General features: G+C 68.0%; 34 protein-coding genes. 20 read left to right on the top strand and 14 right to left on the bottom strand.

The window, feature by feature from the left end:
* Positions 1–606 precede the first annotated feature (606 nt).
* The 4 genes from PSK12I2_RS0115215 to PSK12I2_RS0115200 form a co-directional block, all read right to left on the bottom strand.
* Positions 607–2,436 carry a glycoside hydrolase family 15 protein gene (locus PSK12I2_RS0115215; protein ID WP_027599057.1) on the bottom strand — a complete coding sequence of 610 codons (1,830 nt, stop codon included), beginning with the start codon at positions 2,434–2,436 and terminating at the stop codon, positions 607–609.
* A complete protein-coding gene (locus PSK12I2_RS0115210; protein ID WP_027599056.1) occupies positions 2,429–3,232 on the bottom strand; it encodes a glucose 1-dehydrogenase in 804 nt (267 codons plus the stop codon). The genes PSK12I2_RS0115215 and PSK12I2_RS0115210 overlap by 8 nt, the downstream gene beginning before the upstream one ends.
* Before the next feature lie 85 nt (positions 3,233–3,317).
* Positions 3,318–4,964 carry a methyl-accepting chemotaxis protein gene (locus PSK12I2_RS0115205; RefSeq protein ID WP_027599055.1) on the bottom strand — a complete coding sequence of 549 codons (1,647 nt, stop codon included), beginning with the start codon at positions 4,962–4,964 and terminating at the stop codon, positions 3,318–3,320.
* A 128-nt stretch (positions 4,965–5,092) separates the two neighbouring features.
* Positions 5,093–6,322, bottom strand: a complete 1,230-nt coding sequence (locus PSK12I2_RS0115200) for an MFS transporter (protein ID WP_007162567.1) — start codon at positions 6,320–6,322, stop codon at positions 5,093–5,095.
* A 303-nt stretch (positions 6,323–6,625) separates the two neighbouring features.
* On the opposite strand from PSK12I2_RS0115200, the gene PSK12I2_RS0115195 reads away from it, so the two are divergent.
* The 4 genes from PSK12I2_RS0115195 (at position 6,626) to PSK12I2_RS0115180 (ending at position 10,424) form a co-directional block, all read left to right on the top strand.
* A complete protein-coding gene (locus PSK12I2_RS0115195) occupies positions 6,626–8,071 on the top strand; it encodes a cytochrome ubiquinol oxidase subunit I (RefSeq protein WP_007162566.1) in 1,446 nt (481 codons plus the stop codon).
* Complete coding sequence (cydB, locus tag PSK12I2_RS0115190; protein WP_007162565.1) at positions 8,068–9,090, top strand: cytochrome d ubiquinol oxidase subunit II; 1,023 nt, start codon at positions 8,068–8,070, stop codon at positions 9,088–9,090. Before PSK12I2_RS0115195 ends, cydB begins: the two co-directional genes overlap by 4 nt.
* Positions 9,090–9,251 carry a DUF2474 domain-containing protein gene (locus PSK12I2_RS24625; RefSeq protein ID WP_007162564.1) on the top strand — a complete coding sequence of 54 codons (162 nt, stop codon included), beginning with the start codon at positions 9,090–9,092 and terminating at the stop codon, positions 9,249–9,251. The genes cydB and PSK12I2_RS24625 overlap by 1 nt, the downstream gene beginning before the upstream one ends.
* Before the next feature lie 279 nt (positions 9,252–9,530).
* Entirely contained in the window at positions 9,531–10,424 is an 894-nt protein-coding gene (locus PSK12I2_RS0115180; protein WP_007162563.1) for a proline iminopeptidase-family hydrolase, read from the top strand.
* Here the strand turns inward: PSK12I2_RS0115180 and PSK12I2_RS0115175 are convergent.
* Together PSK12I2_RS0115175 and PSK12I2_RS0115170 are read right to left on the bottom strand one after the other, a co-directional pair.
* The gene (locus PSK12I2_RS0115175; protein ID WP_027599054.1) at positions 10,421–11,797 is read right to left on the bottom strand and encodes a GTPase/DUF3482 domain-containing protein; all 1,377 of its coding nucleotides are present in this window, start codon (positions 11,795–11,797) and stop codon (positions 10,421–10,423) included. The genes PSK12I2_RS0115180 and PSK12I2_RS0115175 overlap by 4 nt on opposite strands.
* Positions 11,794–13,182, bottom strand: coding sequence for a DUF2868 domain-containing protein (locus tag PSK12I2_RS0115170; protein WP_027599053.1), 1,389 nt, complete (start codon positions 13,180–13,182; stop codon positions 11,794–11,796). Before PSK12I2_RS0115170 ends, PSK12I2_RS0115175 begins: the two co-directional genes overlap by 4 nt.
* 81 nt (positions 13,183–13,263) lie before the next feature.
* On the opposite strand from PSK12I2_RS0115170, the gene PSK12I2_RS0115165 reads away from it, so the two are divergent.
* Both PSK12I2_RS0115165 and PSK12I2_RS0115160 read left to right on the top strand, forming a co-directional pair.
* Positions 13,264–13,779 carry a dihydrofolate reductase gene (locus PSK12I2_RS0115165; protein WP_027599052.1) on the top strand — a complete coding sequence of 172 codons (516 nt, stop codon included), beginning with the start codon at positions 13,264–13,266 and terminating at the stop codon, positions 13,777–13,779.
* Between the two features lie 112 nt (positions 13,780–13,891).
* A complete protein-coding gene (locus PSK12I2_RS0115160) occupies positions 13,892–14,794 on the top strand; it encodes a hypothetical protein (RefSeq protein ID WP_027599051.1) in 903 nt (300 codons plus the stop codon).
* Positions 14,795–14,910: 116 nt separating this feature from the next.
* Here the strand turns inward: PSK12I2_RS0115160 and PSK12I2_RS0115155 are convergent, their stop codons facing one another.
* The 4 genes from PSK12I2_RS0115155 to PSK12I2_RS0115140 all read right to left on the bottom strand — a co-directional run bounded on the left by PSK12I2_RS0115155 (position 14,911) and on the right by PSK12I2_RS0115140 (position 18,984).
* Positions 14,911–15,348, bottom strand: coding sequence for a hypothetical protein (locus PSK12I2_RS0115155; RefSeq protein WP_007162558.1), 438 nt, complete (start codon positions 15,346–15,348; stop codon positions 14,911–14,913).
* A 131-nt stretch (positions 15,349–15,479) separates the two neighbouring features.
* On the bottom strand, positions 15,480–16,487 hold the full coding sequence (gene yejK / locus PSK12I2_RS0115150) for a nucleoid-associated protein YejK (RefSeq protein ID WP_007162557.1): 1,008 nt from the start codon (positions 16,485–16,487) through the stop codon (positions 15,480–15,482).
* 78 nt (positions 16,488–16,565) lie between these two features.
* Positions 16,566–17,441, bottom strand: coding sequence for a GntR family transcriptional regulator (locus PSK12I2_RS0115145; protein ID WP_027599050.1), 876 nt, complete (start codon positions 17,439–17,441; stop codon positions 16,566–16,568).
* An 88-nt stretch (positions 17,442–17,529) separates the two neighbouring features.
* Positions 17,530–18,984 (bottom strand): amino acid permease, encoded by a 1,455-nt coding sequence (locus PSK12I2_RS0115140; protein ID WP_027599049.1) that lies wholly within the window; start codon positions 18,982–18,984, stop codon positions 17,530–17,532.
* Between the two features lie 218 nt (positions 18,985–19,202).
* Here PSK12I2_RS0115140 and PSK12I2_RS0115135 point away from each other — a divergent pair, with 218 nt between their 5' ends.
* Positions 19,203–20,246 carry a GlxA family transcriptional regulator gene (locus tag PSK12I2_RS0115135; RefSeq protein WP_177324650.1) on the top strand — a complete coding sequence of 348 codons (1,044 nt, stop codon included), beginning with the start codon at positions 19,203–19,205 and terminating at the stop codon, positions 20,244–20,246.
* A 172-nt stretch (positions 20,247–20,418) separates the two neighbouring features.
* The gene (locus tag PSK12I2_RS25075) at positions 20,419–20,574 is read left to right on the top strand and encodes a hypothetical protein (RefSeq protein WP_007162553.1); all 156 of its coding nucleotides are present in this window, start codon (positions 20,419–20,421) and stop codon (positions 20,572–20,574) included.
* 77 nt (positions 20,575–20,651) lie between these two features.
* On the opposite strand, the gene PSK12I2_RS0115125 is transcribed toward PSK12I2_RS25075, so the two are convergent.
* Positions 20,652–21,551 carry a DMT family transporter gene (locus PSK12I2_RS0115125; RefSeq protein ID WP_007162552.1) on the bottom strand — a complete coding sequence of 300 codons (900 nt, stop codon included), beginning with the start codon at positions 21,549–21,551 and terminating at the stop codon, positions 20,652–20,654.
* A 97-nt stretch (positions 21,552–21,648) separates the two neighbouring features.
* Here PSK12I2_RS0115125 and PSK12I2_RS0115120 point away from each other — a divergent pair, with 97 nt between their 5' ends.
* The 9 genes from PSK12I2_RS0115120 to PSK12I2_RS0115080 all read left to right on the top strand — a co-directional run bounded on the left by PSK12I2_RS0115120 (position 21,649) and on the right by PSK12I2_RS0115080 (position 31,806).
* Positions 21,649–22,509, top strand: coding sequence for a LysR family transcriptional regulator (locus PSK12I2_RS0115120; protein ID WP_007162551.1), 861 nt, complete (start codon positions 21,649–21,651; stop codon positions 22,507–22,509).
* A gap of 167 nt (positions 22,510–22,676) precedes the next feature.
* The gene (locus tag PSK12I2_RS0115115) at positions 22,677–23,867 is read left to right on the top strand and encodes an MFS transporter (protein WP_027599047.1); all 1,191 of its coding nucleotides are present in this window, start codon (positions 22,677–22,679) and stop codon (positions 23,865–23,867) included.
* A 217-nt stretch (positions 23,868–24,084) separates the two neighbouring features.
* Entirely contained in the window at positions 24,085–25,401 is a 1,317-nt protein-coding gene (ugpB, locus tag PSK12I2_RS0115110; RefSeq protein ID WP_037007759.1) for a sn-glycerol-3-phosphate ABC transporter substrate-binding protein UgpB, read from the top strand.
* A gap of 75 nt (positions 25,402–25,476) precedes the next feature.
* Positions 25,477–26,364, top strand: a complete 888-nt coding sequence (gene ugpA, locus PSK12I2_RS0115105; RefSeq protein ID WP_027599045.1) for a sn-glycerol-3-phosphate ABC transporter permease UgpA — start codon at positions 25,477–25,479, stop codon at positions 26,362–26,364.
* A complete protein-coding gene (gene ugpE / locus PSK12I2_RS0115100) occupies positions 26,361–27,206 on the top strand; it encodes a sn-glycerol-3-phosphate ABC transporter permease UgpE (RefSeq protein WP_007162547.1) in 846 nt (281 codons plus the stop codon). The genes ugpA and ugpE overlap by 4 nt, the downstream gene beginning before the upstream one ends.
* Positions 27,207–27,208: 2 nt before the next feature.
* Complete coding sequence (locus tag PSK12I2_RS0115095) at positions 27,209–28,291, top strand: sn-glycerol-3-phosphate import ATP-binding protein UgpC (protein ID WP_027599044.1); 1,083 nt, start codon at positions 27,209–27,211, stop codon at positions 28,289–28,291.
* Positions 28,292–28,485: 194 nt separating this feature from the next.
* Positions 28,486–29,691, top strand: coding sequence for an exonuclease subunit SbcD (sbcD, locus tag PSK12I2_RS0115090; protein WP_027599043.1), 1,206 nt, complete (start codon positions 28,486–28,488; stop codon positions 29,689–29,691).
* A 100-nt stretch (positions 29,692–29,791) separates the two neighbouring features.
* Positions 29,792–30,631 carry an SRPBCC family protein gene (locus tag PSK12I2_RS0115085; protein ID WP_027599042.1) on the top strand — a complete coding sequence of 280 codons (840 nt, stop codon included), beginning with the start codon at positions 29,792–29,794 and terminating at the stop codon, positions 30,629–30,631.
* The gene (locus PSK12I2_RS0115080; protein WP_027599041.1) at positions 30,631–31,806 is read left to right on the top strand and encodes a zinc-dependent alcohol dehydrogenase; all 1,176 of its coding nucleotides are present in this window, start codon (positions 30,631–30,633) and stop codon (positions 31,804–31,806) included. Before PSK12I2_RS0115085 ends, PSK12I2_RS0115080 begins: the two co-directional genes overlap by 1 nt.
* Before the next feature lie 42 nt (positions 31,807–31,848).
* On the opposite strand, the gene PSK12I2_RS24885 is transcribed toward PSK12I2_RS0115080, so the two are convergent.
* Positions 31,849–31,986: a hypothetical protein gene (locus tag PSK12I2_RS24885; RefSeq protein ID WP_156930150.1), complete on the bottom strand. Its 138-nt coding sequence runs from the start codon at positions 31,984–31,986 to the stop codon at positions 31,849–31,851.
* Positions 31,987–32,158: 172 nt separating this feature from the next.
* Here PSK12I2_RS24885 and PSK12I2_RS0115070 point away from each other — a divergent pair, with 172 nt between their 5' ends.
* The 3 genes from PSK12I2_RS0115070 to treA all read left to right on the top strand — a co-directional run bounded on the left by PSK12I2_RS0115070 (position 32,159) and on the right by treA (position 39,366).
* Positions 32,159–35,584 carry an AAA family ATPase gene (locus PSK12I2_RS0115070; protein WP_027599040.1) on the top strand — a complete coding sequence of 1,142 codons (3,426 nt, stop codon included), beginning with the start codon at positions 32,159–32,161 and terminating at the stop codon, positions 35,582–35,584.
* A 125-nt stretch (positions 35,585–35,709) separates the two neighbouring features.
* Entirely contained in the window at positions 35,710–37,623 is a 1,914-nt protein-coding gene (locus PSK12I2_RS0115065; protein ID WP_027599039.1) for a PAS domain-containing sensor histidine kinase, read from the top strand.
* 99 nt (positions 37,624–37,722) lie between these two features.
* Positions 37,723–39,366: an alpha,alpha-trehalase TreA gene (gene treA, locus PSK12I2_RS0115060; RefSeq protein ID WP_051398732.1), complete on the top strand. Its 1,644-nt coding sequence runs from the start codon at positions 37,723–37,725 to the stop codon at positions 39,364–39,366.
* Positions 39,367–39,700: 334 nt separating this feature from the next.
* Here the strand turns inward: treA and PSK12I2_RS25070 are convergent, their stop codons facing one another.
* Together PSK12I2_RS25070 and PSK12I2_RS0115045 are read right to left on the bottom strand one after the other, a co-directional pair.
* Complete coding sequence (locus tag PSK12I2_RS25070; RefSeq protein ID WP_007162537.1) at positions 39,701–39,853, bottom strand: hypothetical protein; 153 nt, start codon at positions 39,851–39,853, stop codon at positions 39,701–39,703.
* A gap of 65 nt (positions 39,854–39,918) precedes the next feature.
* Positions 39,919–41,730: an ABC transporter ATP-binding protein gene (locus tag PSK12I2_RS0115045; RefSeq protein WP_027599037.1), complete on the bottom strand. Its 1,812-nt coding sequence runs from the start codon at positions 41,728–41,730 to the stop codon at positions 39,919–39,921.
* Positions 41,731–41,907 lie beyond the last annotated feature (177 nt).

Raw genomic sequence — 41,907 nt, 5'->3', positions numbered from 1 at the left:
AGGCGTTTGGCTACCTTCGTTTGGCACCGTAGCGTGGAAAACGGCGCAGCCTTTTCCATAGTAGCTACGTACCGCGCTGTACCCTCATCCCAACCCTCTCCCAAGGGGAGAGGGGCTGCCCAAGTAGGCGTTTGGCTACCTTCGTTTGGCACCGTAGCGTGGAAAACGGCGCAGCCTTTTCCATAGTAGCTACGTACCGCGCTGTACCCTCATCCCAACCCTCTCCCAAGGGGAGAGGGGCTGCCCAAGTAGGCGTTTGGCTACCTTCGTTTGGCACCGTAGCGTGGAAAACGGCGCAGCCTTTTCCACAGTAGCTACGTACCACGCTGTGCCCTCACCCCAACCCTCTCCCAAGGGGAGAGGGGGCTGCCCGAGCAGGCGTTTGGCTACCTTCGTTTGGCTCCGTAGCGTGGAAAACGGCGCAGCCTTTTCCACAGTAGCTTCGTACCACGCTGTGCCCTCACCCCAACCCTCTCCCAAGGGGAGAGGGTGCTATCCGAGCGGGTTTCTGGCTTTATCCGCTCCGGCAGGATCGCGATCAGCTATTGGGCTGGTACCCGCAGGAGTGGCCGCATCGGCGGACCACTGTGGCCGTATCGACCCACCCTAAGGCTGCCATTGCGGATCCTTGCCGCTCAGCTTGCGATCCAGGAAGAAGGCGGTACTGATCAGCGCCAGGTGCGACAGGGCCTGGGGCAGGTTGCCGAGGGGGTAGCCGCGCTTGTCCAGTTCCTCGGCATAGAGACCCAGTGGATTGGCGTAGCCCAGCAGCTTTTCGAACTCCAGGTGGGCTTCGTCGACGCGACCGGCGCGGGCCAGGCATTCGACGTACCAGAAGGAGCAGGCGACGAAGGCGCCTTCTTCGCCCTTGAGGTTGTCCGCTGGCGTGTCCGCCGGGTTGTAGCGGCGGATCATGCCGTCGTAGGCCAGGTTGGTCTTGATGGCGTCCAGGGTGGACAGCCACATGGGATCGGTGGCGCTGACGAAGCGCACCAGCGGCATCAGCAGCAGGGCGGCGTCCAGGCTCTTGCCGTGACGGGTCGAGGTGAAATGACCCAGGTCGGCGTTCCAGAAGTTATCCCAGATGTCTTCCTGGATGGCGGCGCGGGCGGCGTACCAGCGTTCGTAGGGCATCGGCAGCGAGCGCTTGACCGACAGCCGCATGGCGCGGTCGATGGCCACCCAGCACATCAGCCGCGAATGCAGGAAGTGCTCGGGATCGCCGCGCATCTCCCAGATCCCGGCGTCGGGCTGGTTCCAGTGCTCGCAGACGTGGTCGATCATCCGCACCACCTCCTTCCAGCCCTGGTGGGAGATGGCTTCGCCATACTTGTTGGACAGGTAGATGGCGTCCATCAGCTCGCCATAGATGTCCAGCTGGATCTGCTTGTAGGCCTCGTTGCCGATGCGCACCGGACTCGAGTCGGCATAGCCGGCCAGGTGGTCGAGGGTTTCCTCGGGCAGGTCCAGGCCACCGTCCAGGCGATACATGATCTGCAGCTTTTCCGGGGCGCTGTGGCTGTTTTCCACGCACTGGCCCACCCAGTGGGTGAAATCCTTGGCTTCCTGGGTGTAGCCCAGGCGCATGAAGGCGTAGACGGTAAAGGAGGCGTCGCGGATCCAGGAGGCGCGATAGTCCCAGTTGCGTTCACCGCCCAGGGCTTCGGGCAGGCTGAAGGTGGCGGCCGCGGCGATGGAGCCGTGCTTGCAGGAGGTCAGCAGCTTCAGCGCCAGGGCCGAGCGGGTGACCATCTCGCGCCAGCGCCCCTGGTAGTGGCTCTTGGCGGCCCAGGAGGTCCAGTAGGTCAGGGTGTCCTCGAAGCAGAGATCGCTCTGGCCGGCGACGACCTTGTCGTCCTTCTCGCAGCCAAAGACGAAATCCAGCTGTTCGCCCTGTTCCAGTTCGAATTCGGCCAGGGCGGCGTTGCCGTCCACCTGCAGGGTGACGCTCGACGCCAGGCGCAGGGTCGGCTGGCCCGCGGCCTCGAACAGGGCGCCGCCGTCCACCAGGCGGGCGCGGGTCTCGGCGCGGGCATAGTCATGGGCCGGGGCGCAGACCAGGCGGAAGCGGCAGCGTCCGGCCACCACCTGCACGCGGCGGACGATGCGCGGCTGGGTGTCCTCGCTGCTGCACACCGGCATCAGATCGGTGATCTCGGCGACGCCTTCCGCCGATAGCCAGCGGGTCTGCAGGATATTGGTGTCCGGCAGATAGAGCTGCTGCTCGCGGGCGTCTTCCCAGACCGGCGCCAGGCTGAAGTAGCCGGCCTTTTCCGAGTCGAGCAGGGCGGCGAATACCGAGGGGCTGTCCAGATTCGGCCAGCAGAAGTGGTCGATGGTGCCGTCGGTGGCGACCAGGGCGCAGGTGCGCAGGTCGCCGATGACACCGTGGGCGCCGATACTGCGGCGGGCGTGCACGGAGGTGGAATCAGCCATTGTCTTCGAATCCTGGATAGAGGCACATGCCGCCGTCGACGAACAGGGTGGTGCCGACGATATAGTCGGCCAGGTCGCTGGCGAGAAAGACCGCCACGTTGCCCACGTCGTCGACGTGGCCGACACGCTTGTAGGGGATCAGCTTGAGCAGTTCGCGGGCCTTGGCCTCGTCACCGGTCACCTCTTCGTTGATGGCGGTGGCGATGGCGCCCGGGGCGATGCTGTTGACGCGAATGCCCTCGGCAGCGACTTCCTGGGCCAGGCTGCGCATCAGCAGATTGACCCCGCCCTTGGAGGCGGCGTAGTTGACGTGGCCAGCCCAGGGAATGACCTCGTGGACCGAGCTCATATGGATGATCTTGCCCAGGGCGCGGGAGATGCTTTCGTCGCGGCCCTGCTTGCGGAACTGGCGGATCGCCGCCCGGGCGCAAAGGAACTGCCCGGTGAGGTTGGTGTTGATCACCGTGTTCCAGTCCTTGAGCGACATGTCGGCCACGGCCGCATCCTTTTGCAGGCCGGAGTTGGCGACCAGGATGTCCAGCCGGCCGAAGGCTTCCAGGGTGCGGTCGAACAGCGCCTGGACCTCGGCCTCGTCGCCGACGTCACCGCCAACGGCGATGGCGCGACCGCCGGCGTCCTGGATGCGCTTGGCCAGTTCCTCGGCCGGTTCGGCGCTGGAATGGTAGTTGATGGCGACGGCGGCACCGGCCTTGGCCAGGGCCTCGGCGACGGCGGCGCCGATCCCGGAGCTGCCGCCGGTGACCAGGGCGACCTGGCCGTTGAGGGAAAGCTGCATGTCCAGACTCCTGCACGGGAAAAGGTGTCTGACTGCTGACCGTCACGCGCGCGTCTAGGTTCAGCCCGCGAGCGTTGCCGGATATTCAGGCCGAGGCCGTGCGGAACAGGCTCATGCGGCGCTCCAGGTCCTCGGCCAATTCGGCCAGCTGGCGACTGGCGCCGGCGATCTGCTGCGAACCGCTGGCGGTTTCCAGGGTGGCCGCGTGGATGCGGTTGATGTTCTCGTTGACCTCTTCGGCCACGGCGGTCTGCTGGGCCGCGGCGGTGGCGATCTGGGCATTCATGGCGTTCACCGAGCCGACGTCCGCCTGGATGGCCGCCAGGGCCGCGACGGCACGCTGGGTCAGTTCGGCGGTCTCGTGGGCCTGGCCGCGGCTCTCTTCCATCTGCGCCGCGGCGCGTCCGGCGCCTTCCTGGAGGGTGGCGATCATGGCGCGGATCTCGCGGGTCGATTCCTGGGTGCGGGTGGCCAGGTTGCGGACCTCGTCGGCGACCACGGCGAAGCCGCGACCCTGCTCGCCGGCCCGGGCCGCCTCGATGGCGGCGTTCAGCGCCAGCAGGTTGGTCTGCTCGGCGATGCCGTTGATGACGGCGACGATGTTCTCGATGCTGGCGCTGTCGCTGGAGACTTGCTGCACGGTGACGCTGGCCTGTTCCAGGGCCTGCACCAGCTGGCCGATGGCCTGGCCGGAGCTGGCGACCAGCCGGTTGCCGTTGTCCACCTGGGCGCTGGCATTGCCGGTGGCCTGGGCGGCCTGGGCCGCGTAGCCGGCGACCTCGCCGATGGTGGCGGCCAGCTCGGTGACCGCGGCGGCCATGTGCTGGGCCTGGTTGGATTGCACATCGGTGTGGCGCTGGTTGGTCTGGGCGGTGCCTTGCAGCTGGGCCGCCGCCGCGGCGACCGAGCTGGCGGTATGGCGTACCTGGATGATGGTCTCGCCGAGGTGCGCGGTGGCGCTGCCCAGGGTGCCCATGACGCTGTCCGGATGGCGGGTGGCGGGGCGCTCGTCCAGGCGGCCCTCGGCCAGGCGGCGGATGGCGGCGGCCACGGCGTGGGGTTCGCCGCCCAGGGTGGCACCCATCTGGCGAATGATCAGGATGGAGACGGTGACGCTCAGCAGCAGGGCGAGGGCGCAGGTGACCAGCATCAGCCAGCGGAAGCCGCCGGCGATGCCGCGGACCTCGCCCAGGTGGCCGCTGGCGATGGCTTCTTCGTGATCGATGAGCGCATTGATGCGCTTGAGCCACTCGACATAGGCCGGCGAGACGCGCTCCAGCAGGAACACCCGGGCGCCTTCCAGATCGCCGGCCTGGCGCAGCTGCAGCAGGCGCTCGGTCAGCGGCAGGGCGGTGCCTTCGATGTCCTTGATGGCCGCCAGCAGGCGCTGTTCCTCGGCCGTGGCGCCCTGGCTGGCGAACAGCTGATCCATGGGCTCGGCGGACTGGCGATAGAAGGCCTTGAGCCGGTCGATGTCGGCCAGGCGACTGGCCAGGGGCGCGGCGTCGTGGATCAGCACCGTATCGCGAATGGCGATGGCGCGGTCGTGCACGCTGCCGCGGAAGTTGATGGCGTAGCGCTGCTTGACGCTGGCGCCCTGGCTGACGGCGGTCAGGGTGTCATCGATGACGCCGACGCGCTGGACGCCGACGAGGGTGATCAGCAGCATCAGCACCAGGATCAGGCCGAAGCCCAGGCCCAGGCGGGCGGCCATGGAAAGGGGGGTACGCATGAAAACCTCAACGCTTCAAAGTGTGTGACATGGATCACATTTTGCGTTAAAGGTTTGCGCGATAAGTTTACTTCGGGCCGAGCGGTCATCCCCCAGGTATGAATGGCCCGTTGGCGGCAGGGCTGGATTCAACTGTCCTGGCGCGGCTCCGTCAGCCGGTCACGCCTGGCCAGACCGGGGAACAGCTTCATCCAGACCCCGGTGATCACCAGGGTGCCGACGCCGCCCAGCACCACCGCCGGCACCGTGCCGAAGAAGTGCGCGGTAACCCCCGACTCGAACTCGCCGAGCTGGTTGGAGGCGCCGATGAACAGGCCGTTGACCGCACTGACCCGGCCGCGCATGGCATCGGGGGTCTCCAGCTGGACGAAGGAACTGCGGATCACCACGCTGACCATGTCGGCGGCGCCCAGCACCACCAGGGTGGCCAGCGAGAACCACAGCGAGGTGGACAGCCCGAAGGCGATGGTGGCGACGCCGAACAGCGCGACCGAACCGAACATGATGCGCCCCACGTGGCGATTGAGGCTGACGTAGGCGAGCAGAAAGGACATGCCCAAGGCGCCCACGGCCGGCGCCGAGCGCAACAGGCCCAGACCCCAGGGACCGGTGAGCAGGATGTCGGCGGCGAACACCGGGAGCAGGGCGGTGGCACCGCCCAGAAGCACGGCGAAGAGATCCAGGGAGATGGCGCCGAGCACGTCCGGGCGACTCTTGATGAAGCGGATGCCGGCCAGCAGGTTGTCCAGGGTCGGCTTTTCCTTCTGGCTGGGCGTCTGCCGCGCCGGCAGGCTGGAGACCAGCAGGATGGCGATGCCGTAGAGCACCAGCGCCGGGCCATAGACCCAGGCGGCGCCCAGGGCATAGAGCAGGCCGCCCAGGGCGGGGGCGATGATGGTGGCGCCCTGCATGGCCGAGGCCGCGGCGGCGATGGCGCGGGGAAAGATCGCCGGCGGCACGATGTTGGGCAGCAGCGCCTGGGTGGTGGGCTGTTCGAAGGCGCGCGCGGTACCCAGGCAGAAGGCCAGGATGAAGATCAGTTCGCGGGTCACCGCCTGATTGAGGCTGCCCACCAGCAGCACCAGGGCGATCAGGCCCTGGCCGGTCTGGCAGAGGGCGGCGACCCGGCGGCGGTCGTAGCGATCGGCGACATGCCCGGTGTGCAGCATGAACAGTACCCGCGGCAGGAATTCCACCAGCCCCACCAGGCCGAGATCGAGCACGTTGCCGGTGAGGGAATAGAGGTGCCAGCCGATGGCGACGGTGAGCATCTGGAAACTGCCGGCGGTGCAGATGCGGGCGAACCAGAAGGCGACGAAGGGACGGTGGTGACGCAGCTGCAGGGTATCGCCGGACATGACTGGGGCTCGCAGGGACAGAGGCGGCATCTTAAGCCACCCGGGGACTGATCGTCATACCACTGCGGGGTGCGACAGCCTGCCCGATGCGACATCCAACCACGTAAGCAAATGTATCGAGGAGGTCTATCCTAAAGCCTGACGTTGATCCACGTCAGCTTCCGACCTGGTCCAATGGGCTAGCGGCGGTGGCGCCTTTTTAGCGTCCCGCTAGAACCCCAGGCGACGCCGGAGGTTCGAACCTCGGTCAGCGTCAACTCGACCGGCTACCCTCGATGGCCGGCGTGCCTGAGAGGAAAAGCTATGTTCGGCCTCGAAGCCCTGGATCTCGCCCGGATCCAGTTCGCCTTCACCGTGTCCTTCCACATCGTCTTCCCGGCGCTGTCCATCGGTACCGCGAGCTTTCTCGCCGTGCTCGAAGGGCTGTGGCTGAAGACCGACAACCACGTCTACAAGGATCTGTATCACTTCTGGCTGAAGATCTTCGCGATCTTCTTTGGCATGGGCGTGGTGTCCGGTCTGGTGATGGCCTATGAGTTCGGCACCAACTGGAGCGGCTTCGCCGACTATGCCGGCGCCGTGACCGGCCCGCTGCTGACCTACGAGGTGCTGACCGCCTTCTTCATCGAAGCCGGCTTCCTCGGCGTCATGCTGTTCGGCTGGAATCGCGTGGGTCGCGGCCTGCACTTCTTCTCGACGGTGATGGTGGCCATCGGCACCCTGATGTCGACCTTCTGGATCCTGTCCTCCAACAGCTGGATGCACACCCCGAGCGGCTACGAGATCGTCGATGGGCGCATCGTCCCGGTGGACTGGCTGGCGGTGATCTTCAACCCGTCCTTCCCCTTCCGCTGGGCACACATGACCATCGCCGCCTACCTGTCGGTGGCCTTCCTGGTCGGCGCCTCGGCGGCCTGGCACCTGCTGCGCGGCAACGACAACCCGGCGGTGCGCAAGATGTTTTCCATGGCCATGTGGATGGCCCTGCTGGTGGCCCCGGTACAGGCCTTCGTTGGCGACGCCCACGGCCTCAACACCCTGGAGCACCAGCCGGCCAAGATCGCCGCGATGGAAGGCCACTGGGAGAACCCCCCGGGCGAAGCGACCCCGCTGATCCTGTTCGGCTGGCCGGACATGGAGCGCGAGGAAACCCGCTTCAAGGTGGAAATCCCGGTACTGGGCAGCCTGATCCTCAAGCACAGCCTCACCGAGCCGATCCCGGCGCTCAAGGACTTCCCCAAGGAAGACCGGCCGCCGGCCTATGTGGTGTTCTGGTCGTTCCGCATCATGGTCGCCCTGGGCATGCTGATGATCGCCGCCGGCCTGTGGAGCGCCTGGCTGCGCTGGCGCGGCAAGCTGTTCGAGACCCGCGCCTTCCTGCGCCTGGTCACCTGCATGGGGCCGGTCGGTCTCATCGCCCTGCTGGCCGGCTGGTTCACCACCGAGGTGGGCCGCCAGCCGTGGATCGTCTACGGCCTGTTGCGCACCAAGGACGGGGTATCCAACCACAGCGTCACCCAGCTCAGCATCACCCTGGTGGCCTTCGTGGTGGTCTATTTCGCCGTGTTCGGCATCGGCACCCTCTATGCGCTGCGCATGATCGGCAAGGGTCCGCACACCGGTGAAGGCGACCTGCCCACCTCCGGCGGTCCGGGCACCGATCGCCATCCCAAGCGTCCGCTGTCCGGCGCCGATGGCGGCCTGGAAGAAGACAACCCCACCGACCAGCTGACCGGAGACCGCACATGAACGGCATCCCTGGCATCGACCTCCCGCTGATCTGGGCGATCATCATCATCTTCGGCCTCATGATGTACGTGGTCATGGACGGCTTCGACCTGGGCATCGGCATCCTCTTTCCCTTCGTCAAGGGCAAGGAAGACCGCGACGTCATGATGAACACCGTGGCGCCCATCTGGGACGGCAACGAGACCTGGCTGGTACTCGGCGGGGCGGGGCTCTATGGCGCCTTCCCGCTGGCCTACTCGATCATCCTGCCGGCGCTGTACCTGCCGCTGATCTTCATGCTGATCGGCCTGATCTTCCGCGGTGTGGCCTTCGAATTCCGCTTCAAGGTCCAGGAAGGCAAGGAAGCCCTGTGGGACAAGTCCTTCATCTTCGGCTCGCTGCTGGCCAGCTTCTGCCAGGGCGTGGCCCTGGGCGCCTTCATCGAAGGCTTCCCGGTGGAGAATCGCCAGTACGTCGGCGGTCCGCTGGACTGGCTGACACCCTTCTCGGTGTTCTGCGGCCTGGGCGTGATCGCCGCCTATGCGCTGCTGGGCAGCACCTGGCTGATCATGAAGACCGAGGGTCCGCTGCAGGCGACCATGCGCCGCCTGACCAAGCCGCTGCTGTTCCTGCTGCTGGCCTTTACCGCGGTGGTGAGCATCTGGACCCCGCTGAGCCAGGCGGCCATTTCCGCCCGCTGGTTCAGCATGCCCAACCTGGTCTGGTTCCTGCCGGTGCCGATCCTGGTCGGCGTGGTGACCCTGGCCCTGCTGCGCGCCATCCTGCGCGAGGATTCGCACCATGCGCCCTTCCTGCTGACCCTGGCGCTGATCTTCCTCGGCTACAGCGGTCTGGGCATCAGCCTCTGGCCGAACATCATCCCGCCGGCGGTTTCCATCTGGGAGGCCTCGTCGCCGCCGCAGAGCCAGCTGTTCCTGCTCATCGGCACCCTGTTCATTATCCCCATCACCCTGATGTACACCTTCTGGGGCTACTACGTGTTCCGCGGCAAGGTACGCGCGGGGGAGGGCTACCACTGATGCCCGGCCGCTCGCGCGAACCCAATCCCGCGGACAACAAGCCGCTCTGGCAGCGGCTGGCCTGGATGGCCGGCATCTGGGCCTGCAGCCTGGTGGCGCTGGGCGTGGTGGCCTGGGTGCTGCGCCTGGTGCTGACGGCGGCGGGGCTCAAGTCGCACTGACCCCTCGGGTGTTTCGGTGGATGAGGCTGCGCCGTCATCCACCCTACGCGGAACGCGATCCTGTACTTGAAAGCTACTCTTTACGCTGTACAGCTCCCTCCCCCGCAAGCGGGAGAGGGGGCTGTCCGGCGTGAAGGGATCGAACGCCGCGAATCAGCCCGGCTGCCGATCAGAACTGCAACGCAGCCCAACGCCCCAAACCTACAACTTTTCCCAGTTATCCCCCTCCCACCCGCCCGTTAGCCTGACCCCGTTCCCATCGAGACGAGGAAGGCTTCCATGCAGGTTCAAGAAGGCTACGCCGATTTCCACGGCCATCAGACCTGGTACCGGGTCACCGGTGAGCTGGCCAGCGGGCGGTTGCCGCTGGTGGTGGCCCATGGCGGTCCCGGTTGCACCCATGACTATGTGGACAGCTTCAAGGACCTGGCCGAGCGCGGCTGGCCGGTGGTGCATTACGACCAATTGGGCAACGGCCGCTCCACCCACCTGCGCGGAATAGACCCCGGCTTCTGGACGGTGGCGCTGTTTCTCGACGAGCTAGACAACCTGCTGCGCCACCTGGGTATCCGCCAGTACGTGCTGCTCGGCCAATCCTGGGGCGGGATGCTGGCCGCCGAGCACGGGGTGCGCCAGCCTGAAGGACTGCGGGGGCTGGTCATCGCCAATTCGCCGGCGTCCATGGCGCTCTGGCGCGAGGCCGCGGCCGGGCTGCGGACCGAGTTGCCGGCCGAGGTGCAGGCCACCCTGGAGCGCCACGAGGCCGCCGGCACCACCGACTCGCCGGAGTACCGCGCTGCCAGTGAGGTCTTCTATGCCCGTCATGTCTGCCGCGTGCAGCCCCTGCCGGCCGAGGTGGCGCGGACCTTCGCCGCCATCGACGCCGATCCCACCGTCTATCACGCCATGAACGGCCCCACCGAATTCCATGTGATCGGCAGTCTCAGGGACTGGAGCGTGATCGAGCGGCTCGAGCGGATCCAGGTGCCGACCCTGCTGATCTCCGGGCGTCACGACGAGGCCACCCCGGCCTGCGTGGAGCCCTTCGATAGACTCATCCCGGATGCCCGCTGGCGTATCTTCGAGCATTCCAGCCACATGCCCCACGTGGAAGAACGCGAAGCCTGCATGGCCACGGTGGCGGTCTTTCTCGCCGAGCTGGAGCGCCGCTAGGCGTCCGCATCCAGGGCGGCGGCGATCTCGTCGATGCGGCTCTGGCGGTCGTCGGCCTGCAGGCGCGGGCGCGGATTGAGCGCCGACCATTCCGGATGGGCCCGGGCCACCTGCACGGCGGCGGGCAGCTTGCCCTCGCGCCAGCGCTGCTCGTCGGGGGCGGCCACCTCGATGGCGCCCTGGGCGGCATGGCCGCGGGTTTCCAGCGCCGCCAGCAATTGTCGCTGCCGGACGGCCAGCAGCCGCAGCACGGCATCGTCGATGGACAGTTCCCGTCCGCCGCGCAGCTTGCCGAACAGCCGCCGACCATAGTGGCCGCCGGTCTGCGCCAGGCCGCCGGCCAGGGCGCCCAGCACCGTGGCGGCGCCCAGGGTCAGACCGCCGGCGAGCAGGTCCAGGCCGACCCCGGCCGCGGCGCCGGCCGCCACGCCGCCGCCCAGGCGGATGCCCAGCAGGCGCAGGGTTTCCGGATTGAAGAGATCGTCGCCCCAGCGCCCGTCCAGCAGCGGCAGGTCGCTGGCGTGGGCATCGCCCGGGCGAAAGCCGAACAGCCGCAGCAGGTCTTCCACGCAGCGCTGTTCGCGGGTGCGCAGGGCGTCGCGCAACTCGGCCGTCGCGGTATTCACCTCGGCTTCGCCAGGCGCCACGCTGCGCCGCGCGGCGGCGGCGTCCACCAGCAGCTCGGCGATCAGCCGCACCCCCTGCTGATGGCGGCGGCGGGCCTGCTCGGCGTGATCGGCGATCAGTCGTTGCAGCGCCGGGCGGCCGCTTTCCAGCAGCGTTGCCAGGCTTTCGTAGAGGCGCGCCTCGCCGTCCGCCGGCGGGGCGACGCTGTCGAAGCGCACCAGGGCGTGCAGGCCGAGGCGGGCCAGGGTGGCGCGCCAATCGTCGGCGCGGTGGCCGTCGGCGGCGACGAAATTGAGCACCGGCACCAGCGGACGACCGCAACCGGCCAGCACCGCCAGTTCGTCGCGGTACTTGGCCAGCACCGGCTCACGGGCGTCGATCACATAGAGACCGGCATCGGAGGCGCGCAGCTGGCGAATCACCTTGGCCTCCTGCTCGAATCGCTGGCGGGCTTCCACGCTGTCGAGAAAGCGGTCGAGCAGGGTGGCGGCGTCCAGGCGTTCGCCGGGGCGCTCCAGTTGCTCGAGGTAATCGCGCAGGGCGATGGCGTCTTCCAGGCCGGGAGTGTCGTAGAGCTCCAGCAGGGCTTCGCCATCCACCGACAGCCGCGCGCCCTCGACATGGCGGGTGGTGCTGGGGCGATGGGAGACCTCGCCGAAGTCGACGTCGCGGGTCAGGGTGCGCAGCAGCGAGGTCTTGCCGACATTGGTGTGACCGACCAGCGCCAGGCGCAGGGGGCCGCTCATGGATTCGTCTCCAGCCAGGCCAGTTCTTCGAGATCGCCGGTGCAGTGTGCCAGGCGCAGGGCATCCAGCGCCTGGCGCCAGTCGTCCAGGCGCACCGGATCGAGCTTGCCGCCCAGGGGCGCGGGCAACAGCCAGACGCGGGTGGCCGTGGCGCAGCGCGACAATTCGGCCAGCAGGGTCAGGGTACCGCGATCCGGCGAGCGGCGGGGATCGCAGGCGATCAGCAGGCGGCGGGCCGGATAGCGGGTCAGCTGTTCGAGCAGATGGCGCCGGCCCTGGCCGTCGTCGAGCACGCCGGCGTCACGCACGCCTTCGGGCAGCGGCGGCGGCCAGGTATGGTCGGTGAGTTCGATGCCCACCAGCAGCGCCTCGTCGCCGGTGCGGGCGAGGCTGCCGGCATCCTGCTGGGGCAGCTGCGCGGGCGCGGCGTCGTTCACCCCGAGGCGTTCGCTGGTGGGCAACAGGCGTTCGCGCAGGTGCAGATAGCCGGGGCGCTCGACGTCCAGCCGCAGCCGCTGGCGACCGCGTCGCCAGCGCCACAGGCAGAGCAGGGTGAGCAGCAGCCGGGGCAGCAGGCCATAGACCAGCACCACGCCGAGCAGCCAGCCGGCCCAGGCCTGGCGTGCCGCGGCCAGGGGGCTGGCGGCATCGCCACTGGCGGCGATGCTGGCCGGGTCGGGCAGCGGAAAGCCCAGTAGCTGGGGCAGGGCGCCGAGCGCCTGGGTCAGCAGCACGAAGGTGTCGCTGCCGAGCAGGGTGGTCTCCCAGACGAACAGATAGCTGCGTCCGGAAAGCAGCGCCAGCAGGGTCGCCAGGGCACTGCCGAGGATCAGCAGCCAGAGGCCGTGGACCAGACCGCCCAGCGCCCAGGGCAGCAGGCGGGCGCGACCGAGCAGCCCGACCAGCGCCGGACCCAGGTGCAGGGCGCGGGCATCCCGCGCCAGGCGGCCGGAGAGCCACAGCCAGAGGCGTGCCAGCGGCGAGGCCAACTGCCGGCCACCCCCCAGCAGGCCAAGGGCCCAGACCAGCAGGCTGAGGAGGTTGAGGCCGAGCAGACTGCCCAGCGCCCAGAACACATTGACCGGACGACTGCCATCGCCCAGCGCCCCGGCGGCGAGACCCGCGCCGCAGAACAGCGCCACGATGCCCAGCAGCCAAGCGGCCAGCAGCGCGCCCTGGCGCCAGCGACGCCGTGCCGCCAGCAGACCGTCGCGCTGACCGAGCAGACGGGCGCGCGTCACCAGTCGCGCCTCGAAGGGACCGCCGGCCGCGCGTGCCTGGCGATTGGCCTCGGCGTCTTCCAGCGGGCCGCTGTCTTCTTCGGTCAGGCGCAGGGCTTCGGTGAGCCAGAGATCCTCGAAGGCGGGAGAGGGGGTTGCGGTCACGCGTCGGCGCCCTTGCGGCAAAAACGCCGAGCATAGTCCCTGGCGCCCTGGCTGTTAACGCCTCTGTTATGCTCTGTCTCCATGAAAACCTCTCTCCCCCTGAGCCTGATCGTCGCCGTGGCCGACAACGGCGTCATCGGCATCGACAATCGTCTCCCCTGGCACCTGCCAGCGGAGCTCAAATATTTCAAGGCCGTGACCCTCGGCAAGCCGCTGGTCATGGGTCGCAAGACCTGGGACTCCCTGGGCCGCCCGCTGCCGGGTCGGCTGAATCTGGTGGTCTCCCGTCAGACTGATCTAGTGGCCGAAGGTGCCGAGGTGCGGACGTCGCTGGCCGCTGCCGTGGAGCGTGCCGAGGCCTGGGCCCGGGAACGCGAGGCCAGCGAGATCATGCTGATCGGCGGCGCCCAGCTGTTCGCCGACGCCCTGCCGCTGGCCCAGCGGCTCTACCTGACCCGCGTCGCCCTGGCGCCGGACGGGGACGTGTTCTTTCCCGCCTGGAACGAGGCCGACTGGGAACTCGTCTCGCGGCAGCAGCATGCCGCCGAAGAAGACCGTCCCGCCTATGCCTGCGAGGTCTGGGAGCGTCGGGCCTAGGGTCGTCGCGCCGCCCTTGCCGGGTCCGTCCGCCGCTAAGCAAAGCCTAAGGTTGCCCTGGCATAAAGGAGACTGAGGCGAGCCGCCCGGGCGGCCGGAGGGTGCAGACGTGATGGCGATCGACAGCCAGATGCAGGCGACAACGGCAGGCACCCAACCTGCCCGTCCAGGCGCGACGGGCAATCCGACTACCTCGGCGGCCGACAGTGGCCAGACTGGTGCTGCGTCCAGTGGCAGCGCCGTCGCCGTGGACCTGTCGCCCGCGGCCCAGCTGATCGCCGGTCTGCTGCCGGGGCAATCGAGCGGCAATGCCGATCTCGACGGCTTCATGCAGATCCTCCAGCAGCAGATCCGCAGCCAGGGCACCGACGCCGCCGTGCTCGGCGAGATGCCCGAGGGGGCCAGTCCCGACCGTATCCAGTTGGCGAAGCAGGCGGCCAATCACCTGCTGGTGAGCTATTACCATGACGACAGTCGCTATGCCGATGCCTCCACGCAGGATCCCTTCGCCAACCTGGACAGCAACAGCCTGGCGCGTATCGCCAGCGACGATTCCGGCACCTTCACCTCGGCTGAACGTCAGCTCGCCTATTTCGAGGGCGCGAAACGTGGCACCGATGCGGCCAACGTGGCCTTCTCCGGGCTCTCCCCGCAGAATCAGGGTGCCGCGTCCTGGAACTGGGCACCCGCCGCCACGGAAGACGCCGGCATCCTCGGTACGCTGAATCCCGGCATGCCGGATTGGCAACCCAATCAGTTGAGCAGTCAGCTCATCGATAGCCTGAGCCCCGGCGGCATGGCGACCGCTGCCGCTCAGGAAACCGCCCAGCTATCGGCACCGACCTTTGGCGTCAGCACCGGGGCGGATGGCGCACCCCAATGGACGACGCAGCCGGCGAACGGGCAGGGCGCCGGCGCGAGCACCGCGCTGGATGGCAGTATCCTCACCCAGATGACCGGCACGACAGCCGCGCCGGCGCTGTCGCTCTATCGCCAGATCGCCGCGTTCGGTTGAGTAGGTTGTTGGGCTCAGGTCTGCCTGTTGGGCTTCGACGATGAAGCTGTCTCAGTCCACCCTCCGGGGCGGTAGGTTGGGCTGAGCGCCAGCGAAGCCCAACATCGTGGCGTCGCTCAGATCGCCCGCAGCTTCTTGGCCGGCAGGTAGTCGCGATGAACGCGCTCTTCCACCAGGTACAGCCAGCAGGGACCTTCCACCTGGGGAAAGAGGCGCACTTCCTGGATGCTGCTGGGCTTGGGTTCGCCATTGCCGACCTGCACGGCCACGCTCTGGCCGAGGCGGAAGCGCGGCACCACGCCGGCGTCCACCACGCTCTGCTCGGCCTTGGTGGCCGGGCGGCCCAGGTATTCGCCCAGGTCCACCGGACCGGAGGGGCCTTCGGCCACGGTGTCCACATGGAAACTGTAGGCAGTGGCCAGGCCTTCGTCGCCACCGTGGATCTCGCCCTGCTTGATGCGCGACACGGCCTGGTCGAGGGCGGCGTCGAGCGTCAGTTCGTTGTTCGATTGCAGGGTGATGACGATGCGGCGTTCGAAGGGGTACTGGCTCATGATTTCGACTTTTTCGGCAGAGAGGGAAAAGAAGGGACATCTTGTGCCCCCTTTGGCTGGCCGCTGTCCAGCCGGGGGCGCCCGATCGGTGACCGCGTTTGCAACCCCGGGTGTCCAGCGGCCAGGCGGTCCTAGTCCTTGCGCCGCTTGAGCTGGTCCTTCAGTTGGGTCGGCACCTCGCGAATGATCAGCACATCCTGGCCTTCGTCGTATTCGATGCGCGAGCCCAGCAGGTGCGCCTCGAAGCTGATCGATAAGCCTTCGGCGCGACCGGTGAAGCGGCGGAATTGGTTGAGGGTGCGCTTGTCCGCCGGGATCTCCGGCGCCAGGCCGTAATCCTTGTTGCGGATGTAGTCGTAGAAGGCGCGTGGCGCCTCGTCGTCCATCAACTCGGAGAGGGCATCCAGGGCCATGGGCTCACCGCGCTTGGCCTGGCTGCTGGCGTAGTCCACCAGGGTGTCGGTCTTTTCCTTGGCGGCCTCTTCCGGCAGGTCCTCGCTCTCCACATAGTCGCTGAAGGCCTTGAGCAGGGTACGGGTCTCGCCCTTGGCGTCGACGCCTTCCTGGCAACCGATGAAGTCGCGGAAGTAGTCCGAGACCTTCTTGCCGCCCTTGCCACGGATAAAGGAGATGTACTGGCGCGACTGCTTGTTGTTGCGCCACTCGGACAGGTTGATGCGCGCCGCCAGGTGCAGCTGGCCCAGGTCCAGGTGCTTGGCCGGCGCCACTTCCAGCTTTTCGGTGACGGTCACCCCCTCGCTGTGGTGCAGCAGGGCGATGCTCAGGTAGTCGGTCATGCCCTGCTGGTACTGGGCGAACAGCACATGGCCGCCGGTGGAGAGGTTGCTGCTCTCCATCAGGCCCTTGAGATGCTCCACTGCCTGGCGACTGAAGGCGACGAAATCCTGTTCGCCTTCCAGATAGGCATGCAGCCAGCCACTGAAGGGATAGGCGCCGGATTCTTCGTGGAACAGGCCCCAGGCCTTGTTGGGCTTGGCGTTGTAGCTGTCGTTGAGATCGGCCAGCAGATTCTCGATGGCCTGGGAGTCGGCCAGTTCGGCGTCCCGCGCGTGCAGGGTCGCGGGCTGGCCGTCGGGCTTCTTGTCGATCAGATGGACGATGGCGTGACGGATCGGCATGGCGGACTCGGGTAACGGGAAAAGTCGATCAGTCTAACGCTCCCGCGCCCTGGCGGGCAGGCCCCTGGCGCCGCAGGCTCAGCGCGCCGGCGCCGTCTGCTTTTCCTGCAGCGCATTGCCCAGGTGCCGGGTCATGAAGACCGCGGCCTCTTCACGGCGGTCCACCAGCAGCAGATCGATCAGCTGCAAGTGCTCCTGGCAGCGGCGCTGGGCCTGCTCGCGATCCACCGACTTCTGGTATTCGATCAGCCGGCGCAGGCGATTGAGCCGGCGCAGCGCATCGAGGATGAAGGCATTGCCCGAGCAGCGGGCGATGGTCTCGTGCAGGCGGGTGTTGGCGTCGAAGATCTCCGCCGGCGAAGCCTCGAACACCCGGCCCGCGGCCAGCAGCGCCTGCTCGTCGCGGCAGCGCCGCAAGGCCTCGGCATCCAGGGTGAAGTCGGCTTCACGGATGCCGGCCGGTTCCAGCAGCAGGCGAAAGCGGTAGCTCTGGGCATAGGCATCGGGCGAGGTGAGGCCTTCGACGAAACTCCAGCCGTAGCCCGGCAGACGCTCGGCCCAGCCTTCCTGGACGATGCGCCTCAGGATGTCGGCCAGTTGCCCGCGGGTGACCTGGTAGCGGCGGATCAGCTCGTTTTCCGTGACCTTGAGCGGCAACTCGCCCTCGATGCGATCGCGGGCGATGGTCAGGTACAGCCGCTCGCTGGCGGAAACCTCCTCGCGCGCCTGGGGCGTGGCGTCCAGGGCCGCGGCGGCCACGGCGAAGCCGCCCTCGGGATGCCGCGCCAGCAGGCTCCGGTCGGCCATCTGCTGCAGGGCGCTGCGCACCGGCGAGCGCGACACCCGCAGGCGTTCGGCCAGGGCGCGCTCGGGCAGTCGGGTGCCCACCGCCAGCTGGTGCGAGGCGATGTAGGTGAGGATGTCGGGAATCAGTTGGGAGGCGAGGGTGCCCATGGCAGCGCTGGCGAATCGACCGTAAAGGCCAGGATGCTAGCACGGGACCCGCCGGGCGCAGCCGGCGCGGCGGGTTTCGCGGGGTCGTTCAGTCGCCGCTCGGGCTGACGTCCATGTTCTTGAGCTTCACCAGGCGGCTGCGGTGCTTGAGGCGATAGCCGAGCCAGACGGCGAGAAACAGCGGCAGGCTGATATAGGTGGCGGCCAGGCCCAGCCAGTCCACGCCGTTCGGTCCGAACAGGGCGGCATAGTTCTGCCCCAGGGTGATCACCAGGCAGAGGGCGAAGGCCAGCAGCGGCCCGAAGGGAAACAGCTTGGCGCGATAGGGCAGATCTTCCAGGCGGCGACCCTGGGCCAGGTAGCCCTGGCGGAAGCGATAGTGGGACACGGCGATGCCCAGCCAGGCGATGAAGCCGCACATGCCCGAGGTGTTGAGCAGCCAGCCATAGAGCGCCTTGTCGCCCACCAGGGAGGTGAAGAAGCACAGGGCGCCCACTGCGGTGGTGGCGAGCAGGGCGTTGCGCGGCACGCCATTGCGCGCGACGCGGGCGAACAGGCGCGGCGCCTTGCCCTGTTCGGCCAGGCTGTGCAGCATCCGCGTCGAGGCATACATGCCCGAGGTGCCGGCGGAGAGCACCGCCGAAAGGATCACCGCGTTCATCAGGCTGGCGGCGAAGGCCAGGCCGGCGCGCTCGAACAGCAGGGTGAACGGCGAGACGGAGACGTCGGTGGCGTCGTTCTGCAGGAGTCGCGGATCGGTGTAGGGGATCAGCATGCCGATGACGAAGATCGCCAGCACATAGAACATCAGGATGCGCCAGAACACCTGGCGGATGGCGATGGGCACGTTCTTGCGCGGATTTTCCGACTCGCCTGCGGCGATGCCGATCAGCTCGGTGCCCTGGAAGGAGAAGCCGGCGATCATGGCTACCCCGACCATGGCCTGCAGACCGCCGACGAAGGGCGCCTCGCCCTGGGTGAAGACGGTCAGCCCCGGCGGCTCGATGCCGCTGAAGATGCCGAGGATGGCGGCCAGGCCCAGGCCGATGAAGACCACCACGGTGGTTACCTTGATCAGCGCGAACCAGAATTCGCTCTCGCCGAAGCCGCGCACCGATACCGCATTGAGCAGGAACATCAGGCCGAGAAACAGCGCGCTCCAGAGCAGCCCCGGCACCTCGGGAAACCAGAAGCCCATCACCAGCTGCGCCGCCACCAGCTCGGCGGCGATGGTCACCGCCCAGTTGTACCAGTAGTTCCAGCCAAGGGCGAAGCCGAAGCCGTCTTCGACGAAACGACTGCCATAGATGGAGAAGGAACCCGACACCGGCTGGTAGGCGGCCATCTCGCCGAGACTGGTCATGAGGAAATAGACCATCAGGCCGATCAGCGCATAGGCCGCCAGGGCGCCGCCCGGACCGGCCGTGGCCACGGTGGCGCCGGAGGCGACGAACAGGCCGGTGCCGATGGAGCCGCCGATGGCGATCATGTTGAGGTGACGGGGCTTGAGCCGGCGCTGCAGACTCGGAGAGGCGGTGGACATGGGGTTTCCAGCTGGCAGTTGAAGGGGCCGGACGTTGGCTCTGGCGGCCATTCGCGGTCATGGGGCGCAGGGCGGTGCACCCACCGGCTGCGGCGACCTGCACGGGCAGGTGGCAAAAAAGCGGCGAAGCTTAGCAGGCTAAGGGCGTCAGGTGGGATGGCGGTCGTCGGTGCGCGGCTGTCGCAGTCCGATCATCGCCGGGCCGCGCTTCGGCTAGCATGGCCCAGGGTCCCAGCAGGCAGCGCAGCGTGATCGATTCAAGAACCTTTGGCAGCGGTATCCAGGGCAAGAACTACCTGCAATTGCAGTCGATGCGACCGCGGCCGGAATTTTCCCGGCTGGTCGGCTTCATCCTGCTCGATCACTTTTCCCTGCCGTCCTTTACCCAGGCGCTGGATACCCTGGTCACCGCCAACCTGCTGGCCGCCGGCACCTTCGCCACCCGGACCTACAGCCCGACCGGCGCCGAGGTGCTCAGTGACCTGGGCATCGTCATCCGCCCGGATGGGGACTACCGCGCGGCTGAAAGCGCCCGCTTTGACCTGCTGGTGGTCTGCGGCGGCCTGCGGACGCCGCTGGAACTGGATCCACGGCTCAAGGCGCTGCTGCTGCGCGTGGCCCGGCAGCAGGTGACCCTCTGCGGCCTGTGGAACGGCGCCTGGCAACTGGGCCAGGCCGGGCTGCTGGACGGCTATCGCTGCGCCATTCATCCCGAACAGCGCAGCGCCTTCAGCGAACGGGTACGCGGGTGCAAGACCTCGGCGGAAAGCCATGTGCTGGATCGCGATCGGCTCACCGCGGCCAGTCCCAGCGGCGCCTTCCACCTCTTTCTCGAATGGATCGGCGCCCAGTGCGGGAGCGCCCTGGCCGATGGCCTGGTCAACATCCTGGCCTTCGAGGAATCGCGCTTTCGCCAGGTCAATCCGACGCTCAAGGTGCAGATGACCCCGCCGCTGCGCGAGGTGGTGACCCTGATGGAGGCCAACATCGAGGAGCCCCTGACCATCGAGCAGCTGTGCGACTACGCCGGCCGCTCGCGGCGCCAGGTCGAGCGACTGTTTCGCGAGCAGCTCGACACCGCGCCCATGCGCTATTACCTGGAGTTGCGCATCACCGAGGGGCGCCGGCTGCTGCAGCATTCCACCCTGTCGGTGCTGGAGGTGGCGGTGGCCTGCGGCTTCACCTCGGTCACCCACTTCAGCAAGAGGTATTCGGCCTACTTCGGCTATCCACCGTCCAAGGAGCGGCGGTTGAAGTACTAGACTGCAGCAGGCCCGCAGCACGCGCGCGGAGCGGCCGGAAGGGCCCGCCTCAGAGCGTTTCGTCGGCGTACCGGAACGGCTCCGCGCCGTCTCGCTCGAAACTTCACCCCGGGCATCTCGGCCTGCGTGCTGCGGCGAAGGGGCTGACTGTCCTATCGAGCGAGGAAATGCCATGACCGATCCACGTAACGTCGCCCACGACAAGAAAGTGCAGCAGGAAAAGAAGCATCAGGGCGAGGACATCGCACCCGATGCCGAGCACGCGCCGCAACCGGGCAAGAAACCCGCGCTCAAGGACCACGACGAGCAGGCCGACGACAAGGCCTGACCGCCCGCCCGCCGGCCTCGCCACGCGAGGCCTTCGCCGATGCTGACGACCGTCGGCATCGCACCCTCCCCAGAGAGTCACCCGCCCAGCGCCGGCTCCGGTTGCCGGGTCCGCTCCGCCGCATTCAGGCACAGCAATCCCGCCAGGGCGAACAGCAGGCCGAGCAGCATGCCCGGCGCCAGGGGTTCGTCGAAGCAGGCCCAGGCCCAGAGCAGTGCCACCGGCGGACTCAGGTAGAGCGCGCCACTCACCGCCTGCGGGCTGCCCTGACGCAGGCACAGCCAGTAGAGGCCGAAGCCGAGCAGGGTCGGGATCAGCAGCCAGAGCACCGCTAGGGCGAAGCCGAGGGTCAGCGGTGGGGTCAGCGGGCCTTCCACCCCGGCCACCCCCAGCATCACCAGACTGCTGGCCGCGAGCTGGATGAACAGCTGCGTCCGCAGCGCCAGTCGACTCGGCGGCAGGCGACTCTGCACCAGGGTCGCCAGGGCCAGGGCCAGGGCACTGCCCAGGGGCAAGGCATAGGCCCAGGCGGGGGCCACGCCCAAACCCAGTCCCGCGCCGGTGGCCAGCAGGACGCCCGTCAGGCCCAGGCCCAGGCCGAGCCACTGGCGGCCGTTGGTGCGCTGGCCCGGCAGCAGGCAGCAGCCCAGCGCCACCAGCAGCGGCGACAGATCCGACAGCAGCGCCGCCAGCCCGGGTGAGACGCCCAGTTCGATGGCCTTTGCCGCCGGTCCTACCGCGCCGGCAAAGGCCAGCACGCCGATGCCCGCCTGCTGACCGATGATCTTCAACGGCAAGCGCCGCACCTCGGCCCAGGCGAAGGGCAGCAGCAGGAGGGCGGCCAGCAGCAGGCGCCAACAGGTCACCAGCAGGGTAGGGGCCTGGTCCGCGGCATAGCGATAGCCGACGAAACCGGCGCTCCAGCAGAGCACCAGGGCGAGTTGGCGCAGCAGGGGGGAAGACAGGATGGCAGGCATGAGCGGACTCCAGCTGACGGGATGCCTTGAGCCTGGCCCAGGGTGGTAATACACTCAAACGACATTATCGGTAGCTATGGTTCGATAAAAACGCATCATGCCCGCTCCCCTCGATATCGATGTCCTGCGTACCTTCCACACCATCGTGCGGCTGGGACAGTTTCGCGCCGCCTCGCTGCAGCTCAATCGCAGCCCCTCGGCGGTGAGCAGCCAGATCCGCCGGCTGGAAGAGCAGACCGGCGGCCGGCTGTTCGAGCGCGACAACCAGGCCGTGACCCTGACCCCGCTCGGACGCCGCGTGCTGCTGGAGACCGCCGACCTGTTGCAGACCCATGACCGCATCCTCGCCGGTCTCACCGGCCAGCCGGTGGTGGGGGAGGTGCGCCTGGGCGTGGCCGAGGACTATGCCGCGCGCCTGCTCAAGGCCGTCTTGCCGCGCTTGCAGGGCGAGCATCCCGGAATCGTCCTGGAGGTGCTCACCGGCAACAGCAGCCAATTGCGGCGCTGGCTCGGTCAGGGCCTGCTGGACCTGGCGCTGCTGGTGGGACCGCCCCGCACCGACCGGGCGGACGGCCAGAGATTCGGCCATACCCAGCCGGTGTGGGTCGCCGGTCCCGGGCTGCAGCTGAGCGCGGACGCCAGCGTGCCCCTGGCGCTGCACGGCGAGGGCTGCAGCTATCGCGAACTGGGCATCGACCTGCTGATCCGCCAGGGCCGGCGCTGGCATGCGGTGGTGACCAGCGCCGCCTCTTCGGCGCTGGAAGCGGCGGTCGAACTGGGGCAGGCGGTGGCCATCACCGACCGGGCACGCATGACCCCGCCGATGCGCGAACTGACGCCGGAAGAAGGCTTTCCCGCGTTGCCGGTGCACGAGTTGCGACTGGCCTCGCCACCGGGCGAGCGCAGCCCCGCCTGCGCCTCTCTGGCCGGGCTGATCGCCGAGGATTTCCGCATCTAGCCTGGCGGCGTGGCGTTTGACCGGGCCCTGGCCCAGCCACTAAGGTGGCCGCCTTGCCGCTCGACCCCTGGGCCTGCGCTCCCACCTCCGGCATGCGCGCCCCCCTGTCCGCACGTCCGGTCCGCTACCGCCGCTCCTGTCCGCTGTTCTGGAATGTTTCGCCTGTCATGACTGCCTCACCCGCCATCCCCCGTCTCATCTATCTGCTGGCCCTGACCATCTTCGCGCTGACCACTGCCGAATTCATGGTGGCCGGCATGATGCCGGCGCTGGCCGCCGATCTCGGTGTCTCCCTCGGCCAGATCGGCTATCTGATCTCCTGGTATGCCCTGGGCATGGCCCTGGGCGGCCCGCCGCTGACCCTGTTGCTGCTGGCCCTGCGCCTGGCGGAAAAGTCGGCGCTGCTGTGGCTGCTGGCGCTCTATCTGGTCGGCGCCGTGGTGGCCGCGCTGGCGGTCAGCTATCCGGTGATGGCGGCGGGGAGGGTGCTCATGGGCATCGCCAGCTCCGCCAGCATCGGCCTCTGTCTGACCCTGGGCGCCAACCTGGTTACGCCGGATCGCCGCGGCCGGGCGGCCTCGCTGATCCTGTCCGGACTCATGCTGGCGCCGGTGTTCGGGGTGCCGGGTACGGTACTGATCGAGCAACTGGCCGGCTGGCGCGCCAGCTTCTGGGCGGTCGCCCTGCTGGCGGCCTGCTGCACCCTGCTGGTCGGCTTCTGCGTGCCGCGGGCGCCAGCGCGCGCGGCCGGGCAGTTGGGCGGGGAGCTGCGGACCCTGGTCAGTGGCAGACTCTGGGCGGCCTACCTCACCAGCGGCCTGATCATCGGCGCGACCTTTGCCGGCTTCAGCTACTTCTCGCCCATCCTCATCCAGGTGACGGGTTTCGCGGCCACCACCATTCCCTGGTTGCTGATGGGGTATGGCCTCGCCAACGTGCTGGGCAATCTGCTGGTGGGTCGCCTGGCCGATCGCTACACCCTCAAGGTGCAGGGTGTCGGTCTGGCGGTGCTGGCGCTGGGCTTTGCCCTCTTCGTCAGCTGCGCCGACAGCGCCGCGGCCAGTCTGCTGGCCCTGGTGCTGATCGGCCTGACCGGGGTGGCGCTCAACCCGGCCATGGTCGCCCGGGTCATGGCCGCGGCCACGCCGGGTCCGCTGGTCAACACCCTGCACACCTCGGTGATCACCGCGGGCCTGGCGGTGGGCGCCTGGGCCGGCGGCGCGGCCATCGATGCCGGCCAGGGCCTGCGTGCACCCCTGTGGGTCGGTCTGGGCATGGCGCTGCTGGGCGTGCTGAGCCTGGTGCCCAGCCTGGTGCAGCGACTGGCGCTGGCGTCATCGCCAGCGGGTCGTTGCTAGTACCTGGCAGCTGGGGCGACCTGGTCGCGTCGGGCTGCCGCCGCGCGCGCCCGGGTTTCGTCGATGAATGGCTCTACGGCGCACCTTTCGGCGGGATTGCGTGTGCCGCCTTTACTGTAGCCTGACTGTCATCTTTCCCTGGCATGTTGCCTTCCGAACACGGAAGGCGCGTTTTCGCGCTTTCGATTCCTGGACCTTCGACAAGGGCGGTACGGACATGCAGGCTTCGCTTCGCGGTATGACGTTGGGTGTGGTGCTCGGGCTGCTGAGCGGCGGCCCGGTTTGGGCGGCCACGCCCATTCCCTTCTGGCATTCGATGGATGCGGAGCTTGGCAAGGAGGTCGACTCCCTGGCCCAGCGCTTCAACCAGGCGCACCCGGAATTCCAGGTGCAGCCGGTGTACAAGGGCAACTACGAGCAGAATCTGGCGGCCGGCATCGCCGCCTTCCGGACCGGCAAGCCGCCGGCCATCCTGCAGGTCTACGAAGTGGGCACCGCGACCATGATGGCGTCCAACGCCATCGAGCCGGTCTACCAGGTGTTCAAGGATGCGGGTGTGAAGCTGGATGAAGCGGGCTTCGTACCCACCGTCGCCAGCTACTACAGCGACGCCAAGACCGGTCAACTGCTGTCCATGCCGTTCAACAGTTCCACCCCGGTGCTCTACTACAACAAGGCGGCCTTCAAGCAGGCCGGCCTCGATCCGGAAGCGCCACCCAAGACCTGGAAGGAGCTCGCCGACGACAGCGCCAAGCTGCGCGCCGCTGGCCTGAAGTGCGGCTATACCAGCGGCTGGCAGAGCTGGGTCCAGCTGGAAAACTTCAGCGCCTGGAACGGCCTGCCCTTCGCCAGCCAGGACAACGGCTACCTGGGCAGCGATGCCGTGCTGGAGTTCAACCAAGCGCCGCAGGTCAGGCACATCGCCCTGTTGCAGGCGATGGGCAAGCGCGGCGACTTCACCTACGTCGGCCGCAAGGACGAACCCACGGAGAAGTTCTACAACGGCGACTGCGCCATGCTGACCACCTCGTCCGGCTCGCTGGCCAACATCCGCCACTACGCCAGATTCGACTTCGGTGTGGCCATGATGCCCTATGACGGCGATCTCAAGAGCGCTCCCCAGAACGCCATCATCGGCGGCGCCAGCCTCTGGGTGTTTAAGGGCCAGGATGCGGCGGTGAAGCGCGGCGTGGCCGAATTCCTCGCCTTCCTGGCGCAGCCGGAGATCGCCGCCGAATGGCACCAGCTGACCGGCTACCTGCCGATCACCAAGGCGGCCTACGACCTGACCCGCGAGCAGGGCTTCTATACCAAGAATCCGGGGGCCGACATCGCCACCCGGCAGATGCTGAACAAGCCGCCGCTGGCCTTCACCAAGGGCCTGCGCCTGGGCAACATGCCGCAGATCCGCGCGGTGATAGACGAAGAGCTGGAAAGCGTCTGGACCGGCAAGCAGGCTCCGCAGCAGGCGCTGGATGCCGCCGTGCAGCGCGGCAACGTGCTGTTGCGCCGCTTCGAGAAATCCACCCAGTAAGCCTGGGATCCGCCCTGGCGGCGCCGGCCGATGATTGCCGGCGCCGTTCCTCTTTTCGCGACGATGCGTGCGCCCATGTCCACATCCCGTCAGGTCTTTCCCTCCGGCTGGCTGCCTTATGCGCTGCTGGCACCCCAGCTGGCGATCACCGCCGTGTTCTTTCTCTGGCCCGCCGGCAAGACGCTCTGGTATTCGCTGCAGAGCGTCGATCCCTTCGGCCTGTCCAGCCAGTTCGTCGGCCTCGACAACTTCCGTCAGCTATTCCAGGACCCGCTGTATCTGGCCTCCTTCTGGACCACCCTGACCTTCAGCGCCCTGGTGACCGGCTGCGGCCTGCTGGTGTCCCTGGTGCTGGCGGCGCTGGTCGACCTGGTGGTGCGCGGCAGCCGGGTCTACCAGACCCTGCTGCTGCTGCCCTATGCGGTGGCGCCGGCCATCGCCGCGGTGCTGTGGATCTTTCTGTTCAACCCCGGTCTCGGTCTGCTCACCCTGCTGCTGGAGCGCTACGGCTATCACTGGAACCACGCCCAGAACGCCGGCCAGGCGATGTTCCTGGTGGTGCTCGCCTCGGTGTGGAAGCAGATCAGCTACAACTTCCTGTTCTTCTTCGCGGCGCTGCAAGCCATCCCGCGCTCGCTGCTGGAGGCAGCCGCCATCGACGGCGCCGGGCCGCTGCGCCGCTTCCTGCAGCTGTCGCTGCCGCTGATCGCGCCGGTCAGCTTCTTCCTGCTGGTGGTCAACCTGGTCTACGCCTTCTTCGACACCTTTCCGGTGATCGACGCCGCCACCGGCGGCGGTCCGGTGCAGGCCACCACCACGCTGATCTACAAGATCTACCGCGAGGGCTACACCGGGCTCGACCTCTCCGCCTCTGCTGCCCAGTCGGTGGTGCTGATGCTGCTGGTCATCGTGCTCACCGTGGTGCAGTTCCGCTATGTCGAACGCCGGGTACGCTATCAATGATCGAGAATCGCCGCGGACTGACGCTGCTGTGCCACCTGATGCTGGTGCTGGGCATCGGCGTCATCCTCTTTCCACTCTATGTGGCCTTCGTGGCCGCCACCCTCGATGACCGGGCGGTGTTCGCCACGCCCATGAGCCTGATCCCGGGGCGCCATCTCTGGGACAACCTCAGCCTGATCTGGACCCAGGGCGTGGGCAACAGCACCGCGCCGTTCTGGCGGTTGCTGCTCAACAGCTTCCTGATGGCGCTGGGCATCACCCTGGGCAAGCTGTCGGTGTCCATCCTCTCGGCCTTCGCCATCGTCTGGTTTCGCTTTCCACTGCGCACCCTGGCCTTCTGGCTGATCTTCATCACCCTGATGCTGCCGGTGGAGGTGCGCATCTTTCCCACCGTGGACACCATCGGCCATTTGGGAATGATGGACAGCTACGCCGGCCTGACCCTGCCGCTGATGGCCTCGGCGACCGCCACCTTCCTGTTCCGCCAGTTCTTCCTGACGCTGCCCGACGAGTTGCTGGAAGCGGCGCGCATCGATGGCGCCTCGCCGATGCGCTTCTTTCGCGACATCGTCCTGCCGCTGTCGCGGACCAACCTGGCGGCGCTGTTCGTCATCACCTTCATCTACGGCTGGAACCAGTACCTCTGGCCGCTGCTGATCGTCAGCAACCCCGATCTTGGCACCGCCGTGGCCGGTATTCGCGGCATGCTCTCGCTCGGCGAGCGGGCGCCGCAGTGGAACCAGGTGATGGCGGCCATGCTGCTCACCCTGATCCCACCGGTGGCGGTGGTGCTGGTCATGCAACGCGCCTTCGTGCGCGGTCTGGTGGATAGCGAAAAATAACCATGGCAAACCTCGAACTCAGAGCCGTCTCCAAGAGCTGGAACGGCAAGCCCCAGGTCATCCAGCCGCTCGATCTTCAGGTGGCGGATGGCGAATTCATCGTGCTGGTGGGCCCTTCGGGCTGTGGCAAGTCCACCCTGCTGCGACTGGTGGCCGGGCTGGAGCGGGTCAGCGCCGGTAGCATCCACATCGGCGGGCGGGACGTCACCGCGCTGGAACCCAAGGCGCGCGGCATCGCCATGGTGTTCCAGAACTATGCCCTCTATCCGCACATGAGCGTGGCCGAGAATCTGGCCTGGGGCCTCAAGATCGCCGGTCTCGGCCGCGCCGAGATCGCCACCCGGGTCAAGGAGGCGGCGCGCATCCTGGAACTGGACGGTCTGCTCGAACGGCGGCCGCGAGAGCTGTCTGGCGGCCAGCGCCAACGGGTGGCCATGGGCCGCGCCCTGGTGCGCGATCCGGCGGTGTTTTTGTTCGACGAGCCGCTGTCCAACCTGGACGCCAAGCTGCGGGTGCAGATGCGCCTGGAGTTGCAGCAGCTGCACCAGCGACTCGCGACCACCAGCCTCTATGTCACCCACGACCAGGTGGAGGCCATGACCCTGGCCCAGCGGGTGGTGGTGATGCAGACAGGGGTGGTCGAACAGCTCGGCACCCCGGTGGAGGTCTACGAACGCCCGGCGACGCGCTTCGTCGCCAGCTTCATCGGCAGTCCGGCGATGAATCTGCTGGACGGCCAGGTCGACGCTGCGGGCAGTCACTGCGACGTGCCGGGCGGTCTGCGGCTGCCCCTCGGGCCGGGCTATCGCCACCTGGCCGGACGCCCGGTCTGCCTGGGCATCCGGCCCGAGCACCTGCAACCCTGCAGCGACCCCGAGCAGGGGCTGCCGCTGGTGGTCCGCACCCTGGAGATCCTCGGCGCCGACAACCTGGCCCATGGGCGCTGGGGCGAGCAGGGGCTGGTGGTGCGCCTGCCGCATCAGCAGCGGCCGGCGCCGGGCCACGTCCTGCAGCTGCGCGCGCCGCAGGAGCACCTGCATCTGTTCGATGCCGCCTCCGGTCAGCGTCTAGAGCCGCGGTACTAGGCATCAGGCACTGGGCACGCCGGTCCGGTCGGGGCGCGGGGCGGTTTCCCTCCGGCGCCCCGGAGAGGATACTGCGCCCTTTGCCGCGCTGACCGCCGATACCCATGGAAAACCTCCCGCTGTTCGATCTGCCCGCCGCCCCCGAGGAAAAACCCAAGCCCAGGCGCGCCCGCAAGGCTTCGCCCGCCAGCGGCCTGCGCCTGCTGCACACCTCCGACTGGCACCTGGGGCAGCATTTCCTCGGGCGCACCCGCGAGGCCGAGCATCGCGCCTTTCTCGCCTGGCTGGTCGACCAGGTGGCGGAGCAGGAGGTGGACGTGGTGCTGGTGGCGGGAGACATCTTCGACACCGCCACGCCGCCGAGCTACGCCCGCGAGCTGTACAACGGCTTCATCGTCGCCCTGCGCGCTACCGGCGCCAGCCTGGTGGTGCTCGGCGGCAACCATGATTCCGCCGCGGTGCTGGCCGAGTCCCGCGAATTGCTGGCCTGCCTGGACACCCGGGTGATCCCCTGCGTCAGCTCGACGCCGGCCGATCAGCTGCTGGAATTGCGTCGCCGCGACGGCGAGCTCGGCGCGCTGCTCTGCGGCATTCCCTTCGTGCGGCCGCGTGACGTGCTGCAGAGCCAGGCCGGGCAGAGCGCCGATGACAAGCGCCAGGCGCTGCAGCAGGCCATCCAGGGCCACTACGCCGAGCTCTACGCCCTGGCCGAGGCGCGCCGCGCGGAATTGGGCGCGACGCTGCCGATCATCGCCACCGGCCACCTGACCACCGTGGGCGCCAGCGCCAGCGAGTCGGTGCGGGAGATCTATGTCGGCAGTCTCGACGCCTTTCCCACCAGCGCCTTTCCGCCGGCGGACTACATCGCCCTCGGCCATATCCACCGACCCCAGCGGGTTGGCGGCCTGGAGCAGGTGCGCTACAGCGGCTCGCCGCTGTGCCTGAGTTTCGACGAGCAGCGGGACAAGGAAGTCCTGCTGGTGGAGTTCGGCAGTGCCCTGGAGCGGATCACGCCCCTGGCGGTGCCCTGTTTCCAGCCGCTGGCCGTGGTGCAGGGCAGCCTCGACACCCTGGGCGCGGCTCTGATCGAGGCGGCCGCCGATGGCAGTCCCGCGTGCCCGGTGTGGGCCGAGGTGGTGGTGGTCGGTGACGACTACCTGGCCGATCTGCAGCCGCGTATCTCGGCACTGGTGGCCGACCTGCCTTTGGAGGTGCTGCGGGTAAGGCGTGCGCGCAGCCTGGTAGCGCCTACCCTGCAGGGCAATCCGCGCGAGACCCTGGAGGAGCTCAGTCCGCTGGACGTCTTCAGCCAGCGCCTGGCCGCCGAGACCCTGGATGACGAGCTGCGCAGTCGTCTGGAAGGCCTTTATCGCGAGGTTCTCGGCGAGTTGCCGGCCTGATCGCAGCGAAACGCTTCCATCGGACCAGCTTTTTCGTCCGGAACAAGGCCCGTTTGCCCGGGGTCACCCTCTCTATGTAGCCCATACCGGAGGAGACCCCATGCACGACCTATCGCAACCCCTCGCTGCCACGCGCCATGAGCGCACCGACAACCAGGTGCCCAACGTCCAGGGCGCCGAACGCCTGGTGTCCCTGCTGGGCGGCGGCCTGCTGATCCTTGGCGGTCTGCGCCGCGGTGGTCTGACCGGCTGCGTGAAGCTGGCCCTGGGGGCCATGGCGCTCAGCCGCGGGGTCCGGCAGCGGTGCGAATTCAAGGCCGCCTTGCAGCCTTCGCCCTTCGAGCAGGCCCTGGCCGAGCGCTGGGGCTGGCGCAATCCCACCGCCATCCAGCGTAGCGTCACCATCGCCAAGCCGCGTGAAGAGGTGTTCGCCTACTGCACCGACCTGCAGCACCTGCGCGAGCTGCTGCCCTTTGTCGACCGCATCGAACTAGGCGCCGATGGCGACAGCCACTGGCATGCCTCCGGTCCCCTGGGGCGCACCCTGAGCTGGACCCTGGAGCAGAGCGAGCGTCGCGAAAACGAATTCCTGCTGTGGAGCACCGTGCCCGGCACGGTCATGGCGCACAAGGCCAGTCTGACCTTCAGCGACGCGCCCCAGGGCCGCGGCACCCTGGTTCAGGCGGTACTGGCCTGCGAAGCCCCGGCCGGCCTGCTCGGCCATGCGGTCACCGAAGGCATCAGCCGCTTCACCGGCAAAGCGGTCAACCTGGGTCTGCGGCGCCTCAAGCAGCAACTGGAGACCGGCGAGATCGCCACCCCCGAGGTCACCCGCAGCGGTCGACCCTTGGCGCCCCCCCATCCGCCGGTGAGCCGTCCGGCCGACGAACCCCAGGCCGACCTCGACGCCGGCCTGGGCACCCAAGCGAGGACCGAATGATGCGCGCCCTGACCTGGCAAGCCCCCAACCGTCTGCAGGTGGAAACCGTCCCGGATCCGGAGATCCTCAACCCGCGTGACGCCATCGTGCGCGTCATCATGTCCTCGGTATGCGGCTCGGACCTGCATCTGCTGGGCGGCTACGTCCCGGCGATGAAGCCGGGCGACATCATTGGCCACGAATTCCTCGCCGAGATCGTCGAACTGGGCAGCGGCCTGCGCAATCAGGGCCTGGCCATCGGCGACCGGGTGGTGACGGTCTCCATCCTCGGCTGCGGTGACTGCGAGCACTGCCAGCGCGAAGACTACAACTGCTGCGACAACAGCAATCCCAAGCCCGAACTGACCGAATTGGCCTATGGGCAGCCCTGCACCGGCATCTTCGGCTATAGCCACGCCTTCGGTGGCTATGCCGGCAGCCATGCCACCTATGTGCGGGTGCCCTATGCCGACGTCAATCTGTTCAAGGTGCCCGACGGGGTCAGCGACGCCCAGGCGGTGTTCGTTTCCGACGCCGTGCCCACCGGCTACTACGCCGCCGACATCGCCGACATCCAGCCCGGCGACACCGTGGCGGTCTGGGGCTGCGGCGGGGTCGGGCAGATGGCCATTCGCAGCGCCTACCTGCTGGGTGCCGAACGGGTCATCGCCATCGACCGCTTCAGCGATCGCCTGCAACTGGCGGCCGAGAAAGCCGGCGCCATCGTCCTCGACTACGAGACCACCAACATCCATGAGGCGCTGCTGGAGCTAACCGGTGGCCGAGGTCCGGATCGCTGCATCGACTGCGTCGGCATGGAGGCCCATGGCACCCAGGTCGACTACGCCTACGACAAGACCAAGCAGCTGCTGCGCCTGCACACCGAGCGCGGTTCGGCGCTGCGCCAGGCCATCCGCGCCTGTCGCAAGGGTGGCACGGTCTCGGTGATCGGGGTCTACGGCGGGGTGATCGACAAATTCCCCATGGGCGCCATCGTCAACAAGGCCCTGACCCTGAGATCGGGCCAGCAGCCGGGCCAGCGCTATGTGGAGCGGCTGTTCGAACACATCCAGAAGGGCGAACTGGATCCGTCCTATCTGCTCACCCATCCGATGAGCCTGGAAGAGTCGCCCTATGGCTACGAGCTGTTCAAGTCCAAGGACAAGAACTGCATGAGGGCGGTATTCATGCCGTGAGGGGTCGCCCGGTGATCTAAGGGCTCACCGGGCTTTCAGCACCTAGACCAGCCAGGCCGCCAGCGGCTGCCACAGCGCCGCGACCTTGTGGCCGCCACTGCAGCTGACCAGCGCCAGGGTGCCCAGGCCGACCAGCAGGGGCATGCCGAGAAAATCTAAGGGAGACAGGGGCGAGCGCACGACGAATCCTCCTGGGATACGTGGTTGCAGAGCGATACCTTGCAGTTGAGAGCAGAGGTCGGAGCAAGTTCAGCGGTGGGCACGACCACAGGTCGAGTGGTCGGTTGGCATGGGCGAGCGCGCCCAACAATGCCAGAATCGGCGGTTCGCCGAGTCGTCCTGGAAAAGCCCGATGAAGATCCTCACCCTGCGCCTGAAGAACCTCAATTCCCTCAAGGGTGAGTGGAAGATCGACTTCACCGCCGAACCCTTCGCCAGTAGCGGCCTGTTCGCCATCACCGGGCCGACCGGGGCGGGCAAGACCACCTTGCTGGACGCCATCTGCCTGGCGCTCTATCACCGCACGCCGCGCATGAGCAAGGTGGGCGGAGAGAGCAACGAACTCATGACCCGTCACACCGGCGACTGCCTCGCCGAGGTGGAATTCGCCGTGCGTGGCGAGCGCTATCGGGCCTTCTGGAGCCAGAGACGCGCCCGCGACCGCGCCGATGGCGCCCTGCAGCCGCCCAAGGTGGAACTGGCCAGGCTCGACGGCAGCATCCTCGCCGAAAAGACCGGCGACAAGCTCAGACTCACCGAAGAACTCACCGGCCTCGACTTCGAGCGCTTCACCCGTTCCATGCTCTTGGCCCAGGGAGGCTTCGCCGCCTTCCTGGAAGCCAGCGCCAGCCAGCGCGCCGAATTGCTGGAAGAGCTGACCGGGACCGCGGTGTACGGGCAGATCTCCCAGCGGGTGTTCGAACGCGCGCGCGAGGCCAAGGGCGTGCTGGAGGGCCTGCGCCAACGCGTCGCCGGGGTCGAGGTGCTGGATGACGAACGCCGCCAGGCGCTGGCCGCCGAAGGCACCGGCCTGGCGCAGCGCGAAGAACGCCTGGGCGCGGACCTCAAGACCTTGCAGGTCCAGCGCCAGTGGCTGAGCGCCCTGGAGCAGGCGACGGCGGGCGAGCAGCAGGCCGCCACCCGGCTGGCTGCGGCGCAGCAGGCCTGGGACGCCGCCGAGCCGCAGCGCCAACGGCTGGCCGCGGCCGAGCCGGCGGCGCGGCTGCTGCCCATCGAACAGGCCTGGCGTGAGGCCGCGGCGCGTGAACAGCGCAGCCGGGACGAACTGGCCCAGCTCGACCAGCGGATCCAGACCCTGGCCAGCCGCCGCGACGCCGCCCTGGCCCAGGCCCTGGGCGCCAGTGGCGAACAGCTGCGCCAGGCCGAGGCGGAGCAGGCGCAGGCGCTGGATGAACAACAGCGCCTGGAGCAGAGTCTGGCCGAGCGGACCCGCCATGCCGAACTCGGCGAGCGCCTGGGCGACTGGCGCAGCCAGCTGGCCCTGCGCGACGAAAGAGCCGAGGCCCTGGCGCGCCTGACGCGCCGCCAGGAAGAACAGACCCGTCAGCTGCAGCTGCTGGCCGAGGAACGCGAGGCCCAGCAGGGGGCGCTGACCCGTGCGCAGGCGCAGGCCGCCCAGGCCCAGACGGCGGAGCAGGCCCAGAACGAACGCTGGCAGGCCGCACTGGACGGCCGCGACGAAAAGGCCTGGCGCGCCCTCTGGCAGGCGGCGCTGGGACGGGTCAACGAGGTGGACCAGCTGGACCAACTGGTCGAGCGTCGGCGTCAGCTGCAGGCCCAGCTGGAGCGCCTGGCGCGCAGCCAGGGTGAACGCCAGCGCCAGCATGGCGAGCATCAGGTGCGCCTGGAGGCCCTGCGTGGACGCTATCGTGAAGTCGCCCAGCAGGTGCGCGAGCGCGAAAAGCTGCTCGAACAGGAAAGGGTCATCCGCAGCCTGGAAGCCCAGCGCGCCGAGTTGCAGCCCGACGAACCCTGTCCGCTGTGCGGCTCCCGCGAACACCCCGCGGTGGCCGACTATGCCGCCCTGGACGTCTCCGCCACCCAGACCGCCCTGCAGGATGCCAAGGCCGAGCTGGAGCGCCTGACCCAGGAAGGCAAGGACCTCAGCGAAGCCCTGGCGGCGCTCAAGGCGCAACTCGATCAGGCCAACGAGCAGCAGGCCGAGGCCAGTCAGCAGCTGGACCAGTTGGGCGAACTCTGGCGCCAGCGTTGCACGGCCCTGGGCGCCGATCCCGAGGCGCCCGGTGCCATCGCCGAATTGCGCCGCCGGCAGGATCAGGAACTGGCGCGCATCCAGCAGGTGCTCGCCACCCTCGATGGCCTGCGTCAGCAGGGCGAGGAGGGGCGCAACGAAGCCCAGCGCCTGGCGCGTCAGCAGGCCGATGCCGAACAGCGCCTGGCGCTGGCCGAGGCCGCCTGGGAGCGGGCGCGCCAGGCGCTGGCCGAAGGTGCCGAGGAGCTGCGTCAGGCCCAGGCACAACAGGCCAAGGCCGAGCGGCAGCTGGGCGAGGAACTGGCTGGCTGGGGCCATGAGGTCCCCGGTCGTGCCGGCGAATGGCTGGCCCAGCGCGACCAGGAGTGGCGGCTCTGGCAGGTCGACAGCCAGCGCGCTCAGGCCTTGCAGCAGCTGCACAAGGAGCTCGCCCAACGCCTGGCCATCCTGGCCCCGCTGGTCGCGACCTGGCGCCAGCGCGCCGGCGAGGTCACCCCCGCCCCGGTAGCGCCGGAGGCCGCTACGGCCGTGCTCGCCGAGGCGACCGCGACCTGGGAAGACTGCCGCGAGCAGGGTGCGGCGCTGCAGGGCACGCACCAGGCGCTGCACGAGCGGCTGGCGGGTGAGGTGCAACTGGCCCGCGAAGCCGGCGAGCGCTGGCAGGCCGCCCTGGCCGCCAGTGCCTTCGCCGATGCCGCGGACTGGCGCGCCGCGCAACTGGACGACGACGAGCACTCCGTCCTGACCGCGGAGCGCACCCGCCTCGAGACCGCCCTGACCGAAGCCCGCGCCCTGGCAGGGGCCGCGCGGGAGCGGCACGCCGCCCTGGCTGCCGAGCCGCTCACCGAGCGCAGCGCCGCCGAGCTGGATGCCGAACTGGCCGCCGCCGGCGCCGAATTGCGCGCCCTGGGTCAGCGCCAGGGCGAGGTCAATGCCGCCCTGCGCGAAGACGAACGGCGGCGGGACGGCCTGCAGGCGCTGCTCGGCGAGATCGCCGCCCAGGAGCGCGATCACGATCTCTGGCAGCATCTCAACGGCCTGATCGGCTCGGCGGATGGCGCCAAGTTCCGCAAGTTCGCCCAGGGCCTGACCCTGGATCACCTGGTGCACCTGGCCAATGGTCAGCTGATGCGCCTGCACGGTCGCTATCGACTCTTCCGGCGCCAGGCCGCCGAACTGGAGTTGCAGATCCTCGACACCTGGCAGGCCGATGCCCTGCGCGACATCCGCACCCTCTCCGGCGGCGAGAGCTTCCTGGTGAGCCTGGCCCTGGCGCTGGCCCTGTCGGATCTGGTCAGCCAGCGCACCGGCATCGATTCGCTGTTTCTCGACGAAGGCTTCGGCACCCTCGATGGCGAGACCCTGGAGGTCGCTCTGGATGCCCTCGACCAGCTCAATGCCAGTGGCAAGACCATCGGCATCATCAGCCACGTGGAGGCCCTCAAGGAGCGCATCCCGGTGCAGCTCAAGGTGCGCAAGGGCGTCGGCCTTGGCCATAGCGGCCTGGAGCGGCGCTATGCGGTGGAGAAAAACGCGACCGAGTGAGTAATTTTTCCGGTGCAGTGGTCGAAGCCCAGCGCGAAGCGAAACGTCGAAACTGTTAACGTAGACGGGTTCGCCTCGGCTGCTGGCGTTATGACATCTCCTTCTCCTACCGGCCACTAACCACCATGTCCCAGTTCCTTGCCGTCGGCCTGTTCGAATACGATCCCAGCCGCGCCAGATGGCGCGCGGATGCTGCCTGCGCGGCCATGCTGGAACGGGACGCCGAGGTACTGTCCCGGGGGCTCGCGCCCGCCGAGTTGCTGAGCGATCTGCAGAGCCGCAGCGCGCCACCCGAGGGCCTGCTGCCCGCCCCGGGACAGGTCTGGGAGGCCTGGCGCCAGGGCGCCGATGGTCAGCTGCGCTGCCTGCAGTTCCAGCGGCGCGAGGCCGGCGGCGTAGTGCTGGACGTCACCGCGCAGCGTCGCCATGAAGCCGAACTCTGGCAGGGCGAGGCCTTCAAGCGCAGCGTGATGGTCTGCAGCGTCGACTGCATCAAGCTGATCGATCTGGAAGGCCGCCTGGAGTACATGAATCCGGGCGGTCTCATGGTCATGGAGATCGACGACTTCATTCCCTTTCAGGGCCGCCACTGGGCCGAACTCTGGCCCGAGGAGCAGCGCCATGAGGTGACCGCCGCCATCGAGGCGGCGCGGCAAGGCGGCATCGGCCGTTTCACCGGACTCGCGCCCACCGCCAAGGGCACCCGGCGCTGGTGGGACGTGGTGGTCACGCCGATCCTGGGCGATGACGGCCAGACCCTGAAATTTCTTTCCATCTCCCGCGATGTCAGCGAAGCCGTCCATACCCGCGAGGCGCTGGACGAACTCAATCGCAACCTCGAAGAGCGCATCGAAGCGCGCAGCCAGGAGCTGGTAGCCCTGGAAGAAGAGTTGCGCCAGGCGCAGAAGATGGAAGCCATCGGCCAACTCACCGGCGGCATCGCCCACGACTTCAACAACCTGCTGACCGGCATCGTCGGCTCCCTCGACCTGATGCGCCGCCGGGTGCAACAGGGCCGTATCCAGGAGCTGGAACGCTACCTGGACACCGCCACCCGCTCGGCGGAGAACGCCGCGGCCCTGACCCAGCGGCTGCTGGCCTTCGCCCGCCGCCAGGTGCTCGAACCCCGCCCGGTGGATGCCGGCCAGCTGGTGCAGGGCATGCACGAATTGCTGCGCCACAGCCTGGGCAAGAAGATCCGCAAGGACGTCCAGCTCGACACCGACCTCTGGCTGCTGCACTGCGATCCGCACCAGCTGGAAAACGCCATCCTCAACCTGGCCATCAACGCCCGCGACGCCATGCCCGAGGGCGGCAACCTGAGCATCCGGGTGGACAATGTCAGCGGACCCCTGAGCATCGGTCTGCCGATCGAGACGGTGGACGGCGATTTCATCCGCATCCAGGTCTGCGATACCGGCACCGGCATGGACGCCGATACCCTCAAGCGCGCCTGCGAACCCTTCTTCACCACCAAACCCAGCGGGCGCGGCACCGGACTCGGGCTGTCGATGATCTACGGTTTCGTCCGCCAGTCCGGTGGCCAGGTGGAGATCCACTCGGTGGTGGGCGAGGGCACCTGCATCAGCCTCTATCTGCCGCGGCTGCTGGCCCGGCCGGCGCCGGAAAGCGCGCCCAACGACGCCGAGGGCCCGGTGCTGCCGGAAGTCTCCGGCGACTGCGCGCTGATCGTCGAAGAAGAGCGCGAAGTCCGCGTCATCATCGGCGAGGTGTTGGCGGAACTGGGCTACACGCCGTTGGCGGTGGCCGACAGCGCCACCGCTGTCGCGCTCATCGCCTCCGGCACCCTGCGCATCGACCTGCTGGTGACCAGTCTCGGTCTCGCCGGGCTGGACGGCCGGCAACTGGCCGAGCAGGCGCGAGCCACCACGCCCGGACTGCCGGTGCTCTATCTGTCCGGCCAGGCGGATCCGGCGTCCCTGCCGGAGCTGGCGGAAGAGGGCGTCGAACTTATCGGCAAACCCTTCGGCCTGGAAGAGCTGGCGCGCTGCGTGAGGCGTCTGCGTCCGGGCGGCTGAGCCGGTCGCGGCGAACTGTCGCGGCGCGCCAGGGTCGATCCTTTCGAGTCGCAACCTCCGTTGCGGCTGCTGTCGTGTCGACAAGAAAAGGAGCGCTTCATGAAACGCCTGCCACCTGCGCCACCCGCGCGGATGCTCGTCCTGTCCCTGTCCATCGCCTTTCTCGCCGCCTGCGCCCATGAGGGCAGCAAGCCGGAAACCCCGACCTGGAGTTGGCGCGATGCCAGCAACGCCCGCGCCGTGCCGCCGGACCAGGCCTATCCCGAGCTGTTCACCGCGGTACAGCAGGGCAAGCTGTTCAGCGACCAGAAGCACTTCGTCGATGCCCTGCCCAAGCGCAATCCAGCCGACATCCGCCAGGACTACCTGGCCCAGCGCGACAAGCCGGGCTTCGACCTCAAGGCCTTCGTCAGCGCCAACTTCGAAGAATCCGATCCTATCAAGGCCGCCCCGCCCAAGGCGGGGGCCGACCTGCCCACCCACGTCAAGGACCTCTGGCCGGTGCTGACCCGCCATTACGAAGAGGTGCCGGCCTACAGCAGCCTGCTGCCGCTGCCCAAGCCCTATGTGGTGCCGGGTGGCCGCTTCCGTGAGGTCTACTACTGGGATTCCTACTTCACCATGCTGGGGCTGGCCAAGGACGGGCGCACCGACCTGGTCCGCGACATGGTGGACAACTTCGCCCATGAGATCGACGTCTACGGTCACATCCCCAACGGCAACCGCAGCTACTACCTGAGTCGCTCGCAACCGCCGTTCTTCGCCTACATGGTCGACCTGCAGGCCAGCCTGGAAGGCGACTCCGCCTATCGTCGCTACCTGCCGCAGCTGCAGAAGGAATACGCCTACTGGATGGCCGGCGCCGAAGGCCTGCAACCGGGCCAGGCCAATGCCCATGTGGTCAGGCTGGCCGATGGCACCCTGCTCAATCGCTACTGGGATGCCCGCGACACCCCGCGTCAGGAGTCCTACATGGAAGACCTGGCCACCGCCGCCCAGGCCAAGGGCCGACCGGCCGGCGAGGTCTATCGCGACCTGCGCGCCGGCGCCGAGAGCGGTTGGGACTTTTCCTCGCGCTGGCTGGGCGACGGCAAGACCCTGGCGACCATCCGCACCACCGCCATCGCGCCGGTAGACCTCAACAGCCTGCTCTATCACCTGGAGCAGACCATCGCCAAGGCCTGCGAGAAGACCGGTGAGGCCAGTTGCGTCCAGGCCTACAGCCAGAAGGCCAAGACCCGCCAGCAGGCCATCGACCGCTACCTGTGGAATCCCGCCGGTTACTACACCGACTTCGACTGGCAGGCCAAGCGCCGCACCGACAAGCTCTCCGCCGCCACCCTGTTCCCGCTGTTCGTGGGCGCCGCCAGCCAGAGCAGTGCCGACCAGACCGCGGCCACCGTGGCCAACCAGCTGCTGCGTCCGGGCGGCATCGCCACCACCACGGTCAAGACCGGCCAGCAGTGGGACGAACCCAATGGCTGGGCACCGCTGCAGTGGGTGGCCGTGGACGGCCTGCGCCGCTACCAGCAGGACAAGCTGGCCGCCGACATCGGCACCCGCTTCCTGACCCAGGTGCAGAACCTCTACGCCCGCGAGCAGAAGCTGGTGGAGAAATACGACCTCACCGGCGGCCAGGGTGGCGGTGGCGGCGAGTACGAGTTGCAGGACGGCTTCGGCTGGACCAATGGCGTCACGCTCAAGCTGCTCGAACTCTACAAACCGCAACCCGGCGCGAAATAGGGCAAAAGAAAAGGTCCGCTACGGCGGACCTTTTTCATCGCGTGAGACCCGTAGGTTGGGCTGAGACAGCTCTATCGTCGAAGCCCAATAATCCAGAAGTGATGACTCACCCGTTGGGCTTCGCTGCGCTCAACCCAACCTGCGAGCCGCTCTTTCCACTCTCCCTCCGGGAGAGGGCCGGGGTGAGGGCAAACCCTACGCCAGATCCATCCGAATACTGACGCTAGATTTCACAGCGGATCCACCGGCGGCGCATCGTCCTCGTCGGCCGGCAACTCCGCCGGATGCAGCCCTTCCGGGTCTTCATCCTCGGGCAGCGGCAGGATGGCGTTCATCAGCTGTACTCCGGATTGCGCGGATTCTTCTGCGGCAGGCGCTCCTCGACCGGCTTGTCATCCGGATCTTCGCCCACGGGCTCCTCGGGATCGGGCGCGATGTCCGGATCGATGTCTAGGTCGTCGGGGTTTTCCTTGATCTGATCGTTCATGCGGCCTCCGCGAGTGGTTGTCAAACGTTGGGCAGACCCCCTGGCGCGAAGTTCGCCACCGGCGATCAGCGATAGCCTCTGGCCTGCAGATCGAACAGCTGGGCATAGCGACCACCGCTGGCCAGCAACCCCTCGTGATCGCCCCGCTCGCGGATCTCTCCATCTTCCAGCACCAGGATCTGGTCGGCGTTGCGCACGCTGGAGAAGCGATGGGAGATCAGCAGGGTCATGCGTTGCTGCGCCTGGGCGCGAAAGCGCTCGAAGATCACCGCCTCGGCCGCGGCGTCCAGCGCGGCGGTGGGTTCGTCCAGCACCAGGATGTCGGCGTCCTCGCGCATGTAGGCGCGCGACAGGGCGATCTTCTGCCACTGCCCGCCGGACAGTTCCTGGCCGCCCATGAACCAGCGTCCGAGCTGGGTCTCGTAGCCCTCGCGCAGACCGGCGATGACCTCGTCGGCCAGCCCCTGCTCGGCCGCCTTGCGCCAGCGCGCCTCGTCATTGAAGGCCTGGGTATCGCCGACGCCTAGGTTTTCACCGGCGGTGAGCTGGTAGCGGATGAAGTCCTGGAAGATGACGCCGATACGCCTGTGCAGGGCCGCCGGCTGCCACTCCTGCAGATCGCTGCCATCGAGCAGGATACGGCCTTGCGTCGGGCTGTGCAGGCGGGTCAGCAACTTGATCAGGGTGGTCTTGCCCGAACCATTGGCCCCCACCAGCGCCAGGCTCTGGCCCGGCGCCAGGTGAAAGCCGATGTTCTTGAGCGTTGGCGCGGGCGCGCCCGGATAGGTGAAGCCAACCCCTTCGAATCTCAGGCCGTCGCCAGGCTGGCTGCCCGCCGTGAGGCTGCCGCCTTCGGCGCTGGTCGGCTGGCCCAGGTAGTCATAGAGATTGCTCAGGTAGAGGCTGTCCTCGTAGAGGCCGCCCAGGGCGGTCAGGCTGGCGCTGACCGCGCCCTGGCCCTGGCGGAACAGGGTGAGGTAGAGGGTCATCTGGCCCAGGCTCAGGCGGCCGCGCACGGTATCGAGCACCACCCAGGCATAGGCGGCATAGAAGGCGAGGGTGCCCAGCAGGCCAAAGACGAAACCCCAGCCGTCACGTCTCAGCGTCAGGCGGCGGTCCTCGGCGTAGAGCTTGGCGAAGGTGGTGCGATAGCGCTCCAGCAGCAGCGGCGCCAGGCCGAACAGCTTGACCTCTTTGATGTAGGCCTCGTGGGAAAGCAGCGTCTCCAGATAGGTTTGGCGGCGGGTCTCGGGCGCACGCCGGCTGAACAGGCGAAAGGCATCGCCGGAAAAGCGCGCCTCGGCCAGGAACACCGGTAGGGCGCCCACCACCAGCAACAGCAGCGCCCAGGGCGAGAAATGCACCAGCAACACGGCGAAGCTGGTCAGGGAAATGAGGTTCTGCAACAGGGTCAGGGACTTGGTCACCAGCGCCAGGGGCCGGATGGAGGCCTCGCGCCGGGCTCGCACCAGCTTGTCGTAGAAGTTGGCGTCCTCGAATTGCGCCAGCGACAGGGTCTGGGCCTTTTCCAGGATCAGCAGATTCACGGTCTGCCCCAGACGTACCCGCAGCAGCGATTGCTGCACCGACAGCAGCCGCTGGGCGCCCGCCAGGGCCGCCAGTACCCCGGCTTCGGCCAGCACGAACTTCAGTACCGGCCACAGCGGTGCCTGGCCCTGGTCGGCATGCAGCCGCATGGCCGCCACCACGGCATCGACGATGCGCTGCCCCAGCCAGGCGGCCAGTGCCGGCAGCAGGCCGGCGACGAGGGTCGCCAGGATCAGGCCGATCATCAGCGCGGGAGAGGTACTCCAGACCAGGCCGGCAGCGCGGCGCATCTGCTGTTGCACGATAGCGAAGGAGGTCGAGAGGGCCATGGCGGATCTTCGGCGGGGGTCAGCATTAGTCGAGGCGGCGGTCGCCATGTTCCCCAGGCTATGGCAAAAGGCTTACACCGACTGGTGTCACCTGGCCATGTTGCCACCTGCGGGGGCTGCGTAATCTACACCCATCAGCCGCGCAGGATGCGCAGCCCTGAGGTCACGGACGAAGAC

Source organism: Pseudomonas sp. MOIL14HWK12:I2 (assembly GCF_000510745.1).
In the GTDB taxonomy this organism is placed as follows: domain Bacteria; phylum Pseudomonadota; class Gammaproteobacteria; order Pseudomonadales; family Pseudomonadaceae; genus Chryseomonas; species Chryseomonas oryzihabitans.
Note: the sequence above shows the minus strand (reverse complement) of the source record. Positions and strands in the feature narration are given on the sequence as shown.

Excerpts from the sequence above, each read along its gene's own strand:
- PSK12I2_RS0115140 (WP_027599049.1), bottom strand. The coding sequence starts at position 18,984 with ATGTCCACCGCCTCTCCGAGTCTGCAGCGCCGGCTCAAGCCCCGTCAC.
- PSK12I2_RS24625 (WP_007162564.1), top strand. The coding sequence starts at position 9,090 with ATGCCCGGCCGCTCGCGCGAACCCAATCCCGCGGACAACAAGCCGCTC.
- PSK12I2_RS0115155 (WP_007162558.1), bottom strand. The coding sequence starts at position 15,348 with ATGAGCCAGTACCCCTTCGAACGCCGCATCGTCATCACCCTGCAATCG.
- PSK12I2_RS0115135 (WP_177324650.1), top strand. The coding sequence starts at position 19,203 with ATGGCCCAGGGTCCCAGCAGGCAGCGCAGCGTGATCGATTCAAGAACC.
- PSK12I2_RS0115070 (WP_027599040.1), top strand. The coding sequence starts at position 32,159 with ATGAAGATCCTCACCCTGCGCCTGAAGAACCTCAATTCCCTCAAGGGT.
- PSK12I2_RS0115065 (WP_027599039.1), top strand. The coding sequence starts at position 35,710 with ATGTCCCAGTTCCTTGCCGTCGGCCTGTTCGAATACGATCCCAGCCGC.
- PSK12I2_RS0115165 (WP_027599052.1), top strand. The coding sequence starts at position 13,264 with ATGAAAACCTCTCTCCCCCTGAGCCTGATCGTCGCCGTGGCCGACAAC.
- PSK12I2_RS0115145 (WP_027599050.1), bottom strand. The coding sequence starts at position 17,441 with ATGGGCACCCTCGCCTCCCAACTGATTCCCGACATCCTCACCTACATC.
- ugpB (WP_037007759.1), top strand. The coding sequence starts at position 24,085 with ATGCAGGCTTCGCTTCGCGGTATGACGTTGGGTGTGGTGCTCGGGCTG.
- PSK12I2_RS0115125 (WP_007162552.1), bottom strand. The coding sequence starts at position 21,551 with ATGCCTGCCATCCTGTCTTCCCCCCTGCTGCGCCAACTCGCCCTGGTG.
- PSK12I2_RS0115200 (WP_007162567.1), bottom strand. The coding sequence starts at position 6,322 with ATGTCCGGCGATACCCTGCAGCTGCGTCACCACCGTCCCTTCGTCGCC.
- PSK12I2_RS0115175 (WP_027599054.1), bottom strand. The coding sequence starts at position 11,797 with ATGAGCGGCCCCCTGCGCCTGGCGCTGGTCGGTCACACCAATGTCGGC.
- PSK12I2_RS0115120 (WP_007162551.1), top strand. The coding sequence starts at position 21,649 with ATGCCCGCTCCCCTCGATATCGATGTCCTGCGTACCTTCCACACCATC.
- cydB (WP_007162565.1), top strand. The coding sequence starts at position 8,068 with ATGAACGGCATCCCTGGCATCGACCTCCCGCTGATCTGGGCGATCATC.
- PSK12I2_RS0115095 (WP_027599044.1), top strand. The coding sequence starts at position 27,209 with ATGGCAAACCTCGAACTCAGAGCCGTCTCCAAGAGCTGGAACGGCAAG.
- PSK12I2_RS0115160 (WP_027599051.1), top strand. The coding sequence starts at position 13,892 with ATGGCGATCGACAGCCAGATGCAGGCGACAACGGCAGGCACCCAACCT.
- PSK12I2_RS25075 (WP_007162553.1), top strand. The coding sequence starts at position 20,419 with ATGACCGATCCACGTAACGTCGCCCACGACAAGAAAGTGCAGCAGGAA.
- PSK12I2_RS0115210 (WP_027599056.1), bottom strand. The coding sequence starts at position 3,232 with ATGCAGCTTTCCCTCAACGGCCAGGTCGCCCTGGTCACCGGCGGCAGC.
- PSK12I2_RS0115215 (WP_027599057.1), bottom strand. The coding sequence starts at position 2,436 with ATGGCTGATTCCACCTCCGTGCACGCCCGCCGCAGTATCGGCGCCCAC.
- PSK12I2_RS0115195 (WP_007162566.1), top strand. The coding sequence starts at position 6,626 with ATGTTCGGCCTCGAAGCCCTGGATCTCGCCCGGATCCAGTTCGCCTTC.
- PSK12I2_RS0115085 (WP_027599042.1), top strand. The coding sequence starts at position 29,792 with ATGCACGACCTATCGCAACCCCTCGCTGCCACGCGCCATGAGCGCACC.
- PSK12I2_RS0115205 (WP_027599055.1), bottom strand. The coding sequence starts at position 4,964 with ATGCGTACCCCCCTTTCCATGGCCGCCCGCCTGGGCCTGGGCTTCGGC.
- PSK12I2_RS0115080 (WP_027599041.1), top strand. The coding sequence starts at position 30,631 with ATGCGCGCCCTGACCTGGCAAGCCCCCAACCGTCTGCAGGTGGAAACC.
- treA (WP_051398732.1), top strand. The coding sequence starts at position 37,723 with ATGAAACGCCTGCCACCTGCGCCACCCGCGCGGATGCTCGTCCTGTCC.
- PSK12I2_RS0115045 (WP_027599037.1), bottom strand. The coding sequence starts at position 41,730 with ATGGCCCTCTCGACCTCCTTCGCTATCGTGCAACAGCAGATGCGCCGC.
- PSK12I2_RS25070 (WP_007162537.1), bottom strand. The coding sequence starts at position 39,853 with ATGAACGATCAGATCAAGGAAAACCCCGACGACCTAGACATCGATCCG.
- yejK (WP_007162557.1), bottom strand. The coding sequence starts at position 16,487 with ATGCCGATCCGTCACGCCATCGTCCATCTGATCGACAAGAAGCCCGAC.
- PSK12I2_RS0115115 (WP_027599047.1), top strand. The coding sequence starts at position 22,677 with ATGACTGCCTCACCCGCCATCCCCCGTCTCATCTATCTGCTGGCCCTG.
- ugpA (WP_027599045.1), top strand. The coding sequence starts at position 25,477 with ATGTCCACATCCCGTCAGGTCTTTCCCTCCGGCTGGCTGCCTTATGCG.
- ugpE (WP_007162547.1), top strand. The coding sequence starts at position 26,361 with ATGATCGAGAATCGCCGCGGACTGACGCTGCTGTGCCACCTGATGCTG.
- PSK12I2_RS0115180 (WP_007162563.1), top strand. The coding sequence starts at position 9,531 with ATGCAGGTTCAAGAAGGCTACGCCGATTTCCACGGCCATCAGACCTGG.